This window comes from Marinobacter sp. M1C (assembly GCF_023314135.1).
GTDB lineage: Bacteria > Pseudomonadota > Gammaproteobacteria > Pseudomonadales > Oleiphilaceae > Marinobacter.
In genome coordinates, this window is record NZ_CP092289.1 from 1,380,836 (window position 1) to 1,438,506 (window position 57,671).

The 57,671-nt window shown below is 53.7% G+C and carries 48 protein-coding genes, 4 pseudogenes and 1 riboswitch (2 of these 53 running past the window's edge); of the genes and pseudogenes, 21 read left to right on the plus strand and 31 right to left on the minus strand.

Annotated features, from left to right (window positions below; all coding sequences use genetic code 11):
* A pseudogene (locus tag MIH19_RS22525) lies at positions 1–25 on the plus strand (carboxylate--amine ligase); its annotated part reaches 138 nt to the left of the window's first position; the annotation flags it as partial.
* Positions 26–76: 51 nt separating this feature from the next.
* Positions 77–2,095, plus strand: a complete 2,019-nt coding sequence (locus tag MIH19_RS06675) for a hypothetical protein (protein ID WP_249008122.1) — start codon at positions 77–79, stop codon at positions 2,093–2,095.
* Between the two features lie 42 nt (positions 2,096–2,137).
* On the opposite strand, the gene MIH19_RS06680 is transcribed toward MIH19_RS06675, so the two are convergent.
* The 6 genes from MIH19_RS06680 to MIH19_RS06705 form a co-directional block, all read right to left on the minus strand.
* On the minus strand, positions 2,138–2,515 hold the full coding sequence (locus MIH19_RS06680; protein WP_249008123.1) for a RidA family protein: 378 nt from the start codon (positions 2,513–2,515) through the stop codon (positions 2,138–2,140).
* Between the two features lie 70 nt (positions 2,516–2,585).
* Positions 2,586–3,353, minus strand: coding sequence for an Ldh family oxidoreductase (locus MIH19_RS06685; protein ID WP_249008124.1), 768 nt, complete (start codon positions 3,351–3,353; stop codon positions 2,586–2,588).
* Complete coding sequence (locus MIH19_RS06690) at positions 3,350–5,086, minus strand: hypothetical protein (protein WP_249008125.1); 1,737 nt, start codon at positions 5,084–5,086, stop codon at positions 3,350–3,352. The genes MIH19_RS06685 and MIH19_RS06690 overlap by 4 nt, the downstream gene beginning before the upstream one ends.
* Complete coding sequence (locus tag MIH19_RS06695) at positions 5,083–6,705, minus strand: BCCT family transporter (RefSeq protein ID WP_249008126.1); 1,623 nt, start codon at positions 6,703–6,705, stop codon at positions 5,083–5,085. The genes MIH19_RS06690 and MIH19_RS06695 overlap by 4 nt, the downstream gene beginning before the upstream one ends.
* Positions 6,706–6,792: 87 nt before the next feature.
* Positions 6,793–7,770, minus strand: coding sequence for a membrane dipeptidase (locus tag MIH19_RS06700; RefSeq protein ID WP_249008127.1), 978 nt, complete (start codon positions 7,768–7,770; stop codon positions 6,793–6,795).
* Positions 7,771–7,783: 13 nt separating this feature from the next.
* On the minus strand, positions 7,784–9,223 hold the full coding sequence (locus tag MIH19_RS06705; protein WP_249008128.1) for an aldehyde dehydrogenase family protein: 1,440 nt from the start codon (positions 9,221–9,223) through the stop codon (positions 7,784–7,786).
* A gap of 112 nt (positions 9,224–9,335) precedes the next feature.
* On the opposite strand from MIH19_RS06705, the gene MIH19_RS06710 reads away from it, so the two are divergent.
* On the plus strand, positions 9,336–10,220 hold the full coding sequence (locus tag MIH19_RS06710; protein WP_249008129.1) for a LysR family transcriptional regulator: 885 nt from the start codon (positions 9,336–9,338) through the stop codon (positions 10,218–10,220).
* A gap of 37 nt (positions 10,221–10,257) precedes the next feature.
* On the opposite strand, the gene MIH19_RS06715 is transcribed toward MIH19_RS06710, so the two are convergent.
* The 7 genes from MIH19_RS06715 to MIH19_RS06745 form a co-directional block, all read right to left on the minus strand.
* Positions 10,258–10,446: a DUF2892 domain-containing protein gene (locus tag MIH19_RS06715; protein ID WP_249008130.1), complete on the minus strand. Its 189-nt coding sequence runs from the start codon at positions 10,444–10,446 to the stop codon at positions 10,258–10,260.
* 195 nt (positions 10,447–10,641) lie between these two features.
* Positions 10,642–11,991 (minus strand): hypothetical protein, encoded by a 1,350-nt coding sequence (locus tag MIH19_RS06720; RefSeq protein ID WP_249008131.1) that lies wholly within the window; start codon positions 11,989–11,991, stop codon positions 10,642–10,644.
* 55 nt (positions 11,992–12,046) lie between these two features.
* The gene (locus MIH19_RS06725) at positions 12,047–12,697 is read right to left on the minus strand and encodes a 3-oxoacid CoA-transferase subunit B (protein WP_249008132.1); all 651 of its coding nucleotides are present in this window, start codon (positions 12,695–12,697) and stop codon (positions 12,047–12,049) included.
* Positions 12,684–13,367 carry a 3-oxoacid CoA-transferase subunit A gene (locus tag MIH19_RS06730; protein WP_249008133.1) on the minus strand — a complete coding sequence of 228 codons (684 nt, stop codon included), beginning with the start codon at positions 13,365–13,367 and terminating at the stop codon, positions 12,684–12,686. The genes MIH19_RS06725 and MIH19_RS06730 overlap by 14 nt, the downstream gene beginning before the upstream one ends.
* A gap of 27 nt (positions 13,368–13,394) precedes the next feature.
* The gene (locus tag MIH19_RS06735; RefSeq protein WP_249008134.1) at positions 13,395–15,338 is read right to left on the minus strand and encodes a TRAP transporter permease; all 1,944 of its coding nucleotides are present in this window, start codon (positions 15,336–15,338) and stop codon (positions 13,395–13,397) included.
* Between the two features lie 77 nt (positions 15,339–15,415).
* Complete coding sequence (locus MIH19_RS06740) at positions 15,416–16,573, minus strand: TAXI family TRAP transporter solute-binding subunit (protein WP_249008135.1); 1,158 nt, start codon at positions 16,571–16,573, stop codon at positions 15,416–15,418.
* Positions 16,574–16,912: 339 nt separating this feature from the next.
* On the minus strand, positions 16,913–17,764 hold the full coding sequence (locus MIH19_RS06745) for a helix-turn-helix domain-containing protein (protein WP_249008136.1): 852 nt from the start codon (positions 17,762–17,764) through the stop codon (positions 16,913–16,915).
* 420 nt (positions 17,765–18,184) lie between these two features.
* On the opposite strand from MIH19_RS06745, the gene MIH19_RS06750 reads away from it, so the two are divergent.
* The 5 genes from MIH19_RS06750 (at position 18,185) to MIH19_RS06770 (ending at position 23,689) form a co-directional block, all read left to right on the plus strand.
* The gene (locus MIH19_RS06750) at positions 18,185–18,793 is read left to right on the plus strand and encodes a Crp/Fnr family transcriptional regulator (protein WP_249008137.1); all 609 of its coding nucleotides are present in this window, start codon (positions 18,185–18,187) and stop codon (positions 18,791–18,793) included.
* A gap of 25 nt (positions 18,794–18,818) precedes the next feature.
* Complete coding sequence (locus MIH19_RS06755; protein ID WP_249008138.1) at positions 18,819–21,665, plus strand: YdbH domain-containing protein; 2,847 nt, start codon at positions 18,819–18,821, stop codon at positions 21,663–21,665.
* Between the two features lie 24 nt (positions 21,666–21,689).
* Positions 21,690–21,905 (plus strand): YnbE family lipoprotein, encoded by a 216-nt coding sequence (locus MIH19_RS06760; RefSeq protein WP_249008139.1) that lies wholly within the window; start codon positions 21,690–21,692, stop codon positions 21,903–21,905.
* Between the two features lie 113 nt (positions 21,906–22,018).
* Entirely contained in the window at positions 22,019–22,363 is a 345-nt protein-coding gene (locus tag MIH19_RS06765; RefSeq protein WP_249008140.1) for a YdbL family protein, read from the plus strand.
* A gap of 96 nt (positions 22,364–22,459) precedes the next feature.
* Positions 22,460–23,689: a DUF5610 domain-containing protein gene (locus MIH19_RS06770; protein ID WP_249008141.1), complete on the plus strand. Its 1,230-nt coding sequence runs from the start codon at positions 22,460–22,462 to the stop codon at positions 23,687–23,689.
* Between the two features lie 2 nt (positions 23,690–23,691).
* On the opposite strand, the gene MIH19_RS06775 is transcribed toward MIH19_RS06770, so the two are convergent.
* Positions 23,692–24,396: a dienelactone hydrolase family protein gene (locus tag MIH19_RS06775; protein ID WP_249008142.1), complete on the minus strand. Its 705-nt coding sequence runs from the start codon at positions 24,394–24,396 to the stop codon at positions 23,692–23,694.
* Between the two features lie 194 nt (positions 24,397–24,590).
* Between MIH19_RS06775 and MIH19_RS06780 the strand changes: the two genes are divergently transcribed.
* Genes MIH19_RS06780 through MIH19_RS06790 form a run of 3 tightly spaced genes read left to right on the plus strand, consistent with a single transcriptional unit; the run spans position 24,591 to position 32,096 of the window.
* Positions 24,591–29,450, plus strand: coding sequence for an MG2 domain-containing protein (locus MIH19_RS06780; protein ID WP_249008143.1), 4,860 nt, complete (start codon positions 24,591–24,593; stop codon positions 29,448–29,450).
* Positions 29,434–31,443, plus strand: coding sequence for a transglycosylase domain-containing protein (locus tag MIH19_RS06785; protein WP_249008144.1), 2,010 nt, complete (start codon positions 29,434–29,436; stop codon positions 31,441–31,443). Before MIH19_RS06780 ends, MIH19_RS06785 begins: the two co-directional genes overlap by 17 nt.
* A 59-nt stretch (positions 31,444–31,502) precedes the next feature.
* Positions 31,503–32,096 carry a YceI family protein gene (locus MIH19_RS06790; RefSeq protein ID WP_249008145.1) on the plus strand — a complete coding sequence of 198 codons (594 nt, stop codon included), beginning with the start codon at positions 31,503–31,505 and terminating at the stop codon, positions 32,094–32,096.
* A gap of 474 nt (positions 32,097–32,570) precedes the next feature.
* Here MIH19_RS06790 and MIH19_RS06795 read toward each other — a convergent pair.
* Both MIH19_RS06795 and MIH19_RS06800 read right to left on the minus strand, forming a co-directional pair.
* Positions 32,571–33,014 (minus strand): annotated as a pseudogene (locus MIH19_RS06795) (GTP-binding protein); the annotation flags it as partial.
* A gap of 257 nt (positions 33,015–33,271) precedes the next feature.
* Entirely contained in the window at positions 33,272–34,498 is a 1,227-nt protein-coding gene (locus tag MIH19_RS06800) for a D-amino acid dehydrogenase (RefSeq protein ID WP_249008146.1), read from the minus strand.
* 163 nt (positions 34,499–34,661) lie between these two features.
* A riboswitch (glycine riboswitch) is annotated at positions 34,662–34,761 on the minus strand.
* Positions 34,762–34,792: 31 nt separating this feature from the next.
* Here MIH19_RS06800 and MIH19_RS06805 point away from each other — a divergent pair.
* The gene (locus tag MIH19_RS06805) at positions 34,793–35,041 is read left to right on the plus strand and encodes a hypothetical protein (protein ID WP_249008147.1); all 249 of its coding nucleotides are present in this window, start codon (positions 34,793–34,795) and stop codon (positions 35,039–35,041) included.
* Here the strand turns inward: MIH19_RS06805 and MIH19_RS06810 are convergent.
* Complete coding sequence (locus MIH19_RS06810) at positions 35,027–36,718, minus strand: SLC13 family permease (protein ID WP_249018589.1); 1,692 nt, start codon at positions 36,716–36,718, stop codon at positions 35,027–35,029. The two genes, MIH19_RS06805 and MIH19_RS06810, sit on opposite strands and share 15 nt — an antisense overlap.
* Positions 36,719–37,656: 938 nt before the next feature.
* Between MIH19_RS06810 and MIH19_RS06815 the strand changes: the two genes are divergently transcribed.
* Positions 37,657–38,061, plus strand: coding sequence for a hypothetical protein (locus tag MIH19_RS06815; RefSeq protein ID WP_249008149.1), 405 nt, complete (start codon positions 37,657–37,659; stop codon positions 38,059–38,061).
* 95 nt (positions 38,062–38,156) lie between these two features.
* On the opposite strand, the gene MIH19_RS06820 is transcribed toward MIH19_RS06815, so the two are convergent.
* The 4 genes and pseudogenes from MIH19_RS06820 to MIH19_RS06835 form a co-directional block, all read right to left on the minus strand.
* Positions 38,157–38,879 carry a site-specific integrase gene (locus MIH19_RS06820; protein WP_249008150.1) on the minus strand — a complete coding sequence of 241 codons (723 nt, stop codon included), beginning with the start codon at positions 38,877–38,879 and terminating at the stop codon, positions 38,157–38,159.
* Positions 38,880–39,124: 245 nt separating this feature from the next.
* The gene (locus tag MIH19_RS06825) at positions 39,125–39,517 is read right to left on the minus strand and encodes a hypothetical protein (RefSeq protein ID WP_249008151.1); all 393 of its coding nucleotides are present in this window, start codon (positions 39,515–39,517) and stop codon (positions 39,125–39,127) included.
* Positions 39,518–39,708: 191 nt separating this feature from the next.
* Entirely contained in the window at positions 39,709–39,912 is a 204-nt protein-coding gene (locus tag MIH19_RS06830) for a hypothetical protein (RefSeq protein WP_249008152.1), read from the minus strand.
* 153 nt (positions 39,913–40,065) lie between these two features.
* Positions 40,066–40,275: pseudogene (locus MIH19_RS06835) on the minus strand (transposase domain-containing protein); the annotation flags it as partial.
* A gap of 180 nt (positions 40,276–40,455) precedes the next feature.
* Between MIH19_RS06835 and MIH19_RS06840 the strand changes: the two are divergent.
* From MIH19_RS06840 to MIH19_RS06850, 3 genes are read left to right on the plus strand one after another with little or no spacing between them, the layout of a single operon-like run.
* Entirely contained in the window at positions 40,456–41,718 is a 1,263-nt protein-coding gene (locus MIH19_RS06840; RefSeq protein ID WP_249005994.1) for a site-specific integrase, read from the plus strand.
* Positions 41,715–42,659: a tyrosine-type recombinase/integrase gene (locus MIH19_RS06845; RefSeq protein ID WP_249005995.1), complete on the plus strand. Its 945-nt coding sequence runs from the start codon at positions 41,715–41,717 to the stop codon at positions 42,657–42,659. Before MIH19_RS06840 ends, MIH19_RS06845 begins: the two co-directional genes overlap by 4 nt.
* Positions 42,656–43,663: a tyrosine-type recombinase/integrase gene (locus MIH19_RS06850; protein WP_249005996.1), complete on the plus strand. Its 1,008-nt coding sequence runs from the start codon at positions 42,656–42,658 to the stop codon at positions 43,661–43,663. The genes MIH19_RS06845 and MIH19_RS06850 overlap by 4 nt, the downstream gene beginning before the upstream one ends.
* A gap of 150 nt (positions 43,664–43,813) precedes the next feature.
* On the opposite strand, the pseudogene MIH19_RS06855 reads toward MIH19_RS06850, so the two are convergent.
* The 5 genes and pseudogenes from MIH19_RS06855 to MIH19_RS06875 form a co-directional block, all read right to left on the minus strand.
* Positions 43,814–45,265, minus strand: a pseudogene (locus tag MIH19_RS06855) (IS66 family transposase); the annotation flags it as partial.
* Between the two features lie 44 nt (positions 45,266–45,309).
* Positions 45,310–45,678 (minus strand): IS66 family insertion sequence element accessory protein TnpB, encoded by a 369-nt coding sequence (gene tnpB / locus MIH19_RS06860; protein WP_249008095.1) that lies wholly within the window; start codon positions 45,676–45,678, stop codon positions 45,310–45,312.
* A complete protein-coding gene (locus MIH19_RS06865) occupies positions 45,678–45,992 on the minus strand; it encodes an IS66 family insertion sequence element accessory protein TnpB (protein WP_249008094.1) in 315 nt (104 codons plus the stop codon). The genes tnpB and MIH19_RS06865 overlap by 1 nt, the downstream gene beginning before the upstream one ends.
* A 285-nt stretch (positions 45,993–46,277) precedes the next feature.
* Complete coding sequence (locus MIH19_RS06870; RefSeq protein WP_249008153.1) at positions 46,278–47,192, minus strand: nucleotidyl transferase AbiEii/AbiGii toxin family protein; 915 nt, start codon at positions 47,190–47,192, stop codon at positions 46,278–46,280.
* Positions 47,185–47,979, minus strand: a complete 795-nt coding sequence (locus MIH19_RS06875; RefSeq protein WP_249008154.1) for a type IV toxin-antitoxin system AbiEi family antitoxin domain-containing protein — start codon at positions 47,977–47,979, stop codon at positions 47,185–47,187. Before MIH19_RS06875 ends, MIH19_RS06870 begins: the two co-directional genes overlap by 8 nt.
* 528 nt (positions 47,980–48,507) lie before the next feature.
* On the opposite strand from MIH19_RS06875, the gene MIH19_RS06880 reads away from it, so the two are divergent.
* The 5 genes from MIH19_RS06880 (at position 48,508) to MIH19_RS06900 (ending at position 52,261) form a co-directional block, all read left to right on the plus strand.
* Positions 48,508–48,657, plus strand: coding sequence for a hypothetical protein (locus tag MIH19_RS06880; protein ID WP_249008155.1), 150 nt, complete (start codon positions 48,508–48,510; stop codon positions 48,655–48,657).
* Positions 48,658–49,413 (plus strand): tyrosine-type recombinase/integrase, encoded by a 756-nt coding sequence (locus MIH19_RS06885; RefSeq protein WP_249008156.1) that lies wholly within the window; start codon positions 48,658–48,660, stop codon positions 49,411–49,413.
* Entirely contained in the window at positions 49,413–50,534 is a 1,122-nt protein-coding gene (locus tag MIH19_RS06890) for an IS91 family transposase (protein ID WP_249008157.1), read from the plus strand. The genes MIH19_RS06885 and MIH19_RS06890 overlap by 1 nt, the downstream gene beginning before the upstream one ends.
* A gap of 281 nt (positions 50,535–50,815) precedes the next feature.
* Positions 50,816–51,268 (plus strand): GFA family protein, encoded by a 453-nt coding sequence (locus MIH19_RS06895; RefSeq protein ID WP_249008158.1) that lies wholly within the window; start codon positions 50,816–50,818, stop codon positions 51,266–51,268.
* Between the two features lie 111 nt (positions 51,269–51,379).
* Positions 51,380–52,261: a hypothetical protein gene (locus tag MIH19_RS06900; RefSeq protein ID WP_014871205.1), complete on the plus strand. Its 882-nt coding sequence runs from the start codon at positions 51,380–51,382 to the stop codon at positions 52,259–52,261.
* Between the two features lie 631 nt (positions 52,262–52,892).
* Here the strand turns inward: MIH19_RS06900 and MIH19_RS06905 are convergent.
* From MIH19_RS06905 to MIH19_RS06925, 5 genes are all read right to left on the minus strand, one after another.
* Entirely contained in the window at positions 52,893–53,474 is a 582-nt protein-coding gene (locus tag MIH19_RS06905) for an O-methyltransferase (protein WP_249008159.1), read from the minus strand.
* 1 nt (position 53,475) lies between these two features.
* Positions 53,476–53,970 (minus strand): TSUP family transporter, encoded by a 495-nt coding sequence (locus MIH19_RS06910; RefSeq protein ID WP_249008160.1) that lies wholly within the window; start codon positions 53,968–53,970, stop codon positions 53,476–53,478.
* A gap of 275 nt (positions 53,971–54,245) precedes the next feature.
* Positions 54,246–54,773: a cupin domain-containing protein gene (locus tag MIH19_RS06915; RefSeq protein WP_249008161.1), complete on the minus strand. Its 528-nt coding sequence runs from the start codon at positions 54,771–54,773 to the stop codon at positions 54,246–54,248.
* On the minus strand, positions 54,764–56,545 hold the full coding sequence (locus tag MIH19_RS06920; RefSeq protein WP_249008162.1) for an FAD/NAD(P)-binding protein: 1,782 nt from the start codon (positions 56,543–56,545) through the stop codon (positions 54,764–54,766). Before MIH19_RS06920 ends, MIH19_RS06915 begins: the two co-directional genes overlap by 10 nt.
* Positions 56,546–56,594: 49 nt before the next feature.
* Positions 56,595–57,671 carry the 3' portion of a pyridoxal phosphate-dependent aminotransferase gene (locus tag MIH19_RS06925; RefSeq protein ID WP_249008163.1) on the minus strand. It continues 219 nt past the right edge of the window, so 1,077 of the gene's 1,296 nt are visible here — the last part of the coding sequence; its start codon lies off the right edge, out of view; it ends in the stop codon at positions 56,595–56,597.

A 57,671-nucleotide genomic window follows, 5' to 3' on the forward strand; every position in this document is an offset into this window, starting at 1 on the left:
CTGCTTTGGTGTTTACCCCCATCGACCGTTTCACGATGCATCACCGGGCCGGTAGTACGGCCCTGAGGAACTGGCTTTGAACGATTATCAAATGGGCAGTACGGTTGTGGCTGTGAGTCTCGACAAACTGGTTGCCAAGCTGGACGATGCTATTCGGGCACTGGAACAAAGCGAATCTCTGGCGAAGTTTGCCAAATTGCCCAGGGTATTTGGTAGCGCCCGCCGGGTGTTGCTTCAGCCGGGTGGCTGTGAGGCCGTCGAGGCGCGAATTCAGCGCATTGAACAGGCAGGCGTTTTTGAGGGCACGGATTGGGCCGAACCAGGTCTTTTGGTGCCGGCCTTGACCACTTATTCGCTGCAAAGCAAAAACGCCGATACGGTTGTGATTGAGGCGCTCAGTGAATTGCGATTGCTGGCGGTGGTGCGCGAATTCTATTTGCACCCGTCGGTGTCTGCCGATCAGGCCAGGCACTATCTGATTCAGGTGTTGGCGATTAATCTTGGCCTTCTGTTTGGGATGACCGGCGAAGCCGAACGCGAGCAGGGTGAGCTGTCGTTAATCAGCGAAGCCGTGGTGCAATATGTAGCCCAGAATATCGGCTACGAGCATGTGATTGAAAATCTGATTGAGGAAATCTGGCGGATCTTGCAGCAGCGGCCCATCCGCGTGTCGGGTGTTCGCAAGATGATCACCCAGATTGCCATTTGTCGCGCAGACCCGAATGTGGATTTGGGCGCAGCCGGCGGCGGTGCCGAACGTTTGATTAGTAGCCTGTATGGCCCTACGCGGGCGTGCAGTGAAGACCCGGGAATAGTGGTTTACGAACAGCGCCTGCAGGCGATGGACGCGCAAAATCTGCAAAATGAAGCCACCGGCTTTGCCCGCTCGATGCACGACACCGGGCTGGTGTCGCCTTATCACGCCAGCTTTGTACGCTTTATTATGGATGAGGGCCAAGACGCGCTGCTGAGCGCGGCTTTGGGGCTTTCCAGTACCGGCCGCGACTGTTTGTTGTGTTACCGGGAATTGGTGCACACGCTGATCACCGAAGGCATCTTCGCTGAGACCGCCCAGGGCCTTTATGGCTTGGCGTTGCTATTGGAGCGTGGAATTCTTTACCAGCCGCCGGTTGCGCCTGCGCTCTGGCGACAGGCCAAGCTATCGCTAAGCCCCGAGGCCCGTGAACGACTGCAGCTGGCCTATGGCTATCAGCCCCAGGCCAATGCCTGGTTGATTCAGGGTGTGTTGAACATGCTGGGCCAGCCTTTGGGCGTGGGCCAGGGTAACAACCCGACTTGCCAGTCGGCGCGGGCATTGTCTATGTGGGCCTATAACGACCCGGATTATCTATTGCAGATGGTGACCTGGGCCGCGCGGGATAACGAAATTGTTATGCACTTTGAAGGTGTGCCGGTGTCGTCGGCGCGCAGTGCAGCCGGGCTTGCCGCCGAGGTAACGTTTGATCTGGACCCGGTGTCGCTGGTGGTGGTGCCCCATCTGGATCGCATCTACGTGGAAATGGGGCGCTTGTGTATTGGCCGCGAGGGCGACCCTCATCGCTGGGTGAACCCTGAGTTCCACGGCTGGTCTGCCGGCCGTGGCTTTGCCATTAACGTAGATGTAGCCACCGGAAATCTGGACAACCTGGACGAGTTTTTACGGCATTTTTACGCCAGTTATCACCCCTATTACAACGGCAATCAGCCGTTGATTCACCCCCAGCCAGCAGGTATAGCGGTAACTGACAGAGCCGGGCGCTTTATTGGCTGGCACGCGATTACGATTCTGCGGGTAGCGCTGGACCCGGAAGGGAAAATGCGGGCGTACTTCTACAACCCGAATAACGACAGCGGGCAAGACTGGGGCGACGGCGTGCTAGTGAGTACATCCGGCTGTGGTGAGCGTTTTGGTGAGGGTTCATTGCCGTTCGAAGAGTTTGCATCGCGGCTGTATATTTTTCACTTCGATCCCCTGGAGCGGGGAGAACTGGCAGATGTAGACCAGGAAGAACTGCAGCGGGTAGTCGAGCGGATTTATCGTAGTTGGGGTGCGAGCCGTTTACCGGCGGCGCTGCAGGCCGAACCGCCGGTTTAATATCGGCCCCGCGCTGTCAGGCGCGGGGTTTCAGAAACCCGCTTATGGCACCACTGCGTAAGCCACGATTTCCACCAGCATTTCTGCCCGGGCGAAGCCGGACACAATAATGGCCGCGCGGTTGGGGAAAGGCTCGGCGACAAACGTAGCGTATTCGCGATTTACCGCGGCCAGGTCATCCCGGTCGGTCACATAGATAAGCACTTGAGTCAGGTTGGCCACGCGGGTGCCGGCACTTTCCAGAGTGTGCTTCAGATTCGCCAGGGTCTGCTTGATCTGCGGCTCTATACCGCCATCCACCACGTTGCCTTCGGCATCAATGGGGATTTGCGCGGTGAACAGAATGCCGTTGCCAACAGTGGCCCAAGCCAGAGGTGATTTAGAGGCGGGGAAGTTAGTGTTCACGGGATAGGGGTTCATTCTGGGTTCCTAAGTGGTGAGTATTGGATAGCTGAATATTGAATAGTTGCGTATTGGACTGCTAATCGGTTTAGTCGTTATCGCTGGCTCCGGCTCCGGCGCCCTGGCGTGAGTCGTCTGATGATTCCACCAGAATTCTTGTGGCCAGTTCTTTTAGCCGGTCCCACATTTCAGGTTCTACCTCTATGCCTTCGGCCAGTGCGTGTTCCTGCCAGTTGTTCATGCTGTGTTTGTCTTGATGCAGCAGGTTGTTCAGGGTTTGATCGGCCTTGAAGTCGGGCATCAGGTTGACGTGGTTCACCATCACCAGGGTAATGCCGTCATTGGGTTCTGTGTCGTCCGGTATGTCGTCCAGGCTGTACATACAAATTTCCGGCGCTTCTTCGCCGGCTTTGAAACTGACCAATATCTCCGTCAAAGGCTGGTGGGAGTCGCGCCAGAACGCGGTAACGCTCATGTTGCGCCGTGCCACCCGCGACAGATAGCCCACAATCAGCATGCGGTTGTGGCAGTGACGTATTTTTGTTACCGACAATCCGCGCGCGCGGCATTTGGCGTAACCCAGTTCGATGGCCAGGCTGGCGTTGTTCAGAGCCGTGCGGTTGTGGGCGTCAACCACGCACAGGTCGGCATCCTGGTAGATAATTTCTGGCGAATGTGACTGATCTTCTTCCAGTATGAACGCCAGGCTGCGCTTCAGGGATTGAATGCCGTTCAGGCCGTGGGCTTCCATCCACACCACCATGTCGGCGGCGTCGCTGGCGTCGCCATCGTCAAAACCGACGCCACTAAACGCCTTGCGCGACAAGCCCTGCAATTCGTTAAAGGATACTTTCATTGGGCTCCTGCCTGCTTTCCGGGCTGCCGTTCTGGCTGTAAGGGAAAGCTCCAGTCGTCAAGCTGGTCCAGCGACAGCGCAGGGTTTGTCAGTTCAACGCCCAAGGGCGCGCCCTGGAACAAGGTGATGCGAACCCAGCGGTCGGATTTTGGATCAAACCGGCCTGCGCCAAAAAATGACAGTTTCGTGCGCAGCAGGTGCATGGGTTTCATATCGCGGTGCCATAAGTTAGCGCGAATTTCGCCGTAGGGCGTAGGTGCCATGGTCTGGATACGCCGAACAATTTCTTTCTGCTTCGGGTGTGCCATCAAAAACTCGACCACCATGGCGTTGGGGTTATTCTGTACAAACTCCGCCAGCAGGGTATAGCAGCGGCTGATACGCGGGCCTATGGCCAGCGCAGTTTCTTTTTCGGCGCCAGATTCCTCGGCACGAATGCCCAGCCGTGGTTCTTCCTTTTCCGCCGAGCGGTACCAGAACCAGTAGTTGTCTTCTGCGCTTTCTTCGTTGTAGGTCAGCGCCCAATCAAAGCTCTGCTCGATCAGCTCTTTCAGTTTTCGCGCTTTCATATCGGGCTGCAAATCCATGGTTTCATGGCAGCCCAGTTCGTCGTCCAGGCTGTCTACCAGTTCCGGATACATCTCTATCAGTAGTGTGTTGATCAGTTCCTGTGCTTCAACCGAGCTGTGCTCGTCGGCCCAGTCGGTCAGTTCGCGATACAGCGCCGGGTGCGCAGGGGTGCGCTCCAGCCAATCGATCACTTCCTGTACCGACTGCACAATGTTCCGGTTGCGCAGAGTTTGGGCCTGGTCTTCGGTAACGGTTTGCTGCAAATAGCGGTGGGCGCGAAGCATCAGCGCCAGCAGCTTGTTGCGGCATTTGTCGCTGGCAGGCTGCAGGCGCGCGCAAGCCAGGGCGCGCTCGCGGCCGTAGATCCATTGCTGGATAAGCTGCGGGTGATTGATCAAAAACGGCGCCATACCCAGGCCGGTTGAGTTGCCAATGCCCAGATAGCGTTGCAGTTCCGGGGCGAGCTCGACGGCGGTATCTGGCGCTTGCACCCTTGCCAGGTGGTTCAGCTGTTCAATGGAGAACTGGCGTAGCACATACACAGCCAGCATTTGCGCAGAAAATGGCCGGTTGAAATCCGTGTTACGTTCCAACCGGGCAAAGTCGGCAATGCCGAATTTGCCATTGCCGTACACCGCGGTGGTGCGGTACAGATAGCCCACCGCCGTCAGCGCTGCTGGGTCGGGCTGTTCGCCGACGGCCAGCGCGGCCACAAAATGGCTGAAGTTGCGCAGGCTCTTGTTGGCCCGCGACAGCACCAGAACCCTGGAAGACAGGCGGCCAGCTTCCTGCAGTGGCACGTTGTCGGCCATGTGCTGCAGCAACTCCGCTTCCACATCGCCTTCAACGATCGCAAAGGTAACGTCCCAGGCTTCGGCAATTACCCGGTCAGAGCGCTGATCTGCGCGCAACTCGCGGCAGAAAATCACGCAGTGGTAAAGCCCCTGAGGCGTGGTGATGCGGTAAATAGCGGTGCCGTGGCCCTGGTCGTTCAGGTCAAATACGGTGTTGCTGACCTGCCAGCGCTCCTTGATCATCTTGCGCACCAGCGAGCGCGCAAAGCTCAGGCGGCTGGCGAACATACTGCCCAGCCGGTCTAGCTGCATGACCTGATTGGCGGGACGCAGGTTATCGGTGGTTGAAAGGGTATCGGCCCAGCTCATGATTTCACCTTTGAGTGTTCTTCCAGTGTTACCGAGCCTTTCGCCGAGGTTGCACCAGGCAGTTGCGGAATCAGATTCTGCTCGCGAGCCATAGTGTAGGCGGCTTTCGGGCCCAGCCAAAGTGATGGCAGCAGAACCAGCGACACAGGAATAGCGGTTATCACAATAAACTGTTGCAGCACGCTGATTTGGCCTGCGCCCATATACAGCAGAACGGCGGCCATACCGGCCATAGCCAAACCCCAGAATGCGCGCACAAAGGTGTTGGGTTCATCGTGGCCCGAGCTGACCACGGCGATGGCATAGCTCATGGAGTCGCCGGTGGTGGCCACGAATATGGTGGTCAAAATCAGAACGGCCAGAGCCATAAAGCTACCGCCGGGCAACGCCTGAGCTACGGTCAACGTGGCAATGTCAAAGCGGAAGTTGTTAAGGGCGTCGGCTAGGTCAATCACACCGGTCATCTGATAATAGATGCCCGAGCCGCCCAGCAATGTGAACCAAATGGTGGTGGCGATGGGGGCCATAACGGCCACCGCCATGATCATTTCGCGAATGCTGCGGCCGCGGGATATGCGCGCTACAAAAATCGCCATCAACGGGGCGTAGCCGATAAACCACGCAAAGAAGAACACAGTCCACCACTGCATCCACCAGGCCGGTGCGGTTTCGGCGGTCATGGTTGCCATTTCCATGAACGACGACATGTACTGGCCCATGCTCTGGAAGTAGGTGTTGGTCAGAAACAGGGTGGGGCCAAAGATAAAGATAATGGCGGCAACGGCCAGCGCCAGGAACACGTTCAGGCGGCTTAGAATCTGGATGCCGCGATGAATGCCGGTGACGGCAGAGGTTACGTAAATAGCCGCCAGTAGCGCCAGAATGGCCATTTGAGTGCCCAGACCGTCGCTCAGGCCAAACAGTTCACTCAGGCCAAAGCTCATTTGGGTGGCCAGAAAACCTATCGGGCCAACAGTGCCGGCAACCACTGCAATAACGCAACAGGCGTCGACCACGCTGCCCAGCCAGCCGCTCATAATCCGCTCGCCAAACACTGGGTATAGCAGCGTTCTGGGCTGTAGCGGCTTGCCTTTAACATAGTGAGCGTGGGCCAGAACAATGGCAGACAGGGTGCCCAGCACGGCCCAAGCCAGAAAGCCCCAGTGCATAAAGGATTGTGCCATGGCGTTGGAGACGGCGGCTGCCGTGCCTGGCTCGGAGGTAAATGCCGGAGGGGTCACCACAAAGTGATAAATGGGCTCGCCTGCGGCGAAGAACACGCCGCCACCGGCCAGCAGGGTACACATAATAATGGACAGCCAGCGGAAGGTGCTCATTTCCGGGCGGTCAAGATTGCCGATTTTGGCACGGCCGGCCGGGCTGCAAGCAACGCCGATGGCAATAAAGAAGGTGGCCAGCAACAGCATTTGGAAATACGTGCCGAAGATCTTGGCGGTCCAGGCAAATCCGCTGCCAATCAGATCTGCTACTGCTTTAAGGTCAAACAATGAAAACCCGACAAACAGCACAATAAAGCCAACGCTGAGCGTCAGCAATACCGGGTCGCCCAGCTGAGCAAGTGAGTAATCACCGCCTGCCTTGATTTTGTTATTTTTCATAATGCTTACCTTTTTTGTTGAGACACCCTGGTTTGTTGCTGGTCCAATGGTTGGTGTTGCGTTTGCCGGTTTTTTATTCAACAGCCTTCAAGACGCCGGCGTGGTGCCGTCTTCAAGTTGTTTAAGCCAATTCAGGCCCATGATTTTTTGCACGTCAATGTCGCTGAATCCTTTTTTTTGCAATCCATCAATAATGGCAGGAAAATCGCGATTGTCCTGAAACCATGTTAATGGCCGCGGCCAGCCGGCGTTGCCTTTGTTGCCTTCGCCAAAATCCATTTCCTTGGACCAGCGTCCGTTGCGCATCCAGTCCAGTACTGATTGCGGTTGGCCTTGGCACAAATCCGTGCCCAGCCCAATATGGTCGATGCCCATCAGTTCGGCGGTATCGGCCACCATGCCGCAGAAGCTTTCCAGTGTGCAGTCCGGCCCGTCTTTCAAGTGGAACGGATACACCGAAAAACCCAGCAGGCCGCCGCTGTCGGCGATAGCTTTCAGAACCTTGTCTGACTTATTACGTTTGGCCGCATGGAACGACGAGGGGTTGGCGTGGGAAATAATCACCGGCCGAGTCGACAATTCAATGGCGTCCAGCGTGGATTTTTCCGAGCTGTGGGACATGTCGATGATCATGCCGGTACGGTTCATTTCCGCGATGGCTTGGCGCCCAAAGCGGGTGATGCCGTTGTCTTCAGCCTCGTAGCAACCGGTCGCCAACAGGCTTTGGTTGTTGTACGTCAGCTGCATGATCATCAGGCCCATACGGCGCATGACCGCAATCATGTCGATGTCGTCTTCAATCGGCGAGCAGTTTTGCGCACCGAAGAAAACGCCGATGCGGTTGCTGGCGCGAGCACGTTCAATGTCTGCCGGCTCATAGACTGGCATGATTAAATCGGCGTGTTGTTCAAAACGCCGGTTCCACTCGCCAAACCGGGTCAGGGTTTCGCGTGTGTTCTCGTGGTATACCAAGGTGGCGTGCACGGCGGTAACACCGCCGGCGCGCATTTGCTCGAATATCTCACGGGACCAGTTGGAGTATTGCAGTCCGTCTATGGTCAGCATGACATGGCCCTCGTTATGCCCGCACGTAGCAGGTTTTTACCACGGTGTAGAACTCGCGCGCGTACTGGCCTTGTTCGCGGGGGCCAAAGCTGGAGTTCTTACGTCCACCAAAAGGCACGTGATAGTCGGTGCCCGCAGTGGGCAGGTTCACCATCACACAACCGGTTTCGGCACGGGCTTTGAAATCTGATGCCAGCTTCAGAGAGTTGGTGATAATGCCCGCGGTCAGGCCGTATTGGGTGTCGTTCAGAGTGTCCAGCGCGGCTTCATAATCCGCCACGCGGATAACGCAGGCGATAGGGCCGAACACTTCGTCGCGGTTAATAGCCATGTCGTTGGTGGTGTTGGTGAACAGCGCGGGCTCCATGTAATAGCCTTCGGTTGCCATGTCAACGCGGTTGCCGCCAAAGGCCAGGGTAGCGCCGTCGGCCTGGGCGCGTTCAATCCACGCCATGTTGGAATCTAGCTGGCGTTTGTCAGCAATGGGGCCAATCTGAACGCCTTCGTGCAGGGCGTGACCAACAGTGGCTTTTTCCAGGCGGGCGATCAACTTGCTGACAAACTCGTCGTGAACGGCATCGGTCACAATTAGGCGTGAAGAGGCGGTGCACTTTTGACCGCTGCCGGAATAAGAGCCGTTAAAGGCGGCTTCTACAGCCAGATCTACGTCGGCATCGTCAACCACGATCAATGCGTTTTTAGAACCCATTTCCAACTGGCACTTCACCAGATTGGCGACGGTGGCAGACGCTATGCGGCGACCTACTTCCAGGGAGCCGGTAAAGGTCAGGGCCTGAATCTGCGGGCTGTTGATCAGGGCTTCACCGGTTTCGCCGCCGGAACCCATCACCAGATTAAACGTGCCTGCCGGAAATTCCTGGCGGCTGATGATTTCAGTCAGCGCCCAGGCGCTGGCGGGTACCAGGTTGGCGGGCTTAAAGACGACGGCGTTACCAAACGCCAGAGCCGGTGCAATTTTCCACACGGCGGTGGCCATGGGGAAGTTCCACGGGCTGATAATGCCCACCACGCCCAACGGCTCGCGGCGAACGTCAATTTCTACGCCCGGCCGCACGGAGTCTGCACGCTCGTCAATCTGCCGCAGCACTTCGGCGGCGTAGTAATGGAAAAACTGACCGGAGCGGTACACTTCGCCTTTGCCTTCAGCTAGGGGTTTACCTTCTTCCCGCGATAGTAATTCACCCAGTTCCTGCTGGCGCGCAATCAACTCGTCGCCAATGGCCATCAGGGCTTTGTAGCGCTGTTCCAACCCGCTTTTACTCCATTGCGCAAAACCCTTTCGGGCGGCGCTAATGGCCTGTTGGGTTTGTTCGGCGTTGGCTTGGTCGTACTCGCCGATCACATCGGTAAGGTCAGACGGGCTGGAGTTGGTGATGCGCTTGGCGCCGGTGACCCATTGGCCATTAATATAAAGTGGGTGGGACGTGCTCATGAAGTTCTCCTTTTGTCTTTGTACCTATACTACTGCCGGTGCCATAATAAGAATAATCAATAAATAACATTGTTTGATAAGAAATCTTTATCGAATTGCTGAGGAAACCGGTATGCCGCCCGAGCTTAAAATACAGCAGTTGCGCTACGTGATTGCGGTGGTGGAGGAGGGCAGTTTTCACGCTGCGTCACGGCGCTTGCACCGTACCCAGCCGGCGTTGTCGATGGCGGTGCGGGAGCTTGAGCAAAAGTTGGGGCAGAATTTGCTGGAACGGGGCAGCAAGGTGCGTCTGACGCCGTTTGGTGAATACTGCCTGCCAAGATTTCGCGATCTGGTGAACCAGCACGACCGCATGGCACGGGACGTGGCCGCTCACGCCGATGGCCGTGAGGGGCACATTCACATTGCTACGGTGCCGTCGGTGGCCAGCCGAATCATGCCGTCGTTTCTGGCGCGCTTTATTACCCGCTTTCCCGATGTGAATATTAGCCTGCACGACGAGAACGCCCATTATGTGTGCCAGATGGTGGCTAACGGCGAGGTGGACCTGGGAATTACCAGTCTGTGGCAAAACAGTGAAGAGCTGCACTATAGCCATTTGTTCGAGGACAAAATTGGCGTGGTGTGTCGCCGTGACCACGCCCTGGCCCAGGACACAACATTGGACTGGCAGCGCCTACGCGGCGAAAAGCTGATTGGTAATGGCACCTCGCGGTTGTTGATGAACACCGCGGCGGCCGAGTTGGTGGAGAACAGCGCCTTTTATATATCGAATATGATTTCTTTGCTGGCGATGCTTGAAGCCGGAGCCGGCGTGACCACCCTGCCGCGGCTGGCGTTCCCCGAGCAGAGCGCCAGCTTGTGTTTTATCCCGCTGCACAATCCGGACGTGGTGCGCCGCATTGGCGTGGTGAAATCCGCCAACCGCACCTTGGCGCCGGCAGCCCAGGCAATGGAAGCGTTTGTGCTGGAGCAGTTGCGAGTGGATGTGGTGTAGGAGGTAGGGGGCAGATTTGAAATCTGTCCCCGTGTGTTTACTGCGTTTTGCAGGTTTTGATGCCGAGCAGTGAATAGGCCGGGCAGTTACCGATCAGCGCGGTGGCCAAGGGTACAACACCAATCCAGCCCCAAGGCGTTTGCGGGCCGACAAATACCAGTGCTAGTAGCACAATGCCGATGAGTGCGCGAATGATTCTATCTGCAGATCCCATATTAACGCTCATAGTCTGATCTCCTTGTGTTGGAGCAATACAATGCCGATGAGTGTACGAATGATTCGATCCGCAAATCTCATATCAACGGTCATTGTCTGATCTCCTTGTGTTGGAATAATGCGACCCTATGAACTTTAGACCTGCCGTCTTTGTGAGTCAGTGATAATGTCACAGTAAAAAGACCGGTTAAGCGCTACCGTCGGATCAACCTCCAGTCTTCATCAGGGTAATGGCGGCAGCCAGCGCGCCAGTAAACAAAAGGCAGCATATCGACAACGCCATGTTCCAGCGCAAAGAGGCTACTTGGGCACTGTAACCGGTCAATCGCTCCAGCAGCAGCGAGTTGGCCGAGTACGGCGTACCCGCAGTAGTAAGGCCCCAGCCAGAGACCATGGCGATACCCAACCCAAGAACCGCGCTCACGGGCCAGATGGGCCCGAGCACACCGCCAGTCAGGGTGCCGATAACAATCGGGTTAAACCCAATCATACCACCCAGAAAAAACACCGACGGAACCACGAATGCGACGACGGGGTAGGCCCAGCCCGGCAGGTTGAACCCTGCACCCAGCCATTGAATAGCAAAGGTGCTGATCAGTACTCCGAGAAAGGCTGAGCCTCCAACTATCACCAGTTCATTGCTCATCGGTGCCATCGACGGCAGGGTAATTTTGCTGCCCTGTAAGCGCCGATGCGCCAGTCCGATCACTACCGCACCGAGGCAACTCAGCGTCACCGCTCGCGAATAGCTGAGGTTAAAGTAGCCACTGAAGGCGAATGTGGCCCCGCAAATCGCCCCAATAACGGCGGCAAATCTCAGCCAGGGCATCATGCGGGCCAGTCTTGTGCCCGGCTCTGGTGCTTCGACAGGCTGGTATTCTGCTGATTCGGGTTCAAGAAACAGGGCCCCTATTAGCAGATAACCCACGGCCAGTGGCAGGCTGATCGCAATAATCTGCAAGCTGTGCAGGGCTGGTACAAAGGTCACGGTGAGGACAATGGAGATCGATAGCGGTGAGAAAATCGGCGATGCGCCAAAACCGCGCAGTACACCGCGCGAAGCATTGCGAGTGATGGCAGAGTCGCCTTGCTGGTCTTTTTCACTCTGGATCATGGTGGCGACCACGCCGACCGAGCCGAAATTCAGCGGCATCGACAGAAAGGCGGTGCCGAAGGTTACGCTGTAGTAGCGGGCCAGCGGCGAGCCCGCAAACAGGCTCTTGGAAATCAGCCCAAGGTCAGCCGATTTACCCAGCATGGAAGACAGCAGCATCACCGTTATGATGAGCGCCGTCAGGCGGGTCATGCTGGTGGCGGCGCCTATCAACGCACTCGGCTCAATCGTGATCGCAATGATCGTCATCACCGTGAGCAGACCGAACAGCAACCGCGCTACCAATCGAAGGTCCCGCCAGCCCAGGATAATGGCGCTGATGATCGCGATCGCACCCAAAACCCCGAGTCCCGGCAAAAATGACAGCACTCCAGCACCCAAAGCCAGGTAGGTAAGCGCGGAACGCAGGGTCAGCAGGGATGCGGCGGTGTCCCGGCTCATGAGCTCAAACGGGGCATGACATCTGTCCATCCAGCAGTGACCAAGAGGTATCTCCCTATAGTGGTGGTAGCGGTGGTAGCAGTGGCGCCGCCGTCAATGCCTGAACCTCAGCCAGGGTATTGTCACCATACAATTCCCGCACCCGCAAACCCTCGTCGGTGACATCAATAACCGCGAGATCGGTGTAGATGCGCTTGACCACGCCTGCTCCGGTCAGTGGGTACTCACACTGCTCCAGAATCTTGGGCTCGTCGGTCTTTGTGGTGTGGCGCATCAGCACGAACAACTGTTTTGCACCCACCGCCAGATCCATGGCGCCGCCAACAGCGGGTGGAAACTTGTCGTCGTTGGTGGCCCAATTGGCGAGATCGCCGGTCGCCGAAACCTGAAACGCACCCAGTACCGCAATGTCCAGATGGCCGCCGCGCATCATCGCGAAGGATTCGGCGTTGTCGAAGTAGCAGCCGCCCTTGAGCAGGGTCACATACTGCTTGCCGGCATTGATCAGATCCGGATCAATTTTATCAGGCTCTGGAGCCGGCCCCACGCCGAGAATACCATTTTCACTTTGATAAATAACCTGTTTATCATCAGATACATAGTTGGAAACCGAGGTTGGCATGCCAATGCCAAGATTCACATAGGCGCCATCCGGAATGTCTTGGGCCACCCGACTCGCCATCTCATTCGTACTAAGCCGCAGCATGTTGCTGTACCTCCTGAACCACTACGCGATCAACAAATATGCCCGGCGTCACCACGTGTTCTGGGTCAAGCTCACCGACCTCAACCACGGCGTTAACTTCCGCAATAGTGATTCGGGCGGCCGTCGCCATTATGGGATTGAAGTTACGACCGGCGGTGTTGTAGATCAAATTGCCCCAAGCATCTCCCCGGTGCGCCTTGATCAGTGCCACATCGGCAGGCATGGCGGTTTCCAGCACATAGCCCTTGCCATTGATCACCTTTGTTTCTTTACCGTCGGCGAGCCGGGTGCCATAACCGGTGGGTGTATAAACCCCGCCCAAGCCAGCACCGGCGGCGCGGATGCGCTCCGCCAGGGTGCCCTGTGGTACCAGCTCCAGCTCAATTTCACCCTTTTCGTAAAGGCGCTCAAACCAGATCGAGCCAGACGAACGCGGAAACGAACACACCATCTTACGCACCAAGCGGTCACGCAATAACGACGCAATGCCTTCTTCAGCGGTGCCGGCATTGTTGGAGATAATGGTCAGCTCACGGGCACCGTGCAGGCGAAGTGCTTCGATCAGCTGCATTGGAATACCGGAATTGCCGAAGCCGCCGATCATCACAACACTGCCGTCTTCGATATCGGCAACCGCGGCCCGAAGGGATTCACAGATTTTGTTAATCACGTTTGTTCACCATTGCATTGGTTGCGGTTAACTGGGTTTGAGGGATACAGGCTGCCGCACCCATCGGTGCCACGCGTAGATTAGGCCGGTCAAACTAAAGCCAATAACATCCGTCACGATGTCGGGGTAGATCAGCACGACACCGGAGATCATGACCAGTATTCGCAGGGGCCAGGCCAGAACTCCTACCCGGTAAAGGTACCCCTCCATAGCGGAGGCCATCAGCCAGATCGCGGTTACGGCCGTCACCACAGAGGTCAGAATATTACCCAAGGGGCCTTGAAGAATCAGCGACGGGTTAAGCACGAATAAGAACGGCAGGATGAACAGAATGCCCCCAAGCCGCATGGCGTACAGCCCGGTTTTGCTGGCGTTAGCACCGGCAACGCCGGCAGCGGTAATCGCCGCCAGGGCTACCGGCGGAGTGATGTACGACATCATGCCCCAATATAGAATGAACAGATGGCTCGCCAGCGGATTTAGACCGGCATTGACCAGCGCGGGCGCCAGCAGGATGGAGAGGAAGATATAGCATGCACTGACGGTCATCCCCATGCCCAGCACAAAACTGGTCACTGCACCGGCCGCCAGCATCAACGGAATACTGCCATCGGCGTAGAGCAGCAACTCGCGGGAGAAAGCACCGGCCACTCCCGTGTAAGACAAGCCGCCTACCACCAGGCCAATACCGGCCAGAATAGCCACCAGGTTTGAAACACTGGTGGTCAGATCCAGGATAAATGCCAGCGCGCGCTTGCGATTGAGTCGGTGCCGGCGCTTGAACATTGAGATGCCTAACAGCACTACCGTGGCGTAGTAAGGCGCATAGGCCTCCAACCGCATGAACAGCAACATGTAGATGAGCATGACCAGGCTGAACAGGTACGGCCAACCGTCTTTTAGGGTCTCTTTCATGCTAGGTATGTCTGCTTCGGGCATGCCTTTGAGGCCCCGCTTGGCGGCGTAGATATCAACCTGGAAAATCAGCGCCAGATAGAACAGCAGCGCCGGTAGGAAAGCGGCAATGATGATCTCCGAGTAAGGCACCCCCAGAAACGACGCCATGATAAAAGCGACCGCTCCCATAATCGGCGGCATCAGCGTGCCACCGGTAGAGGCGCAAGCCTCGATCGCAGCCGCGTAATGGGCGGGGTAGCCAGTCTTCTTCATGGTGGGAATGGTGATCGGGCCGGTGGTCAGGATGTTAGAGATTACGCTCCCTGACAGGCTGCCAAGAATGCCACTGGATAACACGGACACTTTGGCCGGGCCGCCGCGACTGCGACCCATGAGGGCGGTGGAAAAGCGCATGAAAAACTCGCCCCCGCCGGTAATAGTCAGCGCAGCACCAAACACCACAAAACCGATAACCAGTTGTGCCACCACCTGCATCGGTATACCAATAATGCTCTCGACACCCATAACGTGCGCACGAATGGTTTCGGCCAGGCCATATTCATTGCCCCACAGAAAACCGGGCATGGAGCCGGCGTAAAGTGGGTAGGTGCCGAATAGCAACGCCACCGCAAGCAGCGGCCAGCCACCACAACGACGAACACCTTCCAGCACCAGTACCAGCAATACCGCAGAAGCGGCAGTCGCCTCGATTGGCGCCATATAATCCCAGCCCAGCTGGATCATGATCAAACCGTGGTAGCCCAAGTAACCACAAGAACCCAGAGCCGCCAGCGCCAGTGGCCAGTCGTACCAGGGCACCCGATGACGAGCTCCCGACCAGGCCGGAAAACACAGGAAGGCAGCTGCAAGAAAAACACCGATCAGATAATAGAGATAGGCGTTGCCCAGCGGCTGGAAACCCAGAATTTTCAGGTTAAACGTTTGGTTAATCGCCATCAGCAAACCCAGTGCACCCAGACCCATAGCGCACCAGTAGGCAAAGCCCTGGAGACGGCTAGAAGGAGATTCAGGCGTATTGGCAGGTTCGGCGGGGACGTCCGATAAGGCTTTCATATAGAGGACACTCTGGGAAAAGGGGCCAGACCGGAAGCCTGCGGAGCACTCCCGGTTGGCGCTTGCTCAGTTAAAAATCACAGGGAACTCAACGTGTCCATACGATGCTTTTCCCAGATAACCGCGAACTCTTCGTCGCTTTTGCCTTCCGCTTCGGCCAAGGCCTTCGGCCAAGCATCCCGCAGTGCGTTCAAGCGTTCGGTACGCTGATCGTTCCAGGCCTGGTGCTCCTCGGTCCAGATACCTTTTTCTTTCAGGTAACGGATGGCGCCGGCGTGGAAAGGTACATCGATAGCCGGGGTGCCAGCTTCGGACAGGCGCCAGCGGGGCATAACCGCAGTGGCGTCCTTATACATGTCGTAGGTCTCATCCAGTGCCTTGATGAAGGTATAGACAAGCTCAGGATCCGTGTCCGCACGAACGGTCAGCACCGGGTAACGGTAAGCCAGGATATCCACCGGGTTTTCTTCGCTGATGCCCGCACCAATTGTCTCCGTGTAGGGCTGGAAGAACGGTGCTACTGCTTTCAGGCGCGCCCAGCCTTCCTTGTCTTCAGCTGGCACTTCCAGCCAACGAATGCCACGGGGCGATTCGGCCAGTTCGTAGACATGACTCGGCGTGGTGGTGGTGCAGGAAGCATCCGCTTCATTGCGGGCCAGTGCGCTCATGGTGTTGCCGTAAGTGGGAAACATGATGGCTTCCACGTCGTCCCGGGTCAGACCGGCAAAGGCTAGGAATGCATCGCACTTGACGTTGATCGACGGGTTGCCTGCAACGTAGGCAAAGCGCTTACCTTTCAAGTCTTTCAGGGTTTTAATATTGGCATCGGCGGCGGTGAAAATACCGAACGACGACGGTCGACCAGCAACAGCACGAAGATCCTGAGGGCCCCAACGGCGGGTGGAGAAGTCGTGGATACCTTCAGCCGCGAAAAACGTTTCGGTGGCCAGGAAGCTGAAGTCGGCACGTTCGCTGATCAATGGCTGCAGGCGACCAATGGCAGAACCTGATGGTTGAATGCGTATACGGGTGCCGTATTTCTTACCAAACGCATCGGCGATGGCGGAGGCTTCGGCATAACCTGCCGATCCAACGTCATATGACGACCAGGTCATGGTGTCAGGCAGCGCGGTTTCGGCGCTGACCGCGGTCGCGCCGAGGGTCATCATGGTGGTGAACACAGTCGCGGCGGTTGCGGTTAGCAACGGGCGGCGCAGAGCAAGGGAATGAATCATTGAGGGTTCCTTACATTATTGTTTTATGGCCGTGAACTCTTTCTGCCAGCCCGACATTGGATGCAACGCCACAGCGAAAAAACGGTGAGGCAGGCAGTGCAGAGCAGAAAATAGACTGTAGCACTAACTCTAGTCAATAATTTTCTTAAATTGATGAATTAATTTATCGCATATTGAGAAAATTTATTGTAAAAAATAAGTAAAATTACGCACAATTATTTAAGTAATTCTATTTTATTCATAGAAAACAATATTTTAAATTATACAGCAGTATAATAGTTGGTAAAATAAAAAACTACGAAACGGATTTTAAGTTTGCACAGCGGAATATAGGGCTTACTAAAACGAATGGTGGGAACTGTTCCCAACACCGCTTCCTTTCAAAGTTCGATGATCCGCCGTCTGCGAGATCCACTGACGAATCTCATCTCGAATGACGTCGATAACGAGTTGCCGGCGCTCGGCGTGCATACGAGACACCACGGACGCAACACTGATAGCGACACGATGCTCGCTATCCGGAACTCTGAAAGCCACCCCAAGCGCCGCGACTTCCGGCACGATACGTCCGCTGTTGAACGCAAAGCCCAATCGGCGGCACTCGCTCAAGCCTTGCCCTACCTCGGCTGAGTTAATACCGGAGTAGTGCTCATAGCGTTCCTGGTTCTTTATCACCATCTGGTTACCTTCTTTCAGAGGCAAAGCGGCCAGCAACGCCATTGCGCCCGCACCTACGCCAAGAGGTCTGCGCGAGCCTGCCACGAGGGTATTGGCACTGATGGGATACGTGCCTTCGACCAGGTCGATGCACACGGAATCGCGGTTGGCGTGTATGGAAAGGTAGGTGGATTCTTCGGTGCGCCGCGCAATACTGGCCAGCAAGGGTCGCAGGTGGTGACGTAACTTTAGGTCCGGTGCCACCGCTTGTGCGGACTCGGCAATTTGCAACAGCTCAAAGCCGACATGATAGGTTTTGGCGTAAGGGTCAAAAGTGAGTAACCCTTCATGGGCTAGCGCCGTCAGCAGGCGATGTGCTGTGGCCGTGTTCATTCCCACTTCCCGGGCAATGCGGGACAAGGTGCCTCCGGTCGGGAAGATTTTCGCCACTGTGCGCAAAAGCAGGGAGGCTTTCGCCAAGGTTGTGCTGGAAGTGAAGGGTCGGGCTTTCGTTTGATTGTTGTCGTTGGTCATGGTCAATCGGGCTAGTAGAGTGATTGGTTTTAGTGGACGGATATTCGCCCACAACCCACTTTTACCACATGTTGACAAGATTATCTCAGCTAACGAGATAGCGTCGGAATAACTGGGGAATTTGACATAAACAGGCGAAAAAACTAAAGCAGGGGTAGGAAAAGAAGACAAAGTGGTTAAAAACGACGACATTAAACCTTGAGTGATTTCCGCAGACAGCACCTAATCGCCTTCAGCGCGGCGTCTTTTTAAGTGATCCGGGTGAAGCATTGCTTGTCCGATGCGGGTTATTGTAAGGAAGATGGTTTTCAGGCGCGGAAAAGGCCATGTTCGGCAATACAGATCGATGCTCAAAACGCTTCTACCGAGCTGTCTTTTAGGCCCGCATTACGAGGGACGCCCAAAACCCAGGACGGATTTATGTCGCAACACAGTATTCTGCATACTTTAGCGCCCCCGCTACGGCAGCAGTTTGTAGAGCAGACCCAAGTGATGACATTTCCGGCTGGCCAGGTTCTGTTCAATCCCGGCGAGCGCTGCCATGGCTTGCCACTGGTGCTCAGTGGCGTGGTGAAAGTGCAGATGACCGGCGCTTCCGGCAACAGCATTGTACTTTACCGCATGGGCGCGAACGATATCTGCACCCTGTCTATTGGCTGTCTAATGACCGGATTTGGCTACCGTGCAGAAGCCAGTGTAGAAGACGAAGCCGAGGTGATTATGGTGTCGCGGGCGTTGTTTGACTGTTTAATGGAGCAGTCTGACGGTTTTCGCCAGGGTATTATGGAATCTTACGGTCGCCGCCTGGACGACCTGATGCTCTTGGTCGAAGAGGTGGCTTTTCGCCGTATGGACGAACGCCTGAACGAGTGGCTGCAAGCGCGGGCTGAACGCAGCCCGCTGTTGATAACCCATCAGGATCTGGCCATTGAACTGGGCACCGCGCGGGAGGTAGTCAGCCGCCTGTTAAAAGAGCTCGAGCGTAAAAAGCGGGTGCGCCTGGCGCGGGGTCGCATCGATATATTGTGATGGACAAACGAGGGAAGGGCTCCGCATGAACGCTGGGCGCAAACACAAAACCCGTTCGCGGGCGATTATTCTGCTATTGATTGTTTTACTGGCTTTGTTGGCAGGTGCTTTTTGGGTGAAGCACCGCTGGGAAGCGATGCTGGCACAGAACAACATTGAGTATGTTCAGTGGCAGGGTACCCGGTTGGGCTTGCACAGCGTGTCGGTCGCCGAACTGAAGGCTATTCAGTTGGGTCCTGAGCGCCGTCTTACAATAAACGCTCGAGATATCACTCTGGGCTGGCACTGGGGAGGCGGCAGTAAGTGGCAGTGGCAAAACTGGTTGCCGCAGTTGAATACTGTGAACGCGCAGCAACTGGAGCTCGAGATTATGGCCATCGAGCCTGAGTCAGCGGTTGATGCGCCTTCTGCCATACCCGCTTTTTCCATATTTGAACAAATGCCGCCGCAGCTGCCTCTTCTAAACTCGTGGCTGCCCTCACGCGTTCGTGTCCAGCGATTTCATGCCATTCTTCCTTGTGCCAGCGGTCGCTGCTCGCTGCAAGGTGCTTTGGATATTCAACACAGCGCGCAAGAAACAGACAATGGTTTACCTATAAACGCGAGCTTGTCGCTAGAGCACCAAGGGCATCGGGTCGATTTTGTTGCAGAATTCGCCTCTATAAAAGAACTCTCCCCGATGAAAGGGCCTGCGTCCGTTAAAGAAGGTGCTTCGATTGAAGGAAGTGTTTTGAGCGGCGGGGATAACCCTGCTCCCGGTGAGCAGGGATTGCAGATGTCGGCAACTGTCGATATCGACAATATGCGCAACCTGACCCTGGAAACCCGCTACCGCCCGCTTGAGTCGAACACAGAAGTACACTGGCAAGGGTCGCTCGCTGTGCCGGAGCTGCCCAACGCGGAGTGGCTGATTGCCTGGGTGCAGAGCTGGACTCCGCTGCCCCAGGAGGCGAGTTTTGCCCAGCCAGAGCAGGGCTCGGTGAGCGTCCGTTGGGATTTGCAGGGGCCACGCCAGAGCTTTTTCGCGAAGGCGACAGGCACGGTCAATGCCGAAGCCCGGGTGCCGCAGCCCTGGCCGGTGCCGGGCCTGGGCAGTATAAAGGGTGATTTGGCTCTGGCGTTGGCGCTTAACCAAGGCAACTGGCAACCACAAACCCTAAGCGCAGACCTGGCACTAACGCAGCCAGCGCATTGGGCCGCGACATTGCCTGTGCAGTTGCGTCCGCAACAGCTAGAGCTGTCTGTACGCCCGGCCTCTGCTTTACCTGGAACGGCATCTGCGCTGCCTGGTGCAAACAAAACGGGTGCGAACAAAAACGCAACGAATGCGACCCTTCCTTTGCAGGTCGCTCTGCGCAGCCACGGCGCGGCCGACATTAACGTTGATGCCCACTTGGCGATTTCTACTTCGGCACCCTGGCAGGTGCAGCTGGCCCAAACCCGGCTTACAGCAGACTTGGCCCGGTTGGATGTTGGCCAGTGGCGTATTGATAAGCCCGAACTGGATCTGTTGATGAGCGGTGAACTGACATCGACAGAGGCGAATCTGACCTTCGCCCAATCGTCCCGGGTTTCCGCCGCTCAGATTAAATCCTTGGGCGGCGATGATGCCGAGGCGCTGGAGCTACAAAATCCGCAATTGGCACTGGCCGGCAACAACCTGACGGCAGGCTTCAAAACGGCCCCGGCGACGTTGGAGAACCTGACATTCAGCGGGCCGTTGGACATAAGCGCCAAGCAGATAAAATATCCTCAGTTGCTAACGCAACGCTGGCAATTTAACGGCAAAACGACAGCCGATATGAACGGTCTTCAATTGTCGGGAATAGCCAAAGCGAACAGCGGTACCTCCGCCAATATCAATCTTAAAGTTCCTTATGGCAACGCGGCCGCACCGGTCATTGTTGTCAACGCGCAAATGCGGGTGAGCGGCAAGCGGGAAATTGACGGCCTGGGGCGGGTGCTTGTGGCTTGGCCGGAACTGCTTGACGCCAGCGGCGGCACTATAAGTGCCAACGTGAACGCACAGCTGCTGCCGGGTCAACCGTTGGTTGTCGATGGCAAACTGGTGTTTCTGGACGTCGGTGGTACCTGGGATCGCACCGCATGGCGCAACATGAACGGCACCGTTGAAGCCACGTTGAAGTCTGACCAATTTCAGGTGTCGACATCGCAGCTGACCTTGGACGAGGTCAATCCCGGCATTCCATTAGGGCCTATCGTCCTGGCCGGGGATTACCGTGCGCCAGCACAACGGCCAATGGCGGGGCAGCTGACCTTAACCCAGGCCAACGCAGGCGCCTTGGGTGGGGCGTTGAACATCGCGTCGGGCAGTTGGGATATTTCCTCAGCTCCGTTCACCGTGCCGCTGGAATTGGACCGCTTAAATCTGGCGCAGTTGTTACGGGTGTACCCGGCAGAAGGCCTGGCCGGCACCGGGATACTCAGCGGTACCATTCCGCTGCTGATAGACCCAGCCACGGGTGTGCGGGTGAAACGTGGCCGCTTGGGTGCGCTGGAGCCAGGTGGCCAGCTGCAATTGAGTGCGGAACGGCTGCGCGCCCTGGGGCAAAAAAACGAAACCATGGAATTAGTGTCAAAAGCCTTGGAAAACTTTCGTTATTCGGCTCTCAGCAGCGATATTGATTACGACGAAAACGGCACTTTGATGCTGGGGCTGCATTTGCAAGGCAACAGCCCGGAGGTGGGTGATGGTCGTGCTGTGGTGTTGAATATTAATCTTGAAGAAAATATTCCCGCCCTGCTGACCAGTTTGCAACTTAGCGGCCGGGTAACAGATGCGGTGGCCGAGCGGGTGAAAAAACTGCTTAAAAAGCGCGAGCGCGAACCCGCAGAAGATCTGATAAAGTAATTGGTAACACAGGAGCATATTATTATGACGTACGTTGGTTTGAATGTTTTTCGTCCGCTAACGGCGCTGCTTGCGGGCTTGTTGCTGGCCACCGTGGTGTCTGGTTGCACACCCACGGTGCGGGTGCAGGCACCTAAAGAGCCGATTACGGTCAACCTGAACGTGAAAATTCAGCACGAAATATACGTGAAGGTCGATAAGGATGTGGACGAGCTGTTCAGTGAAAAAGGCCTGTTCTGAGTTCGCAATCCTGTGACAAACCCCCGACGATAATGGGCGCACGTACCAAATAATCGAGAATGTGCGTACCTGATAATAAAGAGTGTACGCACTTGATAATCAAGGAGTTGAATATGACTATTTACCAGCGCGTCGCTGCCTTGCTGCTAACGCTGAGCCTGAGCATTCCGGCGTTTGCCATGAGCCTTGACGAAGCCAAAAATGCTCTGGATTCTGCAAAAAGCCAGGGTTTGGTAGGTGAAACGCCGTCGGGTTACCTGGCTCCTGTGACGTCTGACGCCCGCGCCCGCGATATTGCACAGGCCATCAATGACGCCCGCCGCGATGCGTACGCAGGCATTGCCCAGAAGAACGGCATTGCAGTATCAAAAGTGGAAGTTGTGGCTGGCCAGAAAGCGGTTGAGAAAACGCCGGCCGGGCAATACATCGAAATGGATGGCGGCTGGGTAAAAAAATAAACCGGTTAAAGTTTGAGCGCCGCGCGCCGATACCCGTTGTAACTGATTTGGCTGATTGTTAACTGCAGCCCAAACGCTTGAACGAGGTTTGTTGCCATGGTTTCTCCTTTATACGGTTCACCGTCGCCGGCATCATCACAGTCGCCGTCTCAATCACGGGTCGCCAACGAGTCGCAGGCGCAACGCATTGACCTGCCCGGTCAGGCCGGTGATGGAGCCAAATCCACAGAGTCTGCTGGCAAGCCCCAGCGCCAGGTTATTCGCACGCCAGAAGATGCCATCAATGTGTTGCGCTCGCGCTTGCAGCAGCAGATGGAGCAAAGCCTGGGCAAGCTTGAAGGGCCGGGCGCCGCCGCGGTACGCAGTTTTGGCGGAGGTTTTCAGCCGCCGTCTGCCGCCGACGTGGCGGGCACGATGCTGGGCTTTATTCAGCTGCGGCTAGAGCAGGAAGCGGCTGCCGGAGCCGATCCGGAACGCCTGGCTAATCTGATGGAACAGGCCCGTTCTGGTATCGAAAAAGGCTACGGCGAAGCCCGTGAGCAAATTGAAGCCTTGGGGTTGATGAATCCTAAGCTGGCCAGCGAGATTGATGACGGCTTCAACCGCATTCAGAACGGCCTGGACAAACTCGCAGAGCGCTTTTTGGGCCAGCCGGCGGTCGCCGATGGCGGGGCACCCGTTAGCAGAAGCGGTATGCAGGTTGAATCTGCTTCCCGCGGCGCTTTTCGCTTTGACGTAACCACCGCCGATGGCGACAAAGTGTCTATTCTGATGGAAGAGAGCCGTTATTCCGCAGTTCAAAGCCGTTCAGAATCCAGCGCAAGCGGAGAATCGCGTTCACTGGCCGCGGTTAGTGCGTCTGCCGGGCGCTATTCTTTCAGTGTGGAAGGTGACCTGGACAGCGGCGAACGCGAAGCCATTGCCGGCCTGCTGGAACAGGCGCAGGGCGTTGCCGGGCAGTTTTTCCGCGGCGATGTTCAGGGCGCGTTTGAATCCGCGCGGGGCTTGAACCTGGGCGGCGAAGAACTGGCCAGCTTCAGCTTGAATCTGTCTTCCAGTCGCACGGTATCAACCACGGCCTATGAGTCCACCTCTGGCCAGCCGTCACTGGCCAGCCAGCTGAGGCCGTTGGCCGGGTTGGCTCAGGATGTTCGCGAGCTGGGGCAGGGTGGCATTGACAAGGGCTTTGATACCACCACGCTAAATGATCTGGTGCAAAGAATGCTGGACGACCAGCAAGAGGCGATTAGCGAAAGCGTGAACAGCAACCGCCCGATGATGGACGAATTCATTGGCGCCATCCTCAACGGTTTGCAGCCAGGCTAGTCTCAGCCCGCCAGGTGCTGAGCCAGAAACATCAACGTGCGGCCGTGGGCCAACGCCGCCGCACGTTGATTGTAAGCCGGTCGCCCCCAGCAGTTGAAGCCGTGATCCACTCCTTCGTAGTTGTGAATGCTGGCATGTTGCTGGCCGTCAAAAGCCTTGCGTACCTGATCAACGGCGCTGGCCGGTATTAGTCCATCCAGTCCAGCATAATGAAACAATATGGGTTGGCTTATCTGCCCGGCCAAGTCCAGGTTGTTGTGAATGCCTCCGCCGTAATAGCTGACGGCTGCATCGGGCTTGCCGCTGGCGGCCGCCCGATAGGCCAGCTGCCCGCCCATGCAGTAACCTAGCACGCCTACCTTGCCAGACACCTGCGGTAATTCACGCAGATATTCAACGGCTGTCACAACGTCTTCTGCCGCCTGGGTGAAGTCTGTGCCGTTCATCAAAGCAAACGCTTCGGCGGTGCCTGCTTCGGTATAGTCCAGATTGGTTCGGGTTTGCTGGCGCCAAAACACATCCGGTGCCAACACCACAAAGCCGTCCAGGGCATATTGCTCGGCAACGGCACGGATGTGATCGTTTACTCCCCAGATTTCCTGAATTAGCACCAGGCCAGGGCCTGTTCCGGCCGGTGGCAATGCCAGGTAGCCGGAAAATGTGTCTTTATCAGCAGATGAAATTGTAATCCATTTTTCTGATGTCATTTTGATGCCCTTCAATAGATGTCCGTTAAAATTAAGCGCTTGTAAACAGATGCCTGTGAACAAATGCCTTTGAAATATGGCGAAATGTGGCGTTTGAGTGAATTATTCTGCGAATACGTTGGTCACCATGGCTAGCTTCGGAGTGTTCGTCCATCATTGCAGGTATTAGTCCTCTGATGGAACAGGATCTTGCTATGCGTTATTTATGGTTTGTGGTTCTGCTTTGCCTGTGTTCGGCCGCGTCTTTGTCAGCCCAAGACCAGCAAGCCCCTTGCTCTGATTCAGGCTGTGAAGACACAACGCAGTTTTCGTCCGCCCAAAAAAAGCTGGCAGGCAAGCCGATGGTGGATGAGTACGCCCAGGCCCGTGGCCGCGCCGAAATACGCTTTCCACTGCTGACTCAACCCGATTTGAGCGCAGACCTGCGGCCCTATATTCAGGTAGAAGATGCCCAAAGTGGCTCTTCTGTGCCTTTCGGCGTGCTCACCCGCGAAAAGCAGCTGCTGATCACCGGGCTTGAGCCCGTTACGGCCTACACGATCAGGTTCCGCAAAGGGCTGCCACTCAGCACGGGCTCGCTGGCACAGGCGCAGACCTTTGAAGTAACCACGCCCACGCTGAGAAATAGCATAACCATTACCAATGGCAGCGGAGTGGTGTTAGTACCTGCCGGCCGTGCGCCGTCTTTGCAGGTGCAGGCGGTAGGCCACCAGCGGGTTCAGGTTACCGTGCAGGCCCTTTTGCCAGCGGTTGCCCGTCGGTTGCTGGAATCGGAGCAGCTTAGCGGAAAAGGGTATTTCGACAATAACGAAAGCAAGCTGTTGCACCAGGAAGTGATTATGCTGCAACCGAATCTTTATGGCGAAGCCAGCCTGAATATTGATTTGAGTAAAGCGGACCTGCCCGCTGGTGCTGCGTATTTGGCCCGAGTGTCACCCTGCAGCGATGCAGACTGTGAGTTCACTCTTTATCGCCGCTACGACGATCAGCAAGTGGTGGTATTGCATTCCCGCTATGCGCTTTCTGCGCTGGTGGCCGATAGCGAAACCCTGGTGTCGATGCGGGATTTCGACAGCGGCGAACTGATTGCCCGCGGCAGCATAGAGCTGCTGGCTAAAAACTCCGAACCCCTGGGCAGCTTCGCGATTCGAGCGGACGGCTATGCCCGCATTCCCAACGCGCTGATGCGCGGGCAGAACGGCTCGGCGCCCGCCTTGTTGATCAATGAAAACAATCGCGCGCTGAGCTATCTGTCCCTCAATGAATCGCCGTTGTCGCTTGCGCAATTGCCGGTGGACGGCGCTGATACGGCGGTGTTGGGCGATGGCTATTTGCGCACCGAGCGCGGCGTGTATCGCGGTGGTGAAAGCGTGTATTTCAGCGCCATCGCCCGTGCGAATGATCTGGCGCCCATGGCCGGTCAGAATTTCACCCTCAAAATCATCCGCCCGGACTCCAAAGTGTTGATCAGCCAGCCTGTTACCAGCGACAAGAACGGGCTGCTCAGCACCAAAATAACGCTGGGTGCCACGGCCTATAAGGGTCGATACCGCACGCAATTGCTGTTGGGTGATACTCAATTGGCCAGCACCCACTTTCAAGTGGAAGATTTTGTACCGGAAACCATGGAAGTGAACATCACCGGGTTACCGGCGTTCGCGGCTATTGATCAATCGCTGGCCTTTTCAACCGAAAGCCTGTTCCTGTTTGGTGCGCCAGGTGCCGATAGGCCCATTTCTGCCCAGCTACGAGCCAACCCTACGCGCCACCCCTTCGACGCATTCGACGGCTTTGAATTTGGTGGGCTAGACGAGAACCATCAGCAGCAAGCTCTGCTGGACTCGCAAACCCTGCAAACCTCGGAGGCAGGCCTGGCGGATTTCGAATTCAGCGCTAGTGCGTTTGAATCCATCGCCGATAGCGAACTGCCCCAGCGTGTAACGGTCGCCGTGGAGCTGGAAGAAGTATCCGGTCGAGTAACCCGCCAAAACGAATCGGTGTTTGTGGCCACCCAACCCAGCTGGATAGGTGTAAAACCCGCTGACGCCCAGAGCGGGTATGGCAGCGGCAGTACACCCGAATTTTTGCTAACCAGCGTGGATGCTCGCAGCGGCCAGGCTAACTCGGAAACCGTACGCTGGCGGCTGATTGAGGAAGAGTGGGACTATTACTGGACTCGCAGCGGCGAAGGCTGGGATTACCGCATCGAATATTACGAACAGGGCGTTCGCGCCAGCGGCACGGTTGAGGTGAACGTAGCCAGCAACCTTGGCCAGGCGACTCTAACCTTGCCGGCCTTGAGTAACGGCCGTTACAAACTGGAGCTGTTACCGGAAACCGGCCAACCCACCCAGACTCGCCTGCAAGTAGGCTGGTGGAGCACCTCTGGCGCCAGCGCAGCGGTGCCCGACGTACTGGACGTTGCGGTGTCTGATCCAAAACCTAACGCCGGCGATACGGTGACCGTGTCTATAGACGCACCGTTTAACGGCACCGCAGAAATCATGCTGGTGACCGATAGCGTTCTCAGCGTTCATCAGGTTGTACTGGCCGATCGCAAAGCCAGCGTGGACGTAAAAGCTCCGGCCGGTGCCAGTCAGGCCTATGTGTTGGTGAAAGCCTATCGCCAGGCGCCTGCAGGCTCGGCGGGCGCTGCCCGTGCGGTCGGCGTGGCCCATCTGTCCATCGAGCCTGCGCGTTTTCGCCGCCAGGCGTCTATGGATTTACCCGAATTTGTACGCCCTAACCAGACCGTAAGCTTGACGGTGAATGTGCCGGATGCAGCCGATGGCGCCAGCCTGGTTGTTTCAGCGGTGGATATTGGCATTCTGAATTTGACCAATCACCCCCAGGCCGCTGCGTTTGACTGGTTCACCCGCAAGCGCGCATTCAGTGCAGATCTGTTCGACCCTTATGGATTGGTGTCGCGTCTGAGTGATGACATTGGCGGCACCAATCTGGTGGTGGGGGGCGACGAAGCCGCCGCTGAGCAGCCCAGTCGCAAAACCTTTTTCGAGACCATTGCCCTGCAAACCGATGTGGTGAAAGTGAGGAATGGCAAAGCCGAGATTGTGCTTGAGATTGGCCAGATTAACGGCCGCCTGCGCTTGGACGTGACCGGTTCGGATAGCCGGAGATCCATACAGTTCAGCGATGAACTGATTGTGCGCGAGCGGGTAGCGGTGAATTCATCGGTGCCGCGCACCGTTACTCGTGGTGATCGTTTTCAAGCCGGAGCCGCGCTGACGCTGACCGAAGGCGAGGCGCAAACAGCGGTTTTAGAATGGTCGGTGACGGGTCCGTTCGAATTAGACCAATCCCGCACACGCGTGGAGTGGAGTGCCTCCGGCCAGACCCGTGAAGTATCCGTACCGGTAAAGGTAACCGCCAACGGGCAGGGCAGTATTGGCCTGCGCGTTACATTGGCAGACGGCCACGAACAAACCTACCAGTGGCCACTGCTGGCGCGCCCTGGCGGCTCGTTGATTACCCTGACCGAAACCCGGGAAGTAGCGCCTGGCGCCACAACCGAGGCACCACTGGATTTGTTGACAGCGCTCGATGACGGCCGCGCCAGCCTGTCAGTCAGCCGCTTTCCGTTGCCGGACCGCACGTCTCTGGCTGCGGGTTTGTCCCGCTACCCTTACGGCTGCCTGGAACAAACGGTGTCCCGGGCCTTTCCACTGATTGTGATGGCTCAGACCTTGGCCGAGCGCGGCAATTTCACCGAAGCGCGGCAGCGCCTGGGCAAAAGCTACCGACGCATAGCCGATCTGCAACGCTCCTCTGGCATGTTCAGTATGTGGAGTGACGGTGGTGAATCGGAAGAATGGCTCAGCTTGTACGCCTATGAATTTCTGCTGCATCCGTTGCCCGAAGGCGTATTTGAGGCCGACGAAGCCCGAAGTCTTGATCGCCTGCGCCAGCAAATGCTGATGGATATGGCGCCCAATTTGCCGCGGTTGATGCGCTCCAACAACACCGAGGTAAAGATTTATGCGCTGCTGCTAGGCGCTCGCCAAGGCAACGCGGATGTGGGCGAAATGCGATATTTGCTGAGCCAGACTGAAGGGCTGACTATGACCAGCGCGTCCCAGCTGGCCATGGCGTTTAGCCTGCTGGGCGACAAACCCAGGGCCGAGCAGGCTTTCGCTATTGCCGCTCGGGTGGATAGCGAAAGCTACCGTTATTCCACCTACGCCACGCCGGTTCGCCACCGAGCAGCACTGGCCCGTTACAGCGCCGACGCTGAATCAGACAAGGCGGAAAGCGCGCTGGCTGCTATGACAACAGCGGTTAACAGTGACCCGTGGTTGAACACTCAGGAAAAAGCCTGGGCTTACCTGGCCACAGAAGCTGCTTACATCAGTGCAACACCAAAAGACGGCGCCTGGTCGCTGAACCGCTCGGTAAATGAGTTGGATCTGAGCGAAGCGAACAAAGGGCTTACGCTGACCAATCATTCCGACGAAGTACTGCACCTGACCCTGGTGGCAACGGGCAATCGCGCGGCTAAAAACCTGCCATCATCCATTGCGAAACTGCTGCAGGGTGACACCGAAGGCAAACCCGCCGATGTCAGCCTGACTCAAGGGTTCGCCATAGTTGGTACTGATATGAGCGCCCGTGAGGCTAGCCTTAAAGACGGCGTTATTGAACTGCAACAGGGTGAGCTTCTGGTGAGCACCGTGGCCGGAAAAATAATCCGTGAGCGGGCGGATGGTGAATGGCTGATTGAGCAAAAAGCCGCTGGCGGGCTTGAGATCGAGAATCCAAATCTTGGCGGCATAAGCGTAGAAACCTTATTCGAACTGCTGGGTCTTTCCTGGCAGCCAAAAGATAGCGCGCACTCGCTCTACCTGGACGACCGCTTTACCCAAGTGATTACGCCGCGTTATCGGTTTGGCAACAACGACCGCTTGGAATCCGTGTCGGTGTGGCGCGCCGTTACGCCCGGAAACTACCGTATGCCGGCGGCCTACATGGAAAATATGCTGAACCCATCGTTGAATGCCTCCACCGAGGGTGTTCGCATTCATGTTACGGCGAACTAGTTTTGACCGCACTCTAAAAAGCCGCTGGTTAAACCTGTTCGCCGCGACATTCATTGTTGCGGGTTTGCTGGCTCAGCCGCTGGTGCAGTGGGCAGCGTTGCCTATGGAGCGTCTGGACCAACAAAGCCTGGTGCTGGCGGACAATCAGGGCGAATGGTTGCACGTGCGTTTGCTGGGCAACAGTTACCGGTTGCAACCGCAAGGGGAGGTCAGCCAGACGTATATCAATCTACTGCTGGCCTACGAAGACCGGCGCTTTTACCAGCATCCGGGTGTAGACCCGCTGGCCATTGTGCGGGCGACCATCAACAACGTGAGACACGGAAGAGTGGTATCGGGTGCGTCGACCATTTCGATGCAGGTTAGCCGTCTATTGCGGCCTCATCGGCGTACGCTGGCGGGCAAAGTGCGCCAGGCAATGGGTGCGCTGTGGCTGGAAGCTCATTATTCAAAGCAGGAAATTCTTGACGCCTACCTCACGCTGGCCCCTTTCGGTGCAAACGTGGAAGGCATCGAAATGGCCAGCCGCTATTGGTTCGACAAATCGCCGGTGGCACTGACCCACGCCGAAGCCGCGTTGCTGGTAGCGCTGCCCCAGCGCCCGGCGAAACATCGGCCAGATCGCTTCCCAAAAATAGCCCGTGCGGCTCGGGACCGAGTGCTGCGAAAAGGCTTTGAAAGCGGCCTGTTAACCCTTGCCGAATACACCAACGCCACATTAAGCCCGCTGCCGGGCAATTCCGTGAGTTTCGCCCAGTTAGACCACCACTTGGCAGACCGGGCCATGGCGAAGGGCTTGTCTGGCTTGAATGCCACAACCTTGAACCGCACCACCCAGCGTAACCTGAGCGCCATGAGCGCGAACTGGGCTTTGCCCTCTGGCGTCAATGTGTCAGCGCTGGTGTTGGATACCAACGGCGCAATGGTCGCGCACCTAGGTTCGCAGGACTATTTCAACGCCCGAGCCAGCGGCGCCGTCGACTTCAGCGTGCAAGCGCGTTCGCCAGGGTCGGCCCTGAAACCGCTGATTTACGCCTACGCCGAAACCGCTGGTGTACTGCGATTCGAAGAGGTTTACACCGACCAGCACACCGATTTTGGCGGCTACACACCGGACAACTTTGATCACAGCGAAAAAGGCCAGCAGACCTTTGGCGATGCGCTCACCCGTTCCCATAACCGCGCAGCGGTGGAAGCCCTGCAACGTTTGTCGCCCGCGGCCTTTGAGTCTGAACTTCGCGCCCGTGGCGCCACTCTTTACGGCGATATTGGCCTGCCCATTGCGGTTGGCGGTATTGGTCTTACCTTGCAAGATTTGGCGGGTTTGTACACCGGATTAGCCCAGGGTCAGCACAGCACAAAAGCGCACTGGCTAAAAAGCGCCGAAGCCGTAACGCGGCCAATGAATGACCGCAGTGCAGCCCGCACAACTTATCATTTGCGGCGGGTGGCGTTACCGGAAAACCGCGCGCGCACGTCTACCCTGAATAATTTTGCCCTGAAAACCGGCACAGGTCCCCGCGGTAGCGATGCCCTGTCGGTGGTGTATACCCGTGATCACGTGATTGCAGTGTGGGTTGGCAGCCCGGATAACGCCGAATTGCCCAGCCACACCGGTCTGCAAACCGCAGCGCCGATTGCGTTGGCAATACTGGATTCCCTGGGCCCTGAGCGGCCACCCTTATCACTGGCCTCTGGCCCGTCCATAAAACCCGACGCCTTGCGCCAGCAAAGCATGAAAGTGGTGTTCCCCGGCGACGGCCTGGAGCTGGCCTTTCCGCCGGGACGAGACGCCATACGCCCGCGCCTGACCGGGGCCGAATACCCGGTGAGTGTGGTGTTGAACGGTCAGCAACTGGTTACCCTGGAGTCACCACGGGATACACTGCGCTTTCCTTCCGCCGGGTTCTGGACGCTGGACATTCAGGATGCCCGCTCGCAGCACGCAAGCCTTGCGTTGCGGGTGCTTGGGCAGGATGGGAGTGGGCGGTAAATAAGCAGATTCAAAGAATCTGGACTAAAATGGCAGTAACTACCAACAAGGATGGAATCATGTTGAAAAAAAGCGCTTTACCTATTCTGTTAGCGGCCGGATTCAGTTTCATGTCGCTGAACGTGGCAGCCGATTGGACTCTCGACCCGGATCAGTCTTCACTGCATTTCGTGTCGATCAAAAACGGGACCACAGCGGAAACCCATCGCTTTGCAGAGTTGGAAGGTAAAGTGGCTGATAACGGCAAGGTGAATCTAGGCGTCCACCTGGCCAGTGTTGAAACACAGATCCCCATCCGCAACGAACGTATGCATGAAATGCTGTTTGATACTAAAAACACGCCCATGGCCAATATCACGGCCCAGGTAGATGTCGCCGGGTTTGAAAAAATGGCGGAGGGCACAATCGCCAATGAAGATGTCAAGCTGACGCTGTCTCTGCATGGCAAAACCATAGATTACGACACCCGTTTGCAGGTCGTTAAACTCGCGAATGGCGGCATTGCCGTAAGTACGAAGCAACCGTTACTCGTTAAAGCCGAAGATTTCGGTTTGGGTGATGGCGTAGAAGCACTTCGTGAAATAGCAGGCCTAACCTCTATAGCCGCTGCCGTGCCGGTAACGGCGAATTTGGTGTTTCGGGTTAATAAATAGCATCAATGTTCATGGATTAGCGGGCGAAAGAAAGTCAAAGGAGAGCAGCAATCGACGTTCGTCGGGATTCATAGAAGGCGAACGATGAACCATACCCGCGCCAAGCTTGCTGCGATTGACACTTTGATGGTGGAGCCAATCAGTGCCTGTGCCCAGATAGGTGGTAATCTCAGGCACAAGGTATTCGATCAACATGGAACCTCGGGCTCATGGCATGGGTCAGCGTCGCAATGCGAAGGCCAATCATGTTGAGTTCAAACAGGCAGCCAAACATATCAACCAAAAAGCCGATATCTTTTTGCAGGTGAGGATAGGCCGCCAGATGGAGTAGGACTTCTTCAACATTAGGCGTGTTTGCCGCGGATATTATTGTTCGATGACTGCTGATGCCTTTGCCGTCATACCTTGGCCTCCCAGATTGGAAATGGATCAGCCAGGTGTTGCCACTGAGTCGGCCCGGCCAGCAGTTCATCTCAGGATAACGTCGGCAAATTCCACTTGATCCACCAGTAAATCGGCAACGTTGCGCTCATCCTCTTCACCCAGGTGTTCACCGGTTTCCTGCAAGTATTTGGCTTCGTCATAATCCCCCAGGAAATTCAACGCATCCACAACCGTCACCATGGTGTCCAACCGCGCGACATCAGCTAGCTTGCATACCTCCACCAACAAGTCTTCACGCAAGGTGCAACAGATGCAGCCATTGCTCATTTCAATAAGCTTTTCCTCGCTGCGGTTCAATTGCCCCTCGTTTTTCACGGCACTGGCGTCAATGTTGATTTCGCTCATGTCGTTGACAATCACTGCCACCCGACGGCCCTCCCGATTATTCAGCAGGTGGCTCAAAACCGTGGTTTTGCCAGCACCAAGAAAGCCCGATAGAACGGTGACGGGCAGTTTTTTGCCAGTATTTTTCATAAATCTCCGCTGCTTCTGATAAGAATAAATAATGTTATAACATATCATAAATCAGAGACGAGAATAGGACAACTGTTGTATTGACAATACTTTTGATGGGGCATGAGGCTTCGCCTACCGAGTCGGTAGACGAATTCGCACGTCTACGTCAATTTAAAAAGTGCGTTATGTGGGCGTGACCTGGGTGAGGTGATTGTCCTGTACATCGCTTCATAGCAAGACTGAAAAACCGCCCGGGATCGAATGCTGTTTCAGTGTTACTGGTAAGCAGGCGCCGTTTCAACGGCTTCTGCCAGCATCTCGGCAGTAATGGGCGACAGCGTCCAGCCCAAGTGGCCATGTCCAGTATTGTAGAACACCGTTGGCAGGCGACCCGGGCCGACTCGCGGCATCATGGTGGGAAGCATGGGGCGCAGCCCTGCCCAGGGCACAACCCGTCGGGTACTGACCCCGGGGAAACATTGCTCCACCCAGCGGGTGAGTGGGCGAATACGGTCATCCCGGATGTTGCGATTGTAGCCGTTGAATTCCGCCGTGCCTGCAATGCGGAAACGGTCATCACCCAACCGGCTGGTGACCAGCTTGGTGGCATCGTCTAGCAAGCTGACAGTCGGCGCCGCTTGCCGGGAAGCTTCGTCGTCCAGCTCAACCGTGATGGAATAGCCTTTCACCGGATAAATGTTAACGCGGTCTCCCAGTTTCGCAGCCAGCTCCTTACTACCAACGCCTGCACAGACCACGACACCATCGAAGGTGTTACGAATTTGTTGTTCGCCATCAAAAGATGTTACCCAGGCATGGGATTGATCCGCACTCAGTTCGGTAACGGTGTGGCCGTAACACGTTTTGACGCCGCGACGCTGAATGGCCTCCGCCAGGCCGCTTGTGAATTTGTGAATATCACCGGTTGAATCGCTTTCAGTGAAAAAACCACCGTAATAAGTGCCAGCCAGAGTGGGTTCGATGGCCTTCATTTCATCGGGGGTGACCGCCCGGCGCTCCAGACCTCCTGCTGCCAGCAATTTCGACACGTTTGCTGCGTGGTCAAAGCCGGCCTTGTCGCGATAGATGTGCAGTATGCCCTGTTCCTTCAAGTCGAAATCAATACCTTCTTCTTTTGCCCATGAAAACAGATGCTCACGGGCAGCGATCGCCATGCGGGCGGTTTCGGTGGTGTTTTTTTCGTACTGGGGAATGGCCGCCATGAACTCGGCAAACCAGCTCAGTTTGTGCCAGGAAGGCTTGGGATTAACCAGCAGCGGCGCATCACTGTGGAACATCCATTTCATGCCTTTGATTATGGTTTGCCAGTTGTTCCAGACTTCGGCATTAGACGCCGACAATTGACCGCCATTCGCGAAAGACGTTTCCATAGCCGCATAACGATGCTTTTCGTAGACGGTAACGTCGAAGCCGCGCTTGGCCAGAGAGTAAGCAGTGGTGATACCGGTGATGCCACCGCCAATAACTGCAATATGCTTCATAACAATCTCCAGAGAACGCCCAGGGTTGGCTGTCTACACAAAATGGTAGAAGCACCCCTTCCGTCTCTGGACCTGAGAGATTCACGAGCCGTTTCAGTGAAACCGGCCGCTTGCTCCTTCGGTGTGCCGAGTGACGCAGTCATCAGCAGCTCTTCGGAAAGTTGTCGTGTAAACGGTCCCTTTTGCCTGAGAGTTTCCGGGGCAGTTGCTCCTTCGGCGCCGGTCACACAGCTGTGCGACACAGTCTCTCCCGCTAACACCTATAATCTATAAAATGCAGTTTACGTCAGTTTGATGCGCAATAAAAAAGAACAGGTTCGTTTTGCATATTGGTTCAAGCAAAAGACGATGGTGCTTCAGGAAGTCATCTATGGCAAGCCCGATTTAGGTCTGATGGTCGACCAAGGGCAGCGTTGCAAAATAGACGTCAAGGAAGGGGCGGCCAAAATGGTGAGATATGGGACTCCGCAGGGAAATCTCTGGCTGTACTCATGTGTGGCCGAAGACTTCGGTTGTTACCTCAACAATCTAGCTCTGAGTTAGTGGCCAGCCAATGATTAATACTGACACAGTCACTGCCCCGATAAACACATTCATCGGTAGTCCCACTTTTAAAAAATCACTAAAACGATAACCACCTGGGCCGTAGACCATCAGGTTGGTTTGATAGCCAAGTGGTGTCGCAAAGCTTGCCGAAGCGGCCATCATAATAGCGAACACAAAGGGCTCATTATTGAGCCCCGCCTTCTCTGACATTTCCAGGACAATGGGCAACATCAGTACGGCAGCAGCATTGTTGGTGATTGTTTCTGTCAACAGGGAAACAGCAACATAGGTGAGGACCAACATCAACCAAGGAATACCGCTGCTCAACTCGATGATGCTACTGGCAATAAATTGCGCTACTCCGGTTTTTTGTAACGCCGCGCCTAAGGCGAAGGCCGCAGCAATGGTAATGATCACGGTCAAGTCCAGACTCTTTTCAGCCTGACTGACCGAGCAGCAACCAGTGATGATCATCAGCCCTGCGCCGATCAATGCGGCATTCAACATACTGATAAAACCAAATCCTGCGGCAGCAACGACACCTACCAAGATCGCCCAGGACAGCCAGGCACGCTCATGCCGTGGTGTTTCTGCATCTAGGTCATTGATCAGCAGGAAGTCCTTGTTATGGCGCTGCCGCGTGACAAAGGCTGGCCTCGCCTCCAGCAGCAGGGTATCGCCGGCTTTCAGGCGAATGGTGCCCAGATTGCCTTTAACGCGTTCGCCGTTGCGGGCCACCGCCAACACAACAGCACCATACCGGTCCCGAAACTTCGCATCGCGGATGTTCCTTCCCAGTGCCGCGCAATGAGGCGAAACAACGGCCTCCACCAACCGACGCTCTGCGCGATCTTTGTTCAATGTGCCTGAATGCCCGTTTTCGGGCGAAGCAATAATCCCATTGATTCGCAGCAAATCCGAGATCGCTTGGGTATCACCGGCAAAAACAAGACGATCACCACCATGCAGAATTTCCTCTGAGGGTACTGCCGTCACAATAGTGCCCAGACGCTCAACTTCCACCAAGTAAACGCGTTCGAGATTTCGAAGGCCGGCTTGTGCAACAGTTTTGCCGACTAAAGGCCCATGCATGTCTACCGTGACCTCCAGTGTAAATTCCCGCAGATTGGCAAAAGCCTGCTTATCGCTGCGATCTGGCAGCCACTTAGGCAAAAACAACCAGATAAAAACCAGTCCAGCCGCTGCAACTGGAGCACCAACGGCTGTGATCGAAAACAGCGAAAAACCTGCTTCACCAGTAAGGGCTTGGTATTGACCATTGACCACAAGATTGGTGCTTGTACCTATCAGGGTCAGGGTTCCTCCCAGGATGGCGGTATAACTCAAGGGGATCATGAGTTTGGATGGCGGAATTCGGATCTTGCGCGACCAGGCATGGATGGCTGGAATCATCGTGGCCACCACGGGCGTATTGTTCATAAAAGCGCTTAGCACAATCACAGGGGCGAAAATGCGGCCCAGTGCGGATCGAACCGATGTAGGCTGCCCCAATACTTTTTTTACAAGAAGATCGATGCCGCCGGAGCTGTGTATGCCAGCCGCGATGACAAACATCGCAGCCACCGTAATCAAACCTGAATTGGAAAAACCAGCCAAGGCTTCGCTGACAGACAGTACACCGAGAGCACTGAGAATGGTCAGAACTGTCATCATTACCAGGTGCGGGCTAATTCGTGTAAACGTCAAAACGCCCAGAGCCCCAATCGTCAACGTCAAAGAGAACCAGCCTTGCCACTCCATGAAGAGCACCTTAAATCATAATAAAAGAAGGATTATACTTGCGGCTTCATAGAACAAAAAAGAATACTATATTGTTTATATATTCTATTTTAATATATTAGTTTGCGTGGGGTACTATCGCTTACGCTCCGCGGCGAGTGTAAGCGGGTCCAGTGGAGGCCTCTCTTTTTTGCGGCCGGAAGATGTTTGAGCGACTTGCGGCATTTAGCGCACCAATATCATAGGTTGAAAACTTGTACCATCAGGTGGCATTTTCAGATATTGCAAAGACGATTAACTGGTATCAAAGTCATTTGATGAGAAACAAATGCCCGCCGTGTTTAACGAGTTCGTTTTGGCAATGGTGTCATCAACGCACGTTAAGATGTTTTCTAACGGAAGCGAAAAAGCTCGGATGAAAAACGAGGTGCTTGGGCCCGATGTCACAGGTAGTGACATGAAGCAGATGAAGGTTTTTGGTTTGTGTACCCTATAAGTACCCAAGCAGAAACGAAAAAAGGCATATCCGAAGATATGCCTTTTTTCGTTGAAATATGGTCGGGACGGTAGGATTTGAAGTTATTTTATACGCTTTCTCGCACGGTAAATCAAACGGTTACGTGCGAGGGGGTGCGATGCTGAGGTCTGATTGGGACAAATTTTGGGACATCGGGGAACCTCTGAATAAGTCCCCAGAATCAGCGATAATATAACCATCGGCAATCTGACAGGGTTCAGCACTACTAAGAGTCAGATCACCTTCTACGAAGCTGAATACCAGATCAAACAGCGCAAGACTTGTTGCGAGATCTTTCTGGAACGGATGGACAAAATGACTCCTTGGAAGCAGTTGGAGAAGAAATGACCTTGCCATGGAAGACGCCCCATACGAGATTGAATCTATGCGGCACCTTGCGAGTGTGCAACTGAACAGATTGCCGGATGAAATTACTATTCTCAAGTTCCGGCATTTTCTGGAGCGCCAGGGTTTGGGCAAAGGGTTGTTCAAAGAGGTAAGCAAGCACTTGGAGACAAACGGCCTGATGCTGCGCGAAGGCAGCATTGTTGACGCCACCAACACCTACGACATCGTACCGGCGGGAACCTTCTCCACGGTGGGGAGCGGCGTGTATTCGGTGATGTTGGTTATTTTGGAATTCAAAAGCGGGATGAGCACAGGAAACGCAAAAACATCTTTTGGTTCATTGCCAAGTATCGCGGCTTGGCCAAAAACAGTAACCGGCTGCACTTGCCGGCCGCGTTCAGCAATCTGCTAACAGGTGAAAAATATTGTCTGAGGTAAGGTCAGTACGCCCGAATTCCGCCAAAATGGCGGTAAACGGGCAGAAAATGAACAAATAGCGAGGGTAATTCAAATTGTTTCGAAAACCACCTTCAATTTATTCATTTCTCGATTACTTTCCTCGCCATGTAACCACTTCGCATAAGTTGTTAGCAGAACGATAACGCTGTGGCCAAGTTGGTTCGCCACAAATGCGGGAGTCATTCCTGCCATCAGGGATTGGGTAGCGTACGTATGGCGCGTGTTGTAGGTTCTTCGGTGTCTTATGCCCAGCGCCTTTAGAGCTGCTGTGAAGACCACCCTGGGTGGTTTGTCCGTAAGCCATGCCTTAGTCGTTCTTGGGCTTCGAAAAACCTGCTCACCAAATTGATAGGTTAATTTTTTTGCTTCATAAAGTGCCTCTTTGGCTCTGTCATTCAACAAAACCTCCCGAGCTCTATTAGTTTTTGTTTGATGGTTTAGTTGGCCTCGGATACGGGTTTTGCTCACCTTTACTGCACCGCGATTCCAGTCAATATCATTCCAAGTTAGAGCCAGCATTTCGGAAGTCCGCATTCCCGTCCAGAACGCAAACTGTACATAGGTAGCATAGATTAGTTCCGACCCTTCATTGTTGGCGTATAAGTATTCAATGATCTTTTGAGCCTCTTGAGGGGAAAAAGGATCAACTTCCGCTTTCTGATGTTTCATGTTTTTAATTTTTTCTGCTGGATTGCGGTCAATCACTTCGTCATCAACTGCCATCTCAAAAACCTGCCGTAATGGTATCAAAACATTGTTTCGGGTTTTCATAGATTTTCATTCGATTTCTGCAACATCTTGCTTTAATTAAGATACGGTAAATGAATCAATTGGCCGAGTTGCATATAGAGGTTGCCAGTATTTCATTAGTGCTTTCCTATATGTGTCTAGAGTATTGTCAGAAACAGAGGCGGTACTTAGATATATTTGAGCGTACTCGCTAAATAGTGGTACATTACTGTTAACATATTCAGGCTGGTCGAACTGCGGAAAATGTTCCGCAAGTTCTTTCCATGTTAGTGTTTGGAACTGGGCTTTGCTCGTGAGCTCAGTTCGTAGACGGGCTGCCTGCCTGATGTTTGTTTTGGTTGGTTTCCGCGGCCAGACCGGCTCGTACCGCTTCCCTTCCCAAGTAAATCGAATTTTAATACCTGATCCGTGGGGACGGATGCCTGCGGGAAATTCCCTAGTAGCCATGTCTTTACACCTTTTATTGAAACCCAAATTTGACCATCAGGGTCACGAACGAATTGTTCACCTGCTTTCCATTTCCCTTCCCGAATTTTACCCTTGGCCCAGTGAGACCCTTTTCCAAGGATTTCACAAACTCGTTGATGAGGCAGCCAGTCTAATGATTCCAGGTCAATGGTTATTGGAGAGTTGTTCAGCACTTCATTAATTGAATTCATGATATCTATATTCCTGAGCTAGTCGGCATGTTTATTACATTGTTTTAAATAATGTATTTCTGTTTTTCATGCTTACTATTTTACTACATTTAGCGTTTTGACCAAGAAGATAGATGTATAAACGAAAAATATAAGAGTTCTGTCGGTGTTTGATAAATTCTCTGCAGAAAAAATACTGCAGAGTTAATATATTAAAACCATTTAGGTCCACTGGATTGGAAAAGATCATCTTCGCTTAATTTATTAGTGTCTTCTTTTTCAGTTTGCAGCCGGATGAATTGAGACTTTTCTCCTTGATGCGTTCTGATAAGCAACGAAATCTCCACTTCATGAAATTCTTCTACTTCTTGAGCGAGATCTCGAATCTCTTGCATCAGGGCTTGAATGTTGCACATGTAGTTCTCCTGGGTGGGATTGGGCTCCAGTTCAGACTACAACATTGTTTCAGAGGAGCAAGTAGATGAGGCGAGCAGTTGTTGGCGGTGACGCATGGGCGAAACTAGCGTAAGCGCCGCTAAATCGACCCTCTTGCACTTAGTCGAACGGAGTCACTTTTTTGGAGCCTGCTCCAGCTCCGCATTCCACGGTAGTAGCTGTTCAAGTTTTTCTAGTGTCTGTGCGTCAGCAATGCGTTCCAGCACATACTGGATATAAGCTGAGGGTTCCAAGCCGTTAGCTTTTGCGGTCTCGATTAGCGAGTAACAGGTAGCACTGGCACGAGCGCCCCGCGAGGTATCTGAGAACAGCCAGGCCTTCCGGTTATGGTCACGTTTCCATAACCGCAATTATCCGTGGTTCTCGATTATGGAAGGTTGCCTAAGACAAATCCCACCAAGTCGCTATTTTTCAGCGCTATAAACGGCTCACTGCGCTGACTTGCCATACATAATTCTCGGTGCTTTCTTTGTAGCTCTCTACCATCACGAAGGAGAGTTGCCATGCTTGATTCTGCATATTCGAAGCATGTACAGAGAACGAGTGAGTGGTTCGCCGGTACAGTACTTGGTTCCAGTGAGGATCCTTACGTTAAATACCTTGCCGAGCGCGGTTATGCTTCTGGCACCATCGAGGGATATTCCAGAAGTGTCGCGCATTTTGCTCACTGGTCCAGAGGACAAGATGTCCATCTCTCAGACATGGGCGAAGCGTTAGTTAAACGCTTCATTGACGAACACCTGCTGGTGTGTCGATGCGCAACTCGGTGCCGACGTGCGCGTAAGGAAGTCCGCGCCGCACTCGGGCATTTACTTAAGATGCTCAGAAGCAATGGTCAATGCAGACCAAAAATATCTGTAGTTCCTGCTCCTATCGCAGCGCAACTAGAGGATTTCGAACAGCATCTTGCCGATGTGAGAGGTCTGGCTCCGACCACCCGTTTGGCCCGGGCACGCCATCTGCGCGATTTTCTCATCGATAGTTTTGGCGCTGGGCCAGTGCAACTGAGCTTACTTGGGCCGGCGGATGTGATCCGCTTCTTCGCCCACTACACAGCAGCATGGGCACCCGCGTCGATTAGTACAGCCACTTCGTCGCTAAAAACTTACTTTGCCTTCAGAGCAAGTCAAGGAGAGCAGACGGCAGCGTTGATTGCCAGCCTTCCTCAAGTCGCACAATGGCGTCTTTCTGGATTACCGCAGGTACTCTCCACCAAGGAGGTGGAGCAATTTCTCAATGCCTTTGATCGCCGCCATGCAACGGGCAAGCGCGATTATGCGATAGCCCGTTGCCTTCTCGATCTGGGCTTGCGTCGAACGGAAGTGGCTCGCCTGCAGCTTGACGATGTGGATTGGCGAGCAGGAACGCTTTATATCCACGGTAAAGGTAGGCGCATCGATATCCTCCCGCTACCAGACGCAACCGGCCGAGCGATCGCACAATATTTGCAGGATGGTCGGCCACAAACGACTCGCCGTGAGCTGTTTGTTCGACATCGCCCACCACTCAACGCCCCGGCCGATCCGGATATCATACGCAATGCCATACGTAATGCAGCGCAACGCTGCGGTCTTGGACACCGCATTCGAGGCACGCACATCTTGCGGCACACACTGGCCGGTCGACTGGTGCACAGCGGCGCCAGATTCAAAGAAATCGCCGACCTGTTGCGCCATCGCAGCCTCGACACCACGACAATCTACGCCAAAGTCGATATTCAGGCGCTAGCACAGGTGGCCCTGCCGTGGCCTGGGAGGAAGTCATGAACACGCCAGAAACATTTGCCCCCACGGTAGAGGCATACCTGAATTACCGGCGGCAGGCAGGGTTTTTACTGAAGATTGAGGGTGAGCAGCTAGAGCGTTTCGCGCGCTTTTCCGAACGCATCGGCCATCAGGGTCCACTGACAATTAAGCTGTCTGAGCAGTGGGCCTGCGCTTCACGCCAGCACAAACGGATCACTGCCGCCCGGCGTATCGAAGTGTTGCGTCCCTTTGCTCGATACTGCCTACAGTTTAATCCTGCGACCGAGATTCCACCCCGTGGGCTCTTCGGGCGTGCTCATCGTCGGCTGACACCGCATATTTATACGGACGCCGAAATCTGCGCGTTGTTGGAAGCCTGCGCCTCTCTGCCCCCGTCGGGTGGTTTACGGGGTGCCAGTTGCGCCACGATCTTCGGACTTATCGCCTCAACAGGTTTGCGGATCTCTGAAGCTACCGGGTTACAGCGCCCGGATGTAGATCTCGAGCACGGATTGCTGCATATCCGGAATGCCAAGTTCGGTAAGTCACGCTGGGTGCCATTGCATTCCACCACGACAAACGCGTTGCAAGATTACGAACGTCTGCGCGATAACCATCCTCTCGCCGCCAATACCAAGGCGTTCTTTGTATTTGATTATGGCCGGTCCGCGTCGATCTCTAGTGTGGAATATGCCTTCAAGTTATTACGACAACAATTGAAGTGGCGTTCTCGTGGTGATCATCCTGCGCCACGCATCCATGACCTTCGGCACTCGTTTGTCTGCCATAACCTTGAGCGCTGGTATGCGCAAAACATCGATATCGAACACCACATTCTAGCGTTATCTACCTACCTCGGACACGCTAAGATCACCGATACCTACTGGTACCTGACGGCGACACCCGAGTTGCTGGCCAAGGCGGCCTTGCGTCCCGAACTTTACCAGGGAGAGCTATTATGAGCGCGCCAGCACCGTTAAGTTTTCCATGTCTATTACAGCGGTTTTTCGTACAGCGGCTGATGCAGCAACAGCAGGCAAGCCCGTGTACCGTTGCGGCCTATCGTGACAGCTTCCGATTACTACTTGAATTCGCCCATCGGCGGCTAGGGAAACAACCCAGCGACCTGGTGCTTGATGATTTGAACGCGGGTCTTATTTTGGATTTTCTCCAGTACCTCGAGGTGGAGCGCCATAACTGTGTTCGTAGCCGTAACGCACGCTTCGCCGCGATCCGGTCCTTCATGGCGTACGTTGCTTACCAAGAACCTTCAGCTCTTGCCATTGCGCAATCAGTGCTGGCAATCCCGATGAAGCGCTTCGAGCACCCGTTGGTCGGATTCCTCTCACGCGAGCATATGCAAGCCATTATCGCGGCACCGGATCAAAACACCTGGACGGGACAACGTGATCGAGTAATGTTCGCCACGCTCTACAATACCGGAGCCCGTGTATCCGAGCTGACTGGGATGCTGGTGGGTGATCTGGTTCTTGACCCCAGTGCTTCCTCCATTCACATCCGCGGCAAGGGACGCAAAGAGCGCGCGGTGCCATTGTGGCCAAATACGGCCGCACAGCTCAAACGCTGGCTGCGAGAATCCCCACGCTCCTTCGAGCAACCGCTTTTTCCGAATAGATCCGGCGGCCATTTGACACGCATTGGCTTGACCGAGCGATTGAAACTAGCGGTTAAATGCGCCGCCAGACAATATCCTGAACTAGCAAAGCGACGGGTATTTCCGCACCTGATTCGGCATTCCATCGCCATGCATATGTTGCAGGCTGGGGTTGATATAACCGTCATTGCGCTGTGGCTCGGTCATGAAAATCTATCCACCACTCATCAGTACATCGAAGCTGATCTTGCGATGAAAGAACGAGCGTTAAAGAGCCTGCAAGCGCTTCCCCTCGCCCCATTACGATACCGGCCATCGGATAGCGTCCTGCGGTTCTTACAGAGCTTGTGATTATGCATGGTTAACAGGGACATTAAACCGTAAGGAGATATAGGATAGATGTTGTTTTGTTTGGTTATTATCGAACAAAACAGCATCCATTCTGGCATATCGTCCATGTCTCTAGGCGCAACCTTCCATAATCGAGAACCACGGATAATTGCGGCCAATTGCGAACGGGCGGATGGCGTTCTCAGCCAGTATATTGCTGATCTGCAGATCGCCTCGATCGCAGTATCCCACCAACCAGGTCCACTGGTTCAGTGTGTACTCCATGGCCTTGCGGGTCAGCGAGCCTTTCAGCACTTTGTGAACGTTGGCCTCCAACCAGGTTTTGAGCGCGTCCAGCTGCGGCAGGCTTTTGGCCTGACGGATGCGATGGCGCTCGGCATCACTTAACTCTTTGATCTGGCGTTCGATCGCATAGAGCTTGTTGATATGGCTCAGCGCCACATCGGCTTTGGCGACAATGCCTTTCTTGGCTTTGCCTTTTCCCTGTGCCGCTTTGGACGCTTCGACGAACTTACGGCGGGCATGATCCCAGCAACCGATCCGAGTGATTGCGTTGGCACGGCACACCTGCCCATAGCCGGAGTAACCATCTGCTTGCAGGATGCCTTGGAAGTCGTCGAGCAGGCGCACAGGAACGCTGCCGGCACGGGACGGATCGTAGTCGAACAACACTGATGGCTGATCCGGCGGGCCGCCGCGGGTGACCCACATCCATTTGTCGGACTGGGCGGTTTTGCCGTCCTCTTTCAACACCTGTATCCGGGTTTCATCAGCTTGCAGGTAGTCACTGCTGTTTTGAACCTCCCGCATCAGGTGGATCAGGGGTTTGAGCACGTCTTCCAGCCGGATGACCCAATGGGCCATGTTGGTACGGCTGACCTCATGTCCCAGGCGCTTGAGCATTTTTTCCAAGCGATACAGTGGCAGCCCATCGGCGTATTTGGAGGTAATGATGTACGCCAGCAGTGAGGTGGTGACGCTGCACTTGCCCAGCGGGTGAACCGGGCGCTGGGCGGCAAGGATGCGTTCCTGACCGTCTTGCTCGAACACGGCCTTTTCCTGCCAGTACTCCAGGACTTTCAGTTGGGCCGGGATAAACTGCAGCTCTTCCTTCACCTTGGTGAAGAACACTTTGCTTGCGCCGACCTTTTCTTCATCACTGAGGGTCAGCTCGATACGCTCACGCAGCAGAACATCGGAGAACCCGCGTTGACGGCGCTTGCGGGAAGCGCGAGGCGCGTCATCTTCCTCGACGTCGTCCGGCAGTTGATCGCGCAGGGCGTCGATTTCAGCTTCCAGTTCCGCTTCATCAAACAGGTGGAACTGATGGGCCAACTTTTCGCTGCTGGCTGCGAACTGCTGGATTCTCTTCAGACGCAGCAGTTCTTCAAGCAGCTGGATGCGGGTATGACAGCTCTGGATAACGCTTGCGTGCTGCTCAAGCACTTTATCTCGTTGTTCAAGAGCCTTATCGCGTTGCTGGAGTTCAATCTCTTTAGCCGCGAGTTTTTGCTGAAGTTCCTCGACAACAGCCGTCATTCCAGCGGTAGAGAGACCGCTGAAATCGGGTGTCGTCATAGGTGTTTCAGGCGTTGTTTTCATGCAGAAAGTATAGCAAAAACAACACCCTGAAGCACGATATTTGACTACCCAATGGCGTCATAATGCAGGGTATTATGGCCTTTCAACAAAGCAATATCATAGCCATCCAACAGCCAGTTAATTTGCTCGCCGGTCAGTGCCATCAGCTCATCCGATGGGCTCGGCCACTTGAACCGCTCCTCGGCCAGCGCCTTGTAATAGAGCACAAAACCGTTGTCCTCCCACATCAGGCACTTGATCTTGTTACGTTGCCGATTGGTGAAGGCGTAGAGCGCACCGGTAAAGGGGCTGCGCCCCAGTTCCTGTTCGACCAGCAGCGCCAGGCCGTTGGCCTGTTTGCGGAAGTCGATCGGTGCGCGATAGAGATAAATCTCCGGCATCTCCCGTGCTGGACGCAGATACCGCGTCTTCATCACAACTGCCTCAGGATCGCACCCAATACATCCACATTACCGACGTGGAGACCTGTGATCACGACACCACTGGGCAGCGTCAGGGTCAATTCCGGATGCGTGATAAGGGGCCGGGGCTCAATCGCCGTCACGCGGGTAAACCCTGCGCTACCCTGTTGCTGATTCAGATCGTCTTCCAGAAGCTTGCGTCGCCAGTAGGTAAACTGATGGTAGGTTATCGAGTGTTGCTTACAGTAGGCTGCGCCCGACAAACTAGATACTTGCCAATCGATGAGGCATTGCTGCCAGTATTGGTGACGGTCTTCAGTGGTCATCGCTGATTCCTCGTGGTTGTTACGATGGAATCAGTGTGGCGCGGTCAGGTTGGGCAAAACAGGTGCTGATTTATTGGCGCTTACAAACTAGCTGGCACCCTTTGTGCTTTGATGCAGGTTAATTTTGTTTTTTAGCTCTGGCTATTTTTTTTCTTGGCCGGGGCAATAGCATAATTCGTAGTATGGAGTAATTAGTATTATTTATCCTTCTTTTGCGAATGCCCCGAGACCCTCAAAATGAAGGGGTCAAGGGCGTCAGCTTCCAGTTCTATGAGACAGTGTGGTTTAAGCCTTCAAAATGCGCTTTAATGTCTGCAGGGCTTGAGTATGATTAGCGGCGCTCATTTTTGAGAGGTTATGCAGCTTCCAGCGCACCGCGGGTAGTCGTTCAACGCCTTCGAGACCGAGCAGTGACCAATCAGGAGAGCGCTGCTTGAATGTGATCAGAAATCGTCGTTCTGATTCTGTTAGTGATGAATTAACAATATCAACAAGGCGTTCCCGAGTAGCCACTAGCTCTTTTAATGGCACGTCGTCTTGCGTCATGCTCCGAAACTCACTCTCATACAGGTCAGAGATGTCCTTGGAGCGCGGGTGCAACAATTCGGCGATTGGTCGGTTGTGGCTGATCATATAGACCAATAAAGCTTTCCTCAGGCTGTCGTTGATCCCTTCGTTGTCTAAGAGCCATTTCACGTCGAATAAATCTCTGGGATGCTGACGATCCAGAGCGGCGCAAATTTTTCCTGCGTACAGATCTGAGAAGTGAACTACTTGCATTTCTGCGAATCCAAATTCTTCTTCTACGCCGTCACAAACAGACATGACCATTGGTTCGTAGACTGTTCCACGCAGCACTGGAGAGAGTTCAACTTTGACCAGGGAGTTACCCTTGCTGACTGTAAGTCGTAGCGCGTCCTGTTTGTCTCTGAACGATTCAACGACGCGAGCATCATGAAGATCGGAGCGGATCGATTGAGCTAATTCAGAAAGACTTTTCCGAATCGTATCCAGCGCAGCCTCGCGTTCTATCATGGGAAGAAATACTAGATCAATGTCTACTGATAGACGAGGGAAGTCGCGGATAAAAAGGTTGATCGCTGTTCCACCTTTGAGGGCAAAACATGGATATTTAGCGATGTGAGGAATGAGCTGCAGCAAAAGCTGGACCTGACTGTAGTACTGACTTCGCTTATCCATGCATAGTGTCCTCGTGCATTTCTTTGGGAACAGTGATGGCCCACCGAGTATTGAGCTTGCCGCGTTTGGCTATCAATCGCTTACCTGATCCTAAGTCATATTCGCTTGGCTTGAGATGCTTAAACCAAGCATGGCCTTGCCGCTCAGCTAACCAAAGAAATAATCGTTTAACCTTAATGTGAAGACAGTCTCTCAGGAGGGAATCGATTTTTTTCGGTGACAGATTGGAAAGCCCCTGCATCAGTGCTGCTGCGTGTTCGAAACTGACCTTTGAAGGCACTTCGGTAAGCACTTCAAGCATGGCTTTCTCCGGACAGGAGTATGCGACAGAAGGTAGTCCATCTTGCCAGTTCAATTCGCGAAGAAACCGCGAGTCCTCCATTGTGCGCTCGGACCATAATGTGAGAGTGCCATGACGCTCAAATTGAGCAGCAACTGGAATTCTACTGACCCATCCTGGTAGGGGGTGCTGGGAGTAGAGCTGAACCCGCACTTCTGCGCTCGTTGACAAAAAATGTGTTAATCCGGCGAAATCCAGCGCCGTTAAACCGCCCACGTGAATGGGCTTTTCTGACATCCGCTGAAGCGATGCAACGACGCCCTGCCAGCTAATAGATTTCTCGTAGAGTGTGTATAGGCCAGACGCGAGAGGGATCAGAGTGCGACTGCGTATGGCGTTGTCTAAAAAATGCAGGTTTAGACCCTGATCGATCAACCACGATTTAGTCGCCAACATGGAGGGTGGCAGCAAATATTTGAGCTGTTCGCGAGCCTTTTTATTGAGCATAGTTTGGAAAACCCTTAAAATACGGCAATTACCGCCGTGATAATGGTAATTTCCAAACTATCTTAGATTCAAGAGTTTAATTTATCTAGGATTTTCGGCGTTTTTTGCCGTAAAAAAAAGGAAAAGTAAACTATTTGGCCTCGCACATAAGTTTACGGTTGAGCAGGATTTTTGCTGAACTGAAGGTTGATAGGAGCGAGCCTAAACTAAAACGCATGAATGGCCAAATCAGGTGAAGCGGCCCAGTCTTGGTGTACGTCCCTCATACCTCGTGGCTCACCCCATTTGTTGTTCCGAAAGAGGCCTACAGCGGTGTTAATTGCTTTATCCGCTGAACCATAAGTGTCTAGGGCCATGTCACCGTGAAGAATGCTCCAGGAAACCTGCGCAGCGAACTGCTCGATATCGGGTGTTGAACTAAACCGCTTCGCGGTAGCGACTACGCCCGATCATTTCCTGCAAGATTGGGAGTCTTGACGGATACTTTTGAGTAGCCCGAGTGGGCTATTCAGAAGAGGAGTGTCTGTCATGACACCGTTACGTCAGACCATGATCCAGGCCATGTGCCAACATGGCTTTTCCCCCCGAACCCAGCACAGTTATCTTTACGTAGTCACTGCGCTGGCCCGTTATTATCGGCGATTGTTCGGCGTCAACTATCCTGTCCGGTCATCCTAATTGTCGCCGAACAGGCGATCGCCCGACCAGCTGAAGGTTGAAGACTTACAAGTCTTTTTCAACTATCTGGTGCAGGAGCGTTCCCTGTCATCGGCCAGTTGCCGTGTTTACCTTCATGGCATCCGGTTTCTGTATCTGAAGGTGCTGCACTGGGCGCACTTCGATGTAACCCTGGTGCTGCCCAAGCGACCTCAGCGTATTCCAGAATTACTGACACGCCAGGAAGTCGCGCGCCTTCTGGCCGCTGTTCTTAACCCCAAGCACCAAGCCCTGTTATCCGTCACCTATGGATGCGGTTTGCGCGTCAGCGAAGCGGTCGCGTTGAAGGTCAAAGACATTGATGGTGAACGCCATCTGCTGCGGATTGAGCAGGGCAAGGGCGCCAAAGACCGGATGGTGCCCTTGGCTCCCGGGTTACTCCAGGCGCTCCGTCGCTATTGGCAGATTCGCCATCCCATGCTCTGGTTATTTCCCAGCGATTTACTGCCAGACAGACACCTTCATATCACCACGCCTCAGAAGGTCTACCACACAGCCAAGACAACCAGTGGCATTGAAAAATGCGGTGGCATTCATGCCTTGCGGCATGCCTACGCCACACACCAGCTGGAACGGGGCTTACCCATTCATGAGCTGCAACGGCTCTTGGGGCACAGCGATCTGCGCAGCACTCAACGGTATCTGCACTGGTTGCCCGGCGTTACACCCCAAAACGGAGGACCCGCAGACCTGATCGCAAGTCTCGGAGGTGCGTGATGGCGGGCACACTGAGCGTTCAAAGCATACTGGCACGATTTCTTCCGGGTCAGACACTGGACAGTCACCGTCGTAAAGTCTGCGCCCGCCTAACAGACTGCCGAACCGCCCGCATGGGCGGTATGGACATGCGTTGTGATCATTGCCAGGCCCGCTCCATCTGCTACTACGGATGCCGGGATCGCCATTGTCCGCAATGCCAGGGCCATGCAACTGAACAATGGAGCGCACGTCAGCGCTCCCTGTTACTGCCGGTGCCTTACTTCCATTTGGTGTTTACGCTACCTCACACCTTGAACGGCTGGGTTCAGCTCCATCCCGACGTGATCTATCGCTGTCTGTTCGCCGCCGTCTGGGACACGCTTAAACAGTTTGGGTGCAACACCCGGCACCTCGGCGGCGAACTGGGTATGACGGCGGTGCTCCACACCTGGGGACAGAACCTGAGCCGTCATGTTCACGTGCATTGCTTGATCCCCGGGGGAGTGTTGACCGGCACCGGTGATTGGCACAAAGCCAAAAGCCACTACCTGTTCCCGGTACGGGCCTTATCCCGGCGTTTTCGAGGACGAATGGTGTCGTTGCTAAGAGCGGCGGTGAACGCCGGTGAACTGCACCGGGTGACCCGCAGCGGTGAGGTTGATGGTGTGCTCGACGGCTTGATGCAACACGAGTGGGTGGTCTACACCCGACACTGCCTGAGCCAGGCCGAGAGCGTGGTGGATTATCTGGCGCGCTATACCCATCGGATTGCCATCAGTAATGGGCGTTTGTTGACGATGGAGGATGACCGGATCGCGTTCCGCTATAAGGACTATCGGGATCATTCCCGATTGAAGACCCAATGGCTGGATGGCCAGGAGTTCGTGCGGCGGTTCCTGATGCACATCCTGCCGAAGGGCTTCATGCGAATTCGTCATTTTGGCTACCTGAGCAACTGCACTCGACGCCGCAAACTGGCGGTTATCCGGCACTTCTTATCGCAGCCGCCCAAACCAGAAGCGACACTGGAAAGCCCGGCGTCTCAGCGATGCTGGCCGTGCCTCCTCTGTAACAACGGTCTGGTTCGGATGATTCGTCAGGTTCCACGATTTAGACCAGCGGTGATCCTAACGGGGTAACCCATCTCCGCCTGGTTCGGTGCTTGGAAAACAGCCATTCTAAAGGAGCTGGGCGTTTCTGCGGGCGAACGCTGGAAAAACGGGTACCTGAGAGGTAGTCTGAGGGAAATCACAACAAGGAACCGCCTCATGAAGGATCGAATGAGACCAAAACCCGCCGACATTGCTTCGTACCGGGCCCCAGATGTACCGTTCAGGCTTCGCCTCCAAATTACTTTATCCTTAAGCATCGTTCGATAGCTGCGGAGTTGGCGGCTTAGTCCAACAGACATTTAAAGGTCATGCTGCGCACGACCATTAAATGCTTAGGTGTTATCACACAGGGAGGTAAATCAATGATCCTATCAGGCAGCTGCCTCTGCGGTGGTGTCAAATACGAGGTGAATGGCGGTTTAAGCGATGTTTATAACTGCCATTGCTCTATGTGCCGCAAGCTCCATGCGGCGGCGTTCCGAACATGTGCAAAGGTACAAGCTATTGACTGGCGGACCATCCAAGGCCAAGAACTGCTCAAGAACTACGAGTCATCGCCAGGAGAGTTCAAGGTTTTTTGTTCAAACTGCGGGTCGAGCATTCATACGAAGTTCAATGCAATGCCAGAGGTCTACGCGCTTCCTTTGGGTACCCTCGACAACGATCCAGGCGTGCGCGCAAGTCGCCATGTATTCGTGGGCAGTAAGGCACCGTGGTTCGAGATTACGGATGGTTTGCCTCAGTTTGCCGAGAATGCCTGACGCAGTGATAACAAGGCCAGGCACGGCGACGCCTTTTTCGTTGCGGCTTCGCCCCCACTACAAAGCCGCGCATGCTGGCGGCGTTATGCAGAAAATGAGTAGGAGGCTTGCATGCCGAGAAGAATAAGTTCCGCGCAAATGAGCAGCAAGCTCAGGCAGGCACAGAATAAACAGAAACAGGCTATAGCCAAGTATAACCGTGAGGTCAGGCAGCATAATCAGAAAGTTAAGCAGGCAGTTAATAGATACAATAGCGAAGTAAGAAAACACAATGCGAGGGTCAGGGCCAATCGACTAAAGATCGATTCCGAACTCCGAAAAATGAGGTCGTCTAACTCGTCTCAATACCAGATAGTTAGAACTTCCGCCATGACGCTCAATACTTATTATGAGCGTTTAGATGCTAGAGAGAATGATTTTGAACATTCCAACTTTGGCTATGACTTCTTAGACAGATCAGAGCAAGAAAATGCGAATAGCTTAGCTCTTTCAAACACACTTGAATCTGACGTTGAGGATAGCGAAGGGCAGCAATCCGATCTCCTTCGCACTGAGATCGACGACATGCTGCAAGAGTTGTCGCCCGAGTTGAGCAATCGCTGGAAGGGAGCCTTATTCTCTTTGAATCCAGAAAACCCGGATGCGGCTCGACATTTCTGCACAAGTGCCCGAGAAGTTTTTGTCCAAATTTTAGACATCAACGCTCCAGATGAAAAAGTGATGGAAAAAGCACCGGATTGCGATAAGACTCCTCAAGGTCAACCAACGCGCAAAGAGAAAATTAAGTATTTGCTGGGGCGTTCCGGAATACTCACAGAGGAAGCTGTCAATTTTGTGGATGAGGATGTCAAAAATGTGCTCAGCCTCTTTCGTGTTTTCAATGATGGCACTCATGGGTCATCCGGGAAATTCGGCATCACAAAGTTGCTATCGATAAAAAATAGGGTTGAAGATGGAATTGCTTACCTGTTTTCAATCTGTCGTCATGCATAATCGGGTAGCCAGGGGTATCTAACCCCCAGCCCCCACAACACCCTGCATGCGGGACCGCACAGGGCGTTTCTCGAAAACGTTTAGAGCAAGTCGGCCAATTACCTCCTGCTTGCCCCAATGATGGCTTCTGATTTTGCGCCAATGTTCCTAGGTCCGGTCGGATATGGAATCATTGAGCTGCACAGGCTCCTCATTGATTTTCGAGTTCAGGCCTTCACCATGTCCCACCCATTACGATGGGCATTCGGCTACTATGCCCTCTGCTGACTTCTGCTCAATCACCAGTGGGGTTACCCATCGACCACGAACATTAAATTCATCCGGCACCGTCTTGAAAAGCGGTTCCAGCACAAGCGCTTCTGGTGTTCGATAGGCATTAAAGTGCCTGGCTAGTGCGACCCTTATCTCTCCCGCACGCTGCGAGAGCCCCTGATCTGCACACCACGCATCGAACGCGCGCAGTAAACTCAGAGAATTTATCATCTCGCAGTATGAGTGATGGCTGACGATCCCGAACCTTTTTGCTTGGTACGACAGAAGGAGAAACAGAAGGAACCGGCAGAACGATAACTTCCAGGTTAGGATCAGTATCGGTACAAACTGATTGGCAGGTTAGTAGCAACACGAAAGGCTAAGCCGATCTATGTACGACATACTCTCCTTTTCCCAGAGGAAGTAGAACCGTCGAAAAGCCCTCCAAATTATCAAAATAGTGCATAAAGCTCCTAAGCTCTGCTTCATGAGAGACTGCGTTGTCACAAATGATGACTCCACCAGGAGGAAGGCGCCGAAGGAGATCATCAACAACGGAAAGATAAAGGCTACGATCACCATCTAGGAAAATCAGATCAAAGTAGTCCTCAGAGCATTTAAGGTAATCAGCAAAGTCCTGGTGGACCATATCAATCTTGTCAGAGATCCCTAAAGAGCAGAAATTCTCCTTAGCTTCGTCATGCCTAACAAGCCTGTTGTCGACAGTGACAATCCTGCCATCATCGGGTAAAGCCAAAGCGAGCCAGCTTGTTGAAAACCCGTTTGAGGTGCCAAACTCCAAGACTCTTAAAGCTCCTGTAGCCTGAACGAACAAAAAAAGAAACTCGCCCGTATCGCGCGTAATATTAAGATACTTATCGGCACGGTGAACGGCTGAATAGTCATTATCAACGCCACGACGCTCGATCTCATCTAGTAAAGCAATTCGAACCTTCGACATATTAAATGACCTTTCGAATAATAACGTTCAGGTTAGAATATAATATGTAGCTGCCAAGAGAAAAAAGTGCGAAATAAAAAAGATGCAGAAAGACTGAAGAAGGTATCTTTTTACGAACAGCAGAACCCAAAGCCATTCCAACAAAGGCAGGAAAAAGAGATAAAACCGACAACAAGCCAATCTCCAATGTCAGAAAACCTCGCCAGTAAAGAGTGGCCGCTAACGCAATCGACGAGAGCGAGAATAATATCCCCATAGCCTGTATGAGCATATCCCTGCTCTGAAAAATTGACTGAAGATAAAAAACTCCTGGGACAGCGGAAGATCCAGTAACCCCTGTGAGAATACCGTTGCAGATGCCCATGCCAATGCTCACTACTCGACCATGATCTTTACTGATGGTGATAGGAACTCTCATCAGACCGAGGAATGAGTAAAACAAAAGTACAGTAGCGAGAATTAGTGAAGGAACCTCGCTGTCCACAAATGTCGACATCCAACTCCCCAAAAAAACGCTCGCGGTTGCCGCAAAAAAAAAATTGAATGGGTCTTCAGAATAGGCTTTAGCTGAGCGCCATACACAGCTTGAACCAAGTTCGTGACCAACGCCGGCAAGGCCACGACGGCCATAGCCGAATTGATGCCAATAGAAGCCGTAACGATCCCGAGTACAAGAGGAGGCAGACCAAGACCGACCACGCCCTTTGTAAAACCTGCAACAAAAAAGGCAGTCAATATGATGAAGAGGACATCAACGTTAAGATCCATATGCTAGACCAGAGCGTCAACAAGAGGATAAGGAGTTTCTTTGCCATTCATCGCAAAAGACCTGAGTGCCATAACAACATCCCTAGTCTCCTCATCTGAGAGCATTTCAGGTTTATTTTCCTCAAACTCATCGGCCAGTCGGACGATGTCAGGCTTTCTGTTTTCGATAAACACTACAGAACAGGAGGAGGTATCAATCGGAAATTGGTTTAACTCTGACTGAAGCTCGGCATGGTTCCTCTTAAACTGAATATTGAAATCGCCAAGCTGCATAAGCGCGTAGCGACTTTCCTTACCGGCACTTTCGCCATTGCTAAACCTATGGAGCGTCCCGATTGGAATCTGAAAGATCCCGCCCCGCTGTACCTTCACTCTTCGTTGGAGGTCGGGGAGCTCAATAACAATGCTACCTTTTGAGCAATACATGATGTCAGAGACTCTGTCATGTTTGTGAAAAGGAACGGACTTATGATCCAGGTTAAAAACACTAACGCGAATACCTTTTTGGTAGTAAAACTCTTTCATTTCCATGATGCTGTCCTCACTGTCTTTGCGCTAATTAAACGCGGAGAGCTAGTCTGCAATCTATCAGAGAGATACTGGGCCCACTCTTTTGATATCCACGACGAGGCTTCGATGATCGCGTCGGCGAAGTTTCTCTCGTTCTGCCAGAAACGTGTTATTACGCCTAAAGAATAAATGTGCTGAGACACATATTTACCATCAGTATCTGACAGACCAGAATTTTGTTGGGAGCAACTCAACGCCCGATATGTGTCAAAACCATCTAGAGCAATACCTCCTGGCTCATATCCAACTTCAAGATGTGGGAGGATTTCTCCCCTTTTTAGAAGCGCTTTTATAAAAGTTGAAGGGTGTCTGCTAAGAATGAAATCCTGACCGAAAGCATTGATGACTAAATCGTATTCAGAATCAGAACAACCGCCTCCAGACGTCGTAATAGGGCTACCGAGTTCGCTTAGGTCACTATTGCTCGAGCCATGCGTCCCCAAAGCACTAGTTTTTAAAACACCAGCATTAAAGAGAGCAAGAAGCTTTTCTGCGTTTAGCTGCGGTATAGGCACAGCTGTTCGAATAAAGTGAGAGTCAAATCTTTGGTCATATATACGTTTATCCTTCGAATTAAGATGACGATAAAATTTTAGACGCCTAGCCTTAAGGATCACCGAGTGTATTACATCATTTAGTATGGGCAGATCTGCATCGTAGTTAAGCTTTTCTCGGGCGCTCTGGAACGGCGGATCTACAACGTGTCGGAGGGAAGCCCCCCCTTGAGAAGCTGTCCTAATTTCTTGGTCGATTTGGTCCAGGAAAGAAGCAAGGTTTTTATTATCAGGATTGTTACTCATCAGCTCTTCGTAGCTTTCGGTGATGAGATACTGAAAGTCATGAGCTACTACACCCCCCCGAGCGGCCGGGAAAAAACCTGAACGACTAACGGCTGTAATATTGACTTGGGGACCAGATGGTTTAGAAATGTATGCTACAACGTGACCTTCTTCAGAATACGTAAAGTAGCCTTGTGATGCTGCAGTAAGGATAGAATCAATCGCACTGGGCCCCATGCCTTTAACGTATACGTTAATTACTCTTTTCACGCTAGTTAGAGCTTCGATCCTACGATTAATAGCGCTGGCCGGATAAGGAGGGATGCTAAGCGTGTCTTCTTTCTGCGACTCGCTTTCCTGCGGCGAGCTTGGCGTCCAGTGCCCTGTTGATAATAATACCTTATCGAGGTTACTTATCTTCGTTAGTTCGCCTGTACAAAGATTCTTAAGAATTATTGTAAACTTATTGCGTTGTTCATACCCATCGATCGCGCAACTATGGTTGAAGCTGCAAACCCTGATGCCGTGCTGTTCTGCAAGATTTACAGCGTCATGGAACCTCTCATTTAAATAAATTCCAAACAGCCGACGAGGATAGAAAGCATCGGGGTCAGGACACCAATGGCTTAGATCAGTATGCGGATGAGTCACGTTGATAAGACTCCCATATTTTTCGACAATTCGCTTTCTGTTTGATGCAAGCCAACTAACAAAGTCATTATCTTTGACTGCCATTTTGCATGCTTGGTTATTGCAAAGATGGTTGTCTAAGGTTTCATTCATGCTATAGGCTAACCCTGGTCCGTTCACAGATCTTGGCTCTACAGTAAATATTATGACTCCCGTCAACTCAGCACGTGTGGCGATAAGGTTATCGACTAAATGAACCAGGGTTGCTGTGCCAGAGAAACCGGTCCCGATAATACCGAAGTTTATTTCCAGGCTGGCGTTCATGAGACATGGTTCTCCATCCAGATTATCTTCACGGTGTATGTCGACCTAATTAACCAGCTAAAGCTAACAGATCATCAACCGACCTCAATATTCTGCACGACGCGTCTTTTAGTACACCTCGAGAACGACCGCAATTCACTCTCACGTAATAGTCCATGTCTGGCACGTTTTCTGCAAAATGTGCACCGCTAATTGTCGCTACTCTGGCTTCGTTCAGGAGGAAATCATCTGCGCGAGAGTAACCCTTAGCTTGAATCTCTTCTTTCAGCGAAGTCAGATCGAGAAACGCGAAATATCCGCCTTCAGGTACCGGCGCGACTAGCCCAGGGATTTGGTTTAGTCTATCAAGAAAGAATGACAGGTTTCGTCGAGCCCTCCTCGCGCGCTCAGAGGCAACTTTGTCCATATCGGGCTGCATGGCGGCATAAGTAGCGATTTGGCCATAGGTAGAAGCGAAGGAATTTAAGTTAACTTGGACCTTTTCCATGTGTCTAATCAAACTTTTAGCCGAGCATATGTATCCAATTCGGTCGCCGTGCATACCATAAGTTTTGCCTGGCCCAGTAACAATCGAAGTACAATCGCGCATGGAGTACTTTCGGCCGCACTTAAGGTCAATCACTACTGAAGATATAGTTGCGGGCCTTTGGTACAAAATATGGGATTCATACGGACAATCGTAAAGGACGTGGATCGGAGAGGAACCATTGTTCTCTCTCTCTACATTATGTTTTGCTATTACTTCTGCAAGGCTTTCCAGTTCCGAGATTGAGTAGATCTTACCTGAGGGATTGACGCAGTCACCCAGAATAACTATCTTTGTTCGTGGTGTTATCGCGTCTTCAAGATCTTCAGCGGTGATTCCTTTGGCTCGAAAGTGGTCCGTATAAACGCCCCTCACCCGCGCACCGTGAAGCTCAACCATATCAAAATAGTGAGGCCAATTAGGCAGGGGTACCACTACTTCGTCATTAGGATTGAGGACTGTATGAAAAACTACGCTTATTGCGCCTTTGATTCCACCTGGCGTTATCATAATTTCATCGTCTGGAGAGTAATAAACGTCTCTTAATCTCTTAACTCTCTCAGATACAGCATTTCGTAGAAAATGGAAGCCAGATACTGG

What these genes read in the sequence shown, in the direction of transcription:
- MIH19_RS06740 (WP_249008135.1), bottom strand. Translation starts at nt 16,573, where the DNA reads ATGATTCATTCCCTTGCTCTGCGCCGCCCGTTGCTAACCGCAACCGCC.
- MIH19_RS06760 (WP_249008139.1), top strand. Translation starts at nt 21,690, where the DNA reads ATGACGTACGTTGGTTTGAATGTTTTTCGTCCGCTAACGGCGCTGCTT.
- MIH19_RS06830 (WP_249008152.1), bottom strand. Translation starts at nt 39,912, where the DNA reads ATGTGCAACATTCAAGCCCTGATGCAAGAGATTCGAGATCTCGCTCAA.
- MIH19_RS06850 (WP_249005996.1), top strand. Translation starts at nt 42,656, where the DNA reads ATGAGCGCGCCAGCACCGTTAAGTTTTCCATGTCTATTACAGCGGTTT.
- MIH19_RS06880 (WP_249008155.1), top strand. Translation starts at nt 48,508, where the DNA reads ATGACACCGTTACGTCAGACCATGATCCAGGCCATGTGCCAACATGGC.
- MIH19_RS06790 (WP_249008145.1), top strand. Translation starts at nt 31,503, where the DNA reads ATGTTGAAAAAAAGCGCTTTACCTATTCTGTTAGCGGCCGGATTCAGT.
- MIH19_RS06695 (WP_249008126.1), bottom strand. Translation starts at nt 6,705, where the DNA reads ATGAAAAATAACAAAATCAAGGCAGGCGGTGATTACTCACTTGCTCAG.
- MIH19_RS06895 (WP_249008158.1), top strand. Translation starts at nt 50,816, where the DNA reads ATGCTGCGCACGACCATTAAATGCTTAGGTGTTATCACACAGGGAGGT.
- MIH19_RS06865 (WP_249008094.1), bottom strand. Translation starts at nt 45,992, where the DNA reads ATGACCACTGAAGACCGTCACCAATACTGGCAGCAATGCCTCATCGAT.
- MIH19_RS06810 (WP_249018589.1), bottom strand. Translation starts at nt 36,718, where the DNA reads ATGATGACAGTTCTGACCATTCTCAGTGCTCTCGGTGTACTGTCTGTC.
- tnpB (WP_249008095.1), bottom strand. Translation starts at nt 45,678, where the DNA reads ATGAAGACGCGGTATCTGCGTCCAGCACGGGAGATGCCGGAGATTTAT.
- MIH19_RS06690 (WP_249008125.1), bottom strand. Translation starts at nt 5,086, where the DNA reads ATGAGCTGGGCCGATACCCTTTCAACCACCGATAACCTGCGTCCCGCC.
- MIH19_RS06875 (WP_249008154.1), bottom strand. Translation starts at nt 47,979, where the DNA reads ATGCTCAATAAAAAGGCTCGCGAACAGCTCAAATATTTGCTGCCACCC.
- MIH19_RS06910 (WP_249008160.1), bottom strand. Translation starts at nt 53,970, where the DNA reads ATGTCGACATTTGTGGACAGCGAGGTTCCTTCACTAATTCTCGCTACT.
- MIH19_RS06845 (WP_249005995.1), top strand. Translation starts at nt 41,715, where the DNA reads ATGAACACGCCAGAAACATTTGCCCCCACGGTAGAGGCATACCTGAAT.
- MIH19_RS06750 (WP_249008137.1), top strand. Translation starts at nt 18,185, where the DNA reads ATGTCGCAACACAGTATTCTGCATACTTTAGCGCCCCCGCTACGGCAG.
- MIH19_RS06700 (WP_249008127.1), bottom strand. Translation starts at nt 7,770, where the DNA reads ATGCTGACCATAGACGGACTGCAATACTCCAACTGGTCCCGTGAGATA.
- MIH19_RS06745 (WP_249008136.1), bottom strand. Translation starts at nt 17,764, where the DNA reads ATGACCAACGACAACAATCAAACGAAAGCCCGACCCTTCACTTCCAGC.
- MIH19_RS06710 (WP_249008129.1), top strand. Translation starts at nt 9,336, where the DNA reads ATGCCGCCCGAGCTTAAAATACAGCAGTTGCGCTACGTGATTGCGGTG.
- MIH19_RS06770 (WP_249008141.1), top strand. Translation starts at nt 22,460, where the DNA reads ATGGTTTCTCCTTTATACGGTTCACCGTCGCCGGCATCATCACAGTCG.
- MIH19_RS06820 (WP_249008150.1), bottom strand. Translation starts at nt 38,879, where the DNA reads ATGAAAACCCGAAACAATGTTTTGATACCATTACGGCAGGTTTTTGAG.
- MIH19_RS06825 (WP_249008151.1), bottom strand. Translation starts at nt 39,517, where the DNA reads ATGAATTCAATTAATGAAGTGCTGAACAACTCTCCAATAACCATTGAC.
- MIH19_RS06685 (WP_249008124.1), bottom strand. Translation starts at nt 3,353, where the DNA reads ATGAAAGTATCCTTTAACGAATTGCAGGGCTTGTCGCGCAAGGCGTTT.
- MIH19_RS06735 (WP_249008134.1), bottom strand. Translation starts at nt 15,338, where the DNA reads ATGAAAGCCTTATCGGACGTCCCCGCCGAACCTGCCAATACGCCTGAA.
- MIH19_RS06915 (WP_249008161.1), bottom strand. Translation starts at nt 54,773, where the DNA reads ATGGAAATGAAAGAGTTTTACTACCAAAAAGGTATTCGCGTTAGTGTT.
- MIH19_RS06890 (WP_249008157.1), top strand. Translation starts at nt 49,413, where the DNA reads ATGGCGGGCACACTGAGCGTTCAAAGCATACTGGCACGATTTCTTCCG.
- MIH19_RS06785 (WP_249008144.1), top strand. Translation starts at nt 29,434, where the DNA reads ATGTTACGGCGAACTAGTTTTGACCGCACTCTAAAAAGCCGCTGGTTA.
- MIH19_RS06765 (WP_249008140.1), top strand. Translation starts at nt 22,019, where the DNA reads ATGACTATTTACCAGCGCGTCGCTGCCTTGCTGCTAACGCTGAGCCTG.
- MIH19_RS06840 (WP_249005994.1), top strand. Translation starts at nt 40,456, where the DNA reads ATGCTTGATTCTGCATATTCGAAGCATGTACAGAGAACGAGTGAGTGG.
- MIH19_RS06680 (WP_249008123.1), bottom strand. Translation starts at nt 2,515, where the DNA reads ATGAACCCCTATCCCGTGAACACTAACTTCCCCGCCTCTAAATCACCT.
- MIH19_RS06805 (WP_249008147.1), top strand. Translation starts at nt 34,793, where the DNA reads ATGCGCAATAAAAAAGAACAGGTTCGTTTTGCATATTGGTTCAAGCAA.
- MIH19_RS06775 (WP_249008142.1), bottom strand. Translation starts at nt 24,396, where the DNA reads ATGACATCAGAAAAATGGATTACAATTTCATCTGCTGATAAAGACACA.
- MIH19_RS06920 (WP_249008162.1), bottom strand. Translation starts at nt 56,545, where the DNA reads ATGAACGCCAGCCTGGAAATAAACTTCGGTATTATCGGGACCGGTTTC.
- MIH19_RS06780 (WP_249008143.1), top strand. Translation starts at nt 24,591, where the DNA reads ATGCGTTATTTATGGTTTGTGGTTCTGCTTTGCCTGTGTTCGGCCGCG.
- MIH19_RS06815 (WP_249008149.1), top strand. Translation starts at nt 37,657, where the DNA reads ATGGAAGACGCCCCATACGAGATTGAATCTATGCGGCACCTTGCGAGT.
- MIH19_RS06705 (WP_249008128.1), bottom strand. Translation starts at nt 9,223, where the DNA reads ATGAGCACGTCCCACCCACTTTATATTAATGGCCAATGGGTCACCGGC.
- MIH19_RS06715 (WP_249008130.1), bottom strand. Translation starts at nt 10,446, where the DNA reads ATGAGCGTTAATATGGGATCTGCAGATAGAATCATTCGCGCACTCATC.
- MIH19_RS06800 (WP_249008146.1), bottom strand. Translation starts at nt 34,498, where the DNA reads ATGAAGCATATTGCAGTTATTGGCGGTGGCATCACCGGTATCACCACT.
- MIH19_RS06870 (WP_249008153.1), bottom strand. Translation starts at nt 47,192, where the DNA reads ATGGATAAGCGAAGTCAGTACTACAGTCAGGTCCAGCTTTTGCTGCAG.
- MIH19_RS06905 (WP_249008159.1), bottom strand. Translation starts at nt 53,474, where the DNA reads ATGTCGAAGGTTCGAATTGCTTTACTAGATGAGATCGAGCGTCGTGGC.
- MIH19_RS06725 (WP_249008132.1), bottom strand. Translation starts at nt 12,697, where the DNA reads ATGCTGCGGCTTAGTACGAATGAGATGGCGAGTCGGGTGGCCCAAGAC.
- MIH19_RS06900 (WP_014871205.1), top strand. Translation starts at nt 51,380, where the DNA reads ATGCCGAGAAGAATAAGTTCCGCGCAAATGAGCAGCAAGCTCAGGCAG.
- MIH19_RS06720 (WP_249008131.1), bottom strand. Translation starts at nt 11,991, where the DNA reads ATGAGCCGGGACACCGCCGCATCCCTGCTGACCCTGCGTTCCGCGCTT.
- MIH19_RS06755 (WP_249008138.1), top strand. Translation starts at nt 18,819, where the DNA reads ATGAACGCTGGGCGCAAACACAAAACCCGTTCGCGGGCGATTATTCTG.